The sequence below is a fragment of the Alkalihalobacillus sp. R86527 genome (assembly GCF_042466185.1).
In the GTDB taxonomy this organism is placed as follows: Bacteria; Bacillota; Bacilli; order Bacillales; family Guptibacillaceae; genus Guptibacillus.
Map to the genome: position 1 here is coordinate 1,035,937 of NZ_JAXHBW010000001.1, position 57,671 is coordinate 1,093,607.

The window sequence follows — 57,671 nt, forward strand, 5'->3', positions numbered from 1 at the left end:
CGAATCAACTCGCAGGATTTGGAATTTTCGATTCAAAAGCTTGTGGAAATAGCGTTACGCGCAATTTCTCCTTCTGTTAATGATCCTCATACGGCTATTAACTGTACCAATCGAATTGGATCGATCTTGTGCAGAATTGGGGAAGTATATCACCCTAAAGAAGTCTTTTTTGACTCAAATAAAAACCTTCGACTTATGACTTCGCCAAAGTCTTTCTTCGAATACCTTTATAAGTCCTTTTACTTAATAAGGCATTACGGTAAAGGTGATGTTGCGGTTATGAATGGAATACTCGAAGCATTGATTTTAACAGCAGAAGGACAACGAGAAGAAATTAAAAGCGATGTTCGAAAATTCCATGCTTATATAATGGAAGGGATGGATTTTGAACATTATCCAGAGCTAGATAAAGAATTAATAGCGACAACATCTGAATATTTAGAAGAAATTTGTAAGAAATAAGTGTTATGGGGCAGAAAGGGTGAAACAATGGGGAAAAACCTTACACCGGTCTCAGGGAATGAGAGAATTCATTCCATCGATGCGATGAGGGGGTTTGCATTGCTTGGAATTTTTCTTGTGAATATGGTCGATTTTCACTCTCCCTTTATTTATGTAGACCAGATGGATTATTGGGGAAGTCAGTTGAATCAGTGGTCAATGCATGCTATTGACTTCTTTGCACAGGCAAGCTTTTATCCGCTATTTTCTTTCTTGTTCGGGTATGGTTTTATTATATTTAGAAATCGAGTGATAGAAAGGAAAGGAACGTTTTATCCATTGATGATAAGGCGGCTTCTTTTCTTAATGCTTTTGGGAGTGATTCATTTCACCCTGGTCTGGCACGGTGATATTTTATTTACCTATAGTCTTTGTGGCCTGCTTCTCCTTCTATTAATAAAGTTGAACGGTACTAGACTACTACAAACCGGAATGGTTCTTTGGCTCATTTATGCCATCTTCTTGTTCATATTAATGCTACCTCTCAACGCTTTGGACTTTACAAGTCACCAACCGAATGCGATTCAACAATCGATTGAGGTATATGGTAATGGCAGTTTCAAAGAGATTACTGAGCAAAGAATCAGTGATTGGTCATATGTTAATGGAGGCTGGAATGGCTTCTTTCTATTGTTTGTGATCTTGCCTTTCTTTTTGTTTGGGGCGGGGTTTGCTAAGAAGGGGTGGCTGAATGGGGATGTTGTAAATATCCCCATTATAAGAAAACTTTTATTCATAGGGATGGTTGGATTTCTAATTAAATTTCTACCTTTTTTCTTTGATTCGTATGCTTTTCTACACTTACAAGATTCCTTCGGTGGACCTCTTGTTTCATTATTTTATATAGCTTTCTTTGTTCTGTTCTATCAAGGTGGAAAAAGAATGAAGGTTTTTGAATGGGTCGGGAAGCTAGCACTTAGTAATTATCTCTTTCAATCATTCGTGAGCACACTGATTTTTTACAATTATGGACTAGGTTTATATGGAGAAATAGGGGTAAGTACAGGAATTCTACTATTGCTTATCATTTTCGTCGTTCAAGTTGTATTAAGTAAGGTTTGGCTGAATTCATTTAAGTACGGCCCTTTAGAATGGGTTTGGAGGCTAGTAACCTATCAGAAACGTTTTGCTATAAAGAGAAAGGAGGGGACACACTTCCATGAGGGTCATTGAAAAGGCGGTTGAACATGCCGCTTATGCTCATGATAAACAGTACAGAAAGAAAACAAACCTTCCTTATGTTTCACATCCTGTTACGGTTGGTTTTTATTTACTTCAATCAGGAGTAAGGGAAGAGGTTGTAGCAGCAGCCATTCTCCATGATGTCTTAGAAGATACCACTACTACCTTTTCAGATCTGGAGCAAGAGTTCGGTTTAGAAATTGCCAACCTGGTAGAGGGCTGTTCAGAGCCTAATAAGAATCAGGTATGGGAAGAACGAAAAAAACATACGATCAATCATTTAGAAACTGCGTCTTTCGAGGTCAAGCAGATTGCATGTGCTGATAAACTTCACAATCTCCGAACAATCCTTTTAGAGCTTCAGCAAGATGGGGATCACGTCTGGGAGAAATTTAGTCGCGGAAGAGAAAAGCAACATTGGTACTATGAGTCAGTGCTAGCAAGTCTACTAGCAAATCTTACTGACAGCCAATCACATTGGAATTTATTTAAGGAGCTAGAAGCAATGATCAATGAGGTTTTTCCAAAATCTATGGAATAACAAAATATACGATTAGCTTTCCTATTCAAGGGTAATGGTAACTATACCCAAAATAAATTGGTAGGAGGCTTATTATGGAAATTATTTTATACGTAGCGGTTGCAATTATAGCTTTAGCTTTTGCAGTGTTAAGTGTATTTCTTATCAAAGTGTTGAAATCTACTGAAACAACACTTTCAAAAACTGCAGAAACGATTGATTCTGTGCAGGGACAAATTGACGGCTTAACGAAAGAAACGACTGTTTTGCTGCACAAGACAAATGTACTAACAGATGAAATTCAAGAAAAAGCAGAAAAGTTCACTCCGGCTTTTGAAGCGGTTAAAGATACTGGAGATTCTCTTCAGAAATTAAATCAATCTTTTTCCAAAATTAGTGATTCTTTTGAAAAAGGTGTAGAATCTAAGCAGGGAAACACTGTCAAAGTAGCGAATTGGGGTAGTACTATCTTAGGATTATGGGAACAGTATCGTCTTAAGAAGTCGTACACTCAATCTGTTAAGGAGGATGGTTAATAATGAAGAAGACGAACGATTCTGAGCAAAATGTCGCTGTGAAGCATGAACCTGCTCCAAAGGGTCAAGATTCAGGGCAAAGAGAAGTGATTCGAATCAATAAGTCTCCTAAAAAACAGGATAACCAGAAGAAAAGGCCAGCGATTGCTGCGCTTGCTGGAACGTTAGTGGGTGCTGCTGCTGGTGTCCTATTAGCTCCTAAATCAGGGAAGGCGCTTCGAAACGATATTAGTGAAGGTGTTACGAAGGCGAAAGATAAGAGTGTCGAGGTTTCTGGAAATGTGAAGGTGAAATCAACTACGCTCGCTCAGTCAGTAAAGTCAAAATCTAACGATCTCGTTGGCAAAGTAAAAAACTTAAAAAAGAACAATGAGACGGAAAATAATAAAGAAGAAGCAGTAGCTCCCAATGGCTATACGAAGAGAAAAGCTTCTGAGCTCGACGAAACGGAAGCACCGGTGTCAACAATGGTAGATCATGATGTCGAAAAAATGATCGTCGAAACATCAGGTGCTGAAACGATGGATGATGTTGTTCAAAGAGATGTTGAACGAACTCTTGAGAAAGATCCCGATTCTCCTGAAACGTTAGAAGATGCTGCAAAGCTTGAACTAGAACGCACATATCGTAAATAATCAAGATCCTCCGCCAATCTAGCGGAGGTTTTTTTCGTATATAAAAAAACAGGCGTTCGCCTGCTTTTTTACGATGGGTGTATGGAATTTACTCGAGTAGCTTCTAATACGACATTTCTCGCTTTAATTGCTTCCTGATGTTCTTGTTTTGCTTTGTTCTCAATTTCTTTAATATTCTGCTTCGATGGACCGGTCATAGGTTTGAAAACCTCCTAATTATTGTTATTAGGTAATACCCCATGTTGCACGTTATAAAACCGAAGAGAAAAGAAAAGTTATAAAATGGTAAAAAGGACGGTAATACTTTTATAGCGCTCTTCGAATTCTTAATAGGGAACAAAATCGGAGCGAAAAAGTGCGAGAAATGTAGTCTTATGACTAGTTTCGACGAAGTTATTTCCAGGATTCTGATTTTAGTGCACAATAGTGATAACGAAGGACAAGACCTGAGATTAAATAGCAGAGGTGGCATACGAATGAATAAAATTCTGATTGTTGATGACCAGTATGGAATTCGTATTTTGTTAAGTGAACTTTTTAAGAAAGAGGGCTTCAAAGCGCTACAAGCACCGAACGGAATGACGGCTATCGAGCTTGTGAAGCAAGAGAGTCCTGATCTTGTATTACTTGATCTGAAGATGCCTGGTATGGATGGATTGGAAGTATTTAAGTCTTTAAAGAAGATTAATGAAGATATTCGGGTTATCTTTATGACAGCTTACGGTGAGCTACAGCTTGTTGAGGAGTTCATGAATCTTGGTGCAATCACCCACTTTGCTAAACCCTTCGACATCGAGGAAGTATGTCGAACAGTAAAAAGGGTCCTTCATGAGAACGCGAAAGAAATGACTTCATCGAAATAATCGTTGAGTAGATCTGCTTTATACGTAAGCAGGTCTTTTTTGTTTGGGAATTTAATTAATTCACTAACCATGAATATCGAAACCTTTTGATCTGTTAAGCGTATAAGGTAGTGATTATGAAAAGGGGGAGAATGAGGATGAATGATCACGAGATTGATTTTAAGTTGTACGGGGATGATATGCAGTTTGTTGAAGTTGAGCTTGACCCAGGTGAGACGGTAATTGCAGAAGCGGGTAGCTTAATGATGATGGAAGATGAAATTGAAATGGAAACGATTTTTGGAGACGGTAGTGACCAGCGGGGGATGATGGGGAAATTGTTCAGTGCTGGAAAGCGAGTCTTAACTGGAGAAAGCCTCTTTATGACAGCTTTTACAAATCAAGGAGTCGAGAAAAAACATGCCTCATTTGCTTCCCCGTATCCAGGGAAGATTATCCCGATGGACTTAAGTGAACTGAATGGAAAGATTATTTGTCAGAAAGATGCATTTCTCGCTGCAGCCAAAGGCGTTTCTGTTGGAATTGAGTTTCAAAAGAAAATAGGAACTGGTTTTTTTGGGGGAGAAGGCTTTATTATGCAGAAGCTTGAAGGAAATGGTATGGCATTTGTTCATGCGGGAGGAACGATTCATCAAAAAGAGCTTCAACCAGGAGAGGTTCTACGACTAGATACTGGTTGTCTTGTTGCCCTTACTGAGGAAGTTGACTACAATATTGAGTTTGTAAAAGGTGTTAAAACAGCCCTTTTTGGAGGAGAGGGCCTGTTTTTTGTAACGCTCAAAGGACCCGGGACCGTTTGGGTGCAATCACTTCCATTTAGCAGACTGGCGAGTCGAGTCTTTGCCGCAATGCCACAAACAGGTGGGGCGAAAGGAGAAGGAAGTATGGCTAAAGGACTATTCGATATGTTTAATGGTGATTGAAACAAATAGAAAAGCTGGCAATAGGGGGATCGCCCTCACTGCCAGCTTTTTTTATTTGCGCTTAACTCTTTTCTTTTGGGCCTCATTTTTTCTTGATACTTCTAGGCCAAGTTTGTTTGTAATTTTCTCAAGGTACTTTTCTTCACCAGGGAGTAAGAGGGAAACGACATTACCTTCTTTCCCCATTCTTCCCGTACGTCCAGATCGGTGTACATACGTTCTAGCATCTTCAGGTAAATCATAGTGGAAGACATGTGTGATGTTATCAATGTCAAGTCCACGAGCGCCAAGATCAGTCGTGATCAGTAGTTGGATTTGGTCGTTACGGAAACGGTTCAAAACGTTTTTTCGTTCTGTTTTATTCGTAGAGCTGTCCAATACGTCAAAAGAGATTTTCTTTGTAGCAAGGATTTCTTTCAGTCTCGATAAGAAATCACTATTGTTAACAAACGCGAGTGCTTTTACGCCTTCTTTTTTGGCGAGTTTTCTTAATACTTCGGGCTTCTCGCGACGGTTTGTAACATAGTAGCTATGTGAAACTGCTTCTTTGTCTTGCTTTGAAGCCTCAACGGTAAGATGAGCAGCATTTTCAGATAGCTTCTTTGCCTGCTGCGTAACTTTATCAGAAAGGGTGGCTGAGAAAAACAACAGTTGGCAATCACGCATAGCGGATTGACAGATGAAAGAGACATCTTCCATTGTAGAAGGATGAAGCACTTGATCGGCCTCGTCACAAACGATGGTTTTCACTTCATGCATTTTTAATTTCTTCATCTCAATCAATTCTGCTATGCGGTTTGGTGTCCCAACAATTAACTTTGGATGTTTTTTTAACTTTTCTATTTGCCGCTTTATCGCAGCGCCACCGATCATAGATGCTGCACTCATGTCGCTACCCTCTAGAAATTTCTGGGCAACGCCAAATACTTGCATCGCAAGTTCACGAGTTGGTGTAAGAATCACCGCTTGAGTGTGTGTTTTATCACTTCTTAACTCTTGAATAATCGGGAGAAGGTAGGCTAACGTTTTTCCAGTTCCGGTAGGGGCTTCAACTAGTAAATCCTCTCCATTCAGAATGCGTGGAATGGCTTGTTCCTGAACGGGGGAGAGGTTGTCAAACCCTGCTTCTTTCCAATTATTTGAGAGAAATGGTTGTTGTTCGAACATGGTCATAGGTATACTCCTTTTATTATCAACTGAACTTATTTTAACATATAATGTCCTTCTCAGTTATCCTTCGCATACGTTGTGTCTAATTATCCAATACTAACTCCATTAATTATAAGGAGGGCTTAAAAGATGAAAGAAGACGATATCTCAAAAAATTCTCCAATATTTGATGAAACGCAACCGCATCAGATCGATGCCCCGACCTTTAAAGGGACTGGTATAGAAATGAAAGCTCCTTTTGTAAATCGGTATGGCGTCGTGATCGGAGATAGTTTATATAACTCAGCCGATTCGCCCCTTAATAACTGGAGTGATGAGATCGATCCCTCTATCATGTCTGGTGATGAATGGATTCATCCTACGAACGATATAGGTTGGAACACGGATGAAAACCATGAAATGTTACATCAAAAACGAGCAGAAAATGGCATCCTGCATCACGACACACATGACGTCAGCTATATGAAAGACTAGGATGTTTGCGCGCAAAACATGAGGGAATGAAAATGGTAAGGAGGTCGAGCTCATGAATGGATATTTACTTAGGAAAATGGCTATTTATATTTTAGTTGCAGGACTTGTAGTTGCATTGTTTATCGGAATAACTCTTGGAAGTTACTTACCAGATTATGCCTCGATTCAAGAGCCGCATCCTCTTCGCTGGATATTTGCTTTTGGAGCATTTGGAATTAGTGGAATCATTTCTTCAATTATGTATACAGGTGGCGTCATTGCAGGCATAATCGATCGGAATGATAAGTGAAAATTGACAAAGAGCGCATCGAATCGATGCGCTCTTTCTTATGGGTTATATATAACGATCGTTAATTTATTAACAGTAACTCCTTCATTGCCGCGGTAAACATACCATAGAGATCTGTTGATCTCTCAAACAACGAAAGCCCTACCTCTCTTTCATCCTTACGGCTCCGAAGCCGTTCCAGTGTGAGTGAGCAGGATCAACAGCAATTGTAGTATGGCCATTAACTTGATGTAAGCCAATTCGAAACATGCTGTTCATACCCTTCCAGTTATGAATTTTAGTTCTCCTAATGTTAAAGGAGCTAGTTGTTAATACGGGAATTTCGAGATCCCAATTTCTTATTATACACGCTTTCTGTAGGATGTCAATGTTACGACTGTTTATTTTTTCCTATTTTATGTGCGAGGAGACCGAGTGCAATTCCAAAACAAGCACCTCCAGCAACCTCTGCTGGTTGATGCCCGAGCAGTTCATTGAGTTCTTCTTCTCTTCTCACATGAAGAAGATCAGGATAATGCCCTGATAATAACTCGATATCTTCATCGAGGTCATTCACTAATTGAGCAATTTCTCCGGTGTGTCTTCTAATTCCTTGCGCATCGTACATCACGATCACTCCGAAAACACAAGCTAATGCGGTTTCGATCGATTCTTTTCCTTTTTGTAAAGCGGTGTACGTGGCGAGAGCAGATACACCAGCTGAATGTGAGCTCGGCATGCCTCCTGTTTGTAAGAGAGGACGCCAATCCCAGTGTCCAGATTCTCTTTTGTGTGTAAGGATTTTTAATCCTTGGGCTAGCGTAATGGCAGATAGTGCAGTAACGATTCCTTTATTCAACGTATTCACCTCCACATTAGTCTCCCAAACAACAGTAAGTAATATGTTTTGTCAGGTGTGAAATAATAATGCTTAAAAACGGAGGGACTATTATTGAATATCAACCAAAAAGACGTAATACTGATACAAAAAGCCTTGAAAGCACTTCAGAATGATGAGAACCAATTGGAGTATTCAAGCTTACTAGAGAGACTGACGAACAAACCAGGCATGAATGTTAATCTAGAATCATTTATGAACGATTCAACTGATTACAACAATCTTTTTTAAACAATGATGAGGTAAGCCGGGGGCACGTAGGCCCTGGCCCTTTTTTATGAAAATCGGAATGATAACTAGTCCTCCTCCTGTTGTTTCCACATACCATATTTAGGAAGAAAGAAGTGTGTGGCAAAAAAAGGAGTGAGTTAAATGGCAGAGGACAACAAATATGCCATTACGAGAGACTATATTAATAAAGGAAAATCCAGGCCACAAGAAAAAAATAACGGAATAAAATTTATTGTTGCGCATGATACAGGAAATGCAGGTTCCACTGCATACGGTAATCGCGCGTATTTTGCAAAAAACGTCGTTTCAGCTTCAGCACATACATTTATTGATGATGAAGTCATCTTAGAGATTATTCCGTTAGATGAAAAAGCCTGGCACGTTCGATATGTTGTGAATACTGATAATGTTTTATTTAACGGTGACGCGAATGACAATGCTATTGGAGTAGAACTATGTTGGGGAGGGCGAATTACATTTATTGAAGCATATAGTCGGTATGTGTGGTACATCGCTTATCTTTGTTACGAATACAAGTTAGACCCGGAATCTGATGTTGTGGCACACTCCACGTTAGATCCTTCTAGGAGAACTGATCCACAGAATGCTTTGAATCGCTACGGAGTGACATGGGCTGAATTTATTAGTGATGTAACAGCGAATTTTCATCTGTTCAGTGGTTCTGAAAAGTTAGATGTTATTGCTATAAAGCCAAAACCAACCATTCTTCTTCTAAGCTATGGAGATCGTGGAGATGAAGTAAAACGAATTCAAAACTATTTAATCGATGCAGGTGTGAATCTTCAGGAAAACGGAGCAGATGGCATATTTGGTAGAGAAACGGAAGAAGCTGTTAAGAAGTTTCAACGACTGTATGGTCTTAGTGAGGATGGAATTGTGGGTCCAATTACACTAGCTGCATTGAAAAGGGCTCCTAAAAAACCCGTATATTCAGCACCAGTGCGACCATACCCAGGTCACTATGTCATGATTGGTGATCGAGGAAAAGACGTAGAAGCGATCCAGCGAGCGGTAAATGTGAAGGCTGATGGTATTTATGGTCCAATCACACGAGATGCAGTAAGGAAATATCAAGCTAGAAAAGGTTTAGTCGTAGATGGGATCGTAGGACCAAATACTTGGAATATGTTGTTCTAAGTGATTCCGAAATAAACTAACGTCGCTCCCTCATAGTGAGGGGCGACGTTAGTTTTGTTTAGGAACCTTTAATTCTGGAACCCATTGACTCATATGTGCGTTGATTTCATTTAGTAACTCAGGCTTTGCGTCTTTAAGGGGTTTAACACGATACCCTTTCTCAACAAAAGTAGGGAAAAACGCTGGGGAGGTTACATTGACGGTCGTTTCCCCTCGAAAGTTTTTCTTTTCGATCGTTAATGTAAGAATTCCACCGATATCTTTATAGTTATACTTTTGACCGGATAAAAAATTTCCTAATGAATAGGCGACAAAAACTTTTCTACCATCTGTCGTATTAATCCATTCAACTGGCTGAAGAACGTGTGGATGATGGCCAAGAATAATGTCGGCACCTGATTCAGCAATAAATGAAGACAAATCTAGTTGGAAATTGTTTGGCAACCTTTCGTATTCATTGCCAAAGTGCATGCTGACTACAACTGCATCTGAGACTGATTTTGCCTTTTGAATATCTTTTGTAATCTTTTCTTTATCGATATAATTAACCAAATAGGGCTTGTTTGCAGGTGGGCGAATTCCATTCGTACCATATGTATAAGCTAGAAAAGAAACGGTTATATCATCTTTTTTTATCGTCCTAATCTTTGATTGCTCTTCTGATGAAAGGTAACTACCTGTATAAAGCATACCGATTTCTTTCCAGTGTTTGATGGCACTTTGTAGTGCTTTTTCACCTCGATCAAGGGTGTGGTTATTTGCCATAGAAACAACATCTACACCTGTTGCTTTTAGAGCATCTCCAACTTCTTGTGGGCTATTGAAGCTTGGATACGATGATAAGCCGATCGATGTTCCACCAATGACTGTTTCCTGATTAGCAAAGGTTATATCTGCCTGTTCCAATTCACCTTGCACAGCTTTTAGCATTGGCATAAAGTCAAATCCGTTATCGGTTTCAGCATTTTCGTAAACGCGATCGTGGATAAGAATATCACCGACTGCGGAGAGATCAATTGAAGAAAGCGAAACCGTATTGCTCTCAGTTAAGGCAAGGTCATCGCGGTAAGGAGGGAGGTTTTTCGGTTCTGAAAGTGAGGAACCTTCTGTATTCATCAACAAAAATGTAACACTAAATGCAAGAAAGACGACTATAGCACAAATGATTATTAATTTTTTCTTCATTTTCTTCACCTTTATTATGTATTTGTTACTTAGTATGTACTAATTATATGTTATCTCAATAAATAGTCCTAATCGTTTTCGAAAGAAACAGACACGACTAGTCAAATTCGTGACTTTTGTCGTGTCTATTAGTTTGGTGAAGTAAGCGATTTACAAGACAAGGTTAAGTTGATCGAAGAGATCTTTTGTCTTGTTCGGTTGATCGAGATAGTTCGACACTATAGGAACGATCGATTTGTTATAGATTCCGTTTAGTGAAGACTTGTCAAAACGAATCATATCAGGTCTAGTGTGAAAGAATCGGACGAGCGCTTCTTGTATGTCTAATTTCTTGAAGGGGGATTTGAAATCGATCACGATATTGGTTTGAAAGCTCGAGAGGGAAAGACCAGCGTGAAGCCCTCCTAAAAGTCCTGAATCCTTTCAAGCGTAGCACTAACGTTTTTTGGAATTGCGTATTGGTTGATTCCTCATTTAACAGGAAGGGTACTTACCGGAAGAATGCATAGTATAGCGAACCTACAAACGATTCTTTGGGCGGTCGGCATGTTCTTTATGTCGGGTGCTATGCATACTGTTGGCTTACTTGGAGCTCCAAGAAGAACAGCATACACAACTTATCAAGAGCATCCAGATGCTCTTGGGTGGATTCCATATGAAGTGACGATGGCAGTTAGCGGATCTATTTTATTCATAGCCATCTTATTATTAATGTTCATTCTTACAGACCTAGCATTCTTTGCTCCGAAGGGAAAAGAAGACTTTCCAATAGGAACTGTAGCTGATCGTGCTGAAAAAACACCACTTATTCTTGAAAACTGGAGACTATGGTTAATGGTAGCTACTATCCTTATTCTCGTTGCATATACCGTGCCAGTTGTACATATGATTGAACTGGCCCCACCAAGTTCACCTAGTTTTAAGTTTTGGTAGTTAAAACGCTGGTTTCAACCAGCGTTTTTCTATTTGGTGACGTTTTGATATAGTATAAATGAAAATGTGGGAGGAGAAATGTATGAAGAAACCTGACATTCTATTTATTGGCGCTGGTCGTATGGCCGAAGCGATATTTTCGGGACTTAAGCAATCAGAACATATTGGTACTGTCACGATATCGAATCGATCAGATGCAGAAAGACTAGCTCATTTGAAGCGTACATATCATGTTGAAACTGCGAAATGGCAGGATGTTGTGGCAGATCACAATGTTATTGTACTTGCGATGCCACCTTCAAGTCATCCTGCAGTGATGAAGGAACTAGCGAACTTCGTAACGAATCAGCTTGTTATTACAGTTGCAGCGGGTATTGGCCCTACTGTTCTTGAAGAGGCAATGCCAGGTATTCCTGTAGCATGGATTATGCCAAATACAGCTGCTGATGTGAATGAATCAATGTCGATTTATGCATGCGGACAGCACATGCAAGAAGCTGACAGAGTAATTCTTCAAATGATACTTGATGCAATCGGGGAGTCTGAAGAGCTATCTGAAGAACAAATTCATGAACTAACCGCTGTGACTGGAAGTGCTCCTGCGTTTGTATATCAATTTGCAGAAGCTCTTGAACAAACAGCCAAATTATATGGTTTATCAACTGAGCAAGCAACAAAGCTTGTTGTGCAAATGATGTACGGTTCAGTTGCGATGTTAAAAGATGGAAGAAAAGCCGGTGACTTACGAGACCAAGTTACGACTCCAGGAGGTGCTACAGCTGCTGGATTAGAAGTCCTTCAGGAGGGCAACTTCAGCGAAATTCTTCACGAAGCTGTAATTGCCGTCAATCGTAAAGCGAAAGAACAAGCGAATAACTAAAAAAACATGCTCGGCTTTCACCGAGCATGTTTTTTAGTTCAGGTTGTCGAGAAAGTCTCGACAACCTATTTTTTTTGCCTTTTTTTATTTCACCCTTTTGTTAAGCTAGAGATAGATTCTTTTTAGGCGGTGATGTAATGTTTCAATCTAAGAAAGATCGGCAGAATGAATTAGAAATGGTAACGATTGATGAACTTGTCCCTGATAACCACTTATTACGTAAGATCGACCACTACATAGATTTCTCCTTTATCCCTGAAAAAGTCCGTCCTTATTATTGTGAAGACAACGGCCGTCCATCCCTTGATCCCCTAGTATTATTTAAGATGATGTTTATTGGATATATTTACGGCATTCGCTCTGAACGCGAATTAGAGCGTCAAATTCAAACGAATGTCGCGTACCGGTGGTTCCTCGGATTGAATTTAACCGACGCCGTACCCCATCACTCTACGATCAGCTGGAATCGCAGAATGCGTTTTAATGAAACAGATATTTTCCAAGAGGTTTTTGATGAGGTCGTCCACCAGGCTATGAACCATCGAATGGTGTCAGGACGAGTTCTCTACACCGATTCCACACATCTAAAAGCGAGCGCGAATAAGAAAAAGTTCTCCAGGAAAGACGTTCATGTAGAAACGGCCGACTATATAGATGAACTCAATGAAGCAGTGGAACAGGACAGGTCTGATCATGGAAAAAAGCCTCTAAAAGAAAAGAAGGAGGTGAATAAGACGAAGGAAATCAAAGTCAGTCATACTGATCCTGAGAGTGGTTATTTATATCGAGAACATAAACCTGAAGGTTTCTTTTACTTAGATCATCGCACCACAGATATGAAATTCAACATCATTACTGACGTCCATATTACTCCAGGTAATATTCACGACTCCAAACCTTATTTACAACGGTTAGACCGCCAGGTAAAACGCTTCGGTTTTAAAGTAGAAGCAGTCGGTCTAGATGCAGGATACTTAACAGCCCCTATTTGTCACGGACTCGAACAACGAAACGTATTTGGCGTTATCGCTCATCGTCGCTACCAAAGTAAAAAAGGATTTCTTCCGAAATGGAAATACAAATATGATGAAAACCTCGATCGATATGTTTGTCCTCAGGGTGAGGCACTGGCGTACGCGACGACGGACCGAGAAGGGTATCGTCACTATAAGTCGGACCCCACGAAATGTAAGACTTGTCCTCTTCTGGCACATTGCACTGAGAACCAGAAGCACCAGAAAACCATCACACGCCATGTGTGGGAAGGGGCAAAAGAAAAGGTTCGTCAGAACCGACTTTCCAATGAGGGAAAGTGGATTTATCGCATGAGAAAAGAGAAGGTTGAGCGTAGCTTCGCAGATTCAAAAGAACTGCATGGGCTGCGTTATTGTCGCTTGCGTGGAAAACAAAAAGTAAGAGAACAAGCGTTACTGACTGCCGCCTGTCAGAATATGAAGAAGATTGCCCTTCACTTAGACCGGGTGAGCTAGGTGAAGGAGAGTTTTTTTCATATTACTAACATTAAAATTTAAAAAAACGACCTCAAAATACAAACCAACAAAAAAAGCTTGTAGAAGAACCTGGGGTTCCTCTACAAGCTGAACTAAAAAAACATGCTCGGCTTTCACCGAGCATGTTTTTTAGTTACAAAATATATGGTCCTAACAGAAGGACGACGATTCCTAAATTAATTCCGAGTTGGTAAGATGTTTTTTGCAAAATCGTCCATTCCCGGTCCTGCCCAAGCCGGCTAATCATATATGAAAAAACAAATATTAGGAGTGGCCATACGTAACCTGCGCCTGAAAACGTTAAATAATTTGGTGCAAGGTATTGAAATGGTCCGTCGAGGATAGATGGTAAAAAGGCGATTTGTGAGCCTACAAACAGTGTAACGATTGTCCATTCAACCCAGCTTTTGTCTCGTTCAAGAGCCGTCGTATTCGAGAAATACAGATACATAAGTGCAAATGCAGGAAGGATTAGGAATCCAAATGAGAAAGCAAGCATTGCAAACATTCCTACGATTGCTGAGAATGTATCAAATAGAGCAAACCTAATATCCTTACCAGTGGTCTTCGTGCTTTCGGCGATGACACTTTTGGATGTAGAAGCTCCATGCAGTTTAAAACCGGACTTTTCTTGATCTAACCAAATGATCGCTTGATCATTTAATCGAATAGGTCTGATTGATAGCTCTTCACTCGTACTTCTGCGAGAGGCCATCCATCCGTCTTCATTCTTTTTGGCTTGATAAATACTTACAACAGCTTTTTTTGGAGAAATATAATCGTTAGCACTAAATAGGAGAGTTGGTTCTCCATCTTCAATACCAAGGGAGACATAACTTGGCTTAGAAAATGTTTCGTTAGTTTCAGTATTATTAATTTTGAGAAGCTTTGGTTCTACTTCCCCTTTCCCTGAACTTTCGGCATAATATGTATTTATTAGTTTCGAGCCATTCCTCGTTGCGAAAATTGTATATGTGAAAACAGTCGTTTCACCTTTCTCAACAGCTTGAAAATTACTATAGTAGTCACCTGCAACAATTTTCGTTTCCATGATGAGTTCAGGTGTTTTGTCTGGTTTCACATAGTAGATTCGGTTCATTGTCCCTGTCAATGCGTAGAGGATCACGTTATCATCGTCTGTTACTACTGCGCTTCTAACCTGATCTTCCTGATCAAACGTTACTTCGTTTTTTACTTGTCCTTCTGGAGATACGAAATAAAGTTTATGTTTCGACCATGTAACGATGCCATTATGGGAGGCGTTGATCCCTTCGATTCCGTCTAATATAGGAGTTTCTATCCCATCTTTTGAATGGATGAGCTGATCTCCGTCCTTAAACATTGCCTGTTCTTCATCGACATAGAATGCATAGCCTTCAGGGATGCTATATTCCAACTCCTCAGATGAAAGCTCAAGATCTGTATTGATGTTTAGCTTTCTCGCAGGATCTCCAGAAATGTAAACATCAGTTGAGTCTTCCCCGTCTGCAACAAACACTTCATTATCCTCCACCGATAAACCTAACTCCATCGTCCTGCTCCAGTTTTCGTCTGGCTGCTTTTGAATTAAATTCAGCTGGTGAAGGAAAACAAACAATAAAATAATTAACCCCGCGCCAATAGGTAACCCGATTTTTTTCATTCTGTCTCCCCCCTCGTTCCCTTTGTTGATCCATACGTATGAATTTTACACAAGTTTCAAAAAATTTACAATACATGATGAATTAACGAACGAATAAGTATTGAATAGGGTACGGTAGCTCTATGTTTTGAGAGAGGGGGGTAACTAATGATGGATCGCGTAGAAACTTGTATAAAAAAATTTATTCAATTAGCTCGGTCTGCTCAAGGTGAGGATGGAGCCTTTCACTATTGTTTTGAGAACAGTCTAGTAACAGATGCAGCTTTGATCGTATTAATAAGAACGTTAGAGGTAGATGAGGATGGTTTACTTCAAGCGTTAGTGGATCGCTTGCTAAATCAACAAGATTCTTCAGGTTACTGGAAGTTGTATCATGATGAGGTGGGTGGAAATCTTTCAGCTACAGTACAGGCATACCACAGTTTGCTATATTCTGGTAAAGTATCGCAAGCAAGGCTGAATAAAACGCGAGAATATATTATCAAGAATGGAGGATTAGGTGCGACTGATTCATTCACAAAAGTGTTTCTGTCTATCCATGGTCATATCAAGTGGCAAAATCTCTTTCATTTTCCTATGCTTTTTATGCTGGTTCCTGAGTCATTTCCAATCTCATTCTATGATTTAAGTTCTTATGCACGCATTCATTTCGCACCTATTATCATCATGCAAGATAAGAAATTTACAATTCAGACAAAATGGACACCAGACCTTTCCGATCTTGTGGTGAGGGAAAGAAATACGTCAGATGAATCACGGGACTCTCGTCTCCGTTTACCCACGAATTTATTATTGCTAGCAAGAAAAAGGGCAGAACAATACATGATTCAACGTATAGAAACTGATGGAACATTGTTTAATTATGCGACCGCGACATTTTTTATGGTCTATGCGATGCTTGCGTTAGGCTATGATCGTCATTCACCAACGATTATGAATGCGATAGAAGGGTTGAAGGAGATGATTTGGCTCCCAGAGATGCATGTCCAAAATTCACCTTCAACAATATGGGACACCGCTTTGATGTCGTATGCACTAGATAAAGCAGGGGTTTCATACAACTCTTCTATGAGAATCAACTCAGTAAACTATTTATTAACACATCAGCAAGACCGTAAAGGAGATTGGGCAATAACGAGACCAAACATTCAGCCAGGTGGTTGGGGATTCTCAGAAGGAAATACCTTTCATCCAGATATGGATGACACATCTGTAGCATTAAGAGCGATCACGCGATATATATCTTTTGATGAAGAAATTCATGCAGCGTGGCAGAGGGGTGTTAATTGGCTCCTCGGTATGCAAAATGATGATGGCGGATGGCCAGCATTTGAACCTGATCGAAGGGCTCTATTGTTAAAAGACTTACCTATTAATGGAGCAGACTCTTCATTCCCTGACGACTCAACAGCGGATTTAACGGGAAGAACAATCGAGTTCCTATGTAATGATGCCGGAATAAAAGGGTCACATCCAATTATACAGAATGCAACGAAGTGGCTAACAAAAAATCAAGAAAGTGATGGTTCATGGTATGGAAGGTGGGGGATTTATTATCTATATGGAACATGGGCAGCGCTAACCGGCTTAAAAGCGGCTGGTGTAAGTGAGAACCATCCTGTTGTAAAGAGCGGTCTGAGATTCTTAAAGAAAACACAGCAAGAGCAAGGAGGATGGGGAGAATCTTGTAGAAGTAATGTAAAGCATCGGTATATTCCACTTTCTCACGCTACACCATCTCAAACAGCGTGGGCTGTCAATGCGTTGATGAGTTGGGAAGGTGATACGATAGAGGTGAGAAGAGGGATTGATTACCTTTTGAAACATTCTTTTACAGAACAAGAGCTTACGTATCCAACTGGAGCGGGGTTACCAGGTAGCTTCTATATTCACTATCATAGCTATAATATTATCTGGCCTCTGCTTACACTTGCTCAGTACTACAAGCTAAGTAGTGAGAAAGAGTAAAGGATAATGTGCAGAGGTTATCGCACGTTGTCCTTTACTCTAGTCCTTTCTTTTCAACTTCTCTTACTTTAATTTCACCAGTACCTCGAGGGATTTTTACGGAATGAACCGTATTCGCCTCTAGTTCATGAGCGATCATATCCGTTGCTTCTGAGGGGTTGATTTTATCTCCACAGGTGTACACGTCGATCGAGGCGTATCCATGTTCAGGAAAGCTGTGAATCGTGAGGTGCGACTCTGCAATGATGACAGCTCCGCTAATTCCCTGAGGTTCAAAAGGATGAAAAACGACTTCTCGTATTTCAGCACCAGAATTGAGTGCAGCTTTGGCAAACGTTTCCTCAATAAATACCAGGTCGTTCAATTTGTCTTTATTGCAATTCCACATTTCAGCTATTATATGATGGCCAAGTGTTTCGATGGTATTTGCCTCCCTTGTTTTGCTTCTATTAGTTTCTATAATAGGAAATCTATTTATACAACGTTTCTCCCCTCTAACAAGAAATGTTAAACTGTTTTTGAAGAGAGTTACAAAGAAGAAGTGTATGGTTTGACACCTTATGTTTAAAAGTTTAAACTTAAGAACAAAAAAGGGAATCAAAGGAGTAAAGACTATGACATCGATACCTGCGTTAGTTGAAAATCATAAGAATTATTATCATATCGGTGACACAAAGAAGTATGATTTTAGAAAACAGCAGCTTGAAGTATTGAGGAATGCGATCAAGGAGTATGAGCAAGAGGTATTGGATGCGTTGAAGACTGATTTACATAAATCAGAATGGGAAGCGTACACGACAGAAATTGGTTTCCTTCTTGAGGAAATTAAATTTACCATAAAGCACTTAAAGGAATGGATGAAGCCTGAAAGTGTCAAAACACCAATCACTCACCTTGGTTCAAAAAGTCACGTTCACTCGGAACCATTTGGTGTGACGTTAATAATTGCTCCTTGGAATTATCCTTTTCAACTTCAACTTGCACCTCTGGTAGGCGCAATAGCTTCTGGAAACTGTGCAGTGTTGAAGCCTTCTGAACTAACTCCCACTGTTTCAAAGGTGCTAGCTAAGTTGATCAGAGAAAATTTCGCGGAGAAGTATATCTCTCTTGTTGAAGGTGGAGTTCAGGAAAGTACGGAATTACTTAAACAGCCATTTGATCATATATTTTTCACTGGGAGCGTTGCAGTTGGAAAAATTGTCATGGAAGCTGCGGCAAAACAGCTAATTCCGGTAACCCTTGAACTAGGTGGTAAAAGTCCAGCTATCGTAGAGAAAGATGCTAATTTAAAGCTTGCAGCCAAAAGAATAATTTGGGGGAAATTCACGAATGCAGGGCAAACATGTATCGCTCCTGATTATCTTTATATACACAGTGAAGTTAAGGATGAATTGCTTAAGAACATGAGAGAAGTTTTGAATGAATTCTACGGCGTGGATCCGATAAGTGATGAGAAATATGCTCATATTGTAAGTGATAGCCATTTTGAGAGACTGAAGAATTTTCTTAATGATGGCGATGTGGTTATAGGTGGACAACATCGAGCTGATGAGAGAGTAATCGCTCCTACTATAATCGATCACATTTCGTGGGAAGATTCGATCATGCAGGATGAAATCTTCGGACCGTTACTTCCTGTACTTGAATTTGATGACCTTGAGAAAGTCGTTACAGAAGTAAGAAAGCGTCCGAAACCATTAGCTCTTTATTTCTTCTCAGAAAGCGAGGAGAAACAGGATTACATTACAGAGAATCTTTCATTTGGTGGCGGATGTATGAACGATACTCTTATGCATATCGTTTCTCCTTATCTTCCTTTCGGGGGTGTAGGTACGAGTGGAACAGGTAGCTATCATGGAAAAGCGAGTTTTGAAGCTTTTTCGAACAAGAAAAGTATCGTAAAACAGACCACCAAATTTGATTTCTCATTCCGCTATCCATCCGCTAAAAATGGGCTCAAAATAATAAAGAAAATAATGGGGTAAAAGTGCTGAAATCTTTACGATTTCCATGAAAAAAATCAAACGCTTTTCCTCTTTAGTATCTTAAACTGTCATGATATGATAGCGACAAAGCTACTCCCTTCTTTTGGAGTTAAGGTTTACTTTTCGATTAGGAGGAATTAAATGAGTCATCCTAAAGGAATTATTAGTCTTGGTGAAGCCTTGATTGATTTTATCCCTCTAGATAAAGATAACTTAACGTATCAAAAAAGTCCTGGAGGTGCACCAGCGAATGTATCGGTAGGTCTCTCCCGTCTTGGAGCAAAGTCTACTTTCTTAGGGAAAGTAGGGGATGATGTACTAGGACGTTTTCTTAGAGACACATTACGTGATTATGGTGTTGGTGTATCGACAATGATTTTAACAGAAGCTGAGCGAACCGGTGTCGTATTCGTTACGAATGCAGAGGATGGGGAACGGAGCTTTGACTTTTACATAAACCCAAGTGCTGACCGCTTTCTGCATTCTGAGGAAATTGTAGCAGAAGTGTTTGATCAACATCGCATTCTACATTTCGGTTCGATATCGATGATTAGTGAGCCATCACGTAGTGCAACAAGAAAAGCGGTTGAATTAGCGAAAGAAAAGGGTCTCCTTGTGTCATATGATCCAAATCTTAGGCTTGGCCTATGGGAAAGTGAAGAGCGAGCAAGAGAAATAATCGTCTCCATGCTATCCGAGGCAGATATTTTGAAGTTGTCTGAAGAGGAGCTAACGTTCATTACTGGAGAAGATGATATAGATGCTGGAATTAAAAAGCTTTCGCACTATCAAATTCCAGTTATTTTTATTACAAGGGGTGGAGAGGGAAGCCTCGTTTATACACCTGAATATTCCTTGAACGTTCCAGCCATGAAGGTTGACGCAGTAGATACGACAGGTGCTGGAGATGCTTTCGTGTCTGGCATCTTGTACGGTTTCAATGAATGGGAAGAAGGATTATCAAAGTTAACAAAAGAAGACCTTCTGAAGATGACACAATTTGCTAGCGTATCGGGAGCTCTAGCAGCGTCAACAAAAGGTGCGATGACAGCACTTCCTACATTGACTGAAGTACAAGAGCTATTGAAGACTAGAGTTTAAAAATCTCGCTTAAAGACTAATTAAAAACTCCTACGGCATAGTGAACAAAAATAATAAGGTCTCCCAACAAGCTGAACATCTCGCATAGCGAGATGTTTTTCTAGTATTGAGTGAACTAGCATGTATCAAAACGGTACGGTACAATCGTAGTGGATGAATTTACGGAGGTGCTAATGAAATGAATAAAGACTTTTTACTAGAACTACTTGCAACGCCTTCTCCTTCTGGAGCTGAAATGGAAATCCAGCATAAGTGGATGGACTATGTTAGCGAATTTGCTGATGAAATGCGTACAGATCATGCTGGAAATGTAATCGGTATCTTAAATCCAGAAGCTGAATTTAAAGTATTGTTAGCTGGCCATTCTGATGAAATTGGATTTATGGTAAAGAAAATCGATGATAAAGGGTTCATTCGAGTAGAAAAGCTTGGTGGAATCAGTCATAAACCTGCTATTGGTATGAAGGTAACGATTTTTGGAACGCATGGGAAATTGAATGGTGTCTTCGGTGTTAATGCAGAGCATCATGGTGGTGCGAAGGGTGAATTTACTTTTGATGATCTTTATATCGATTGCGGAGCCACTTCTAAAGCGGAGGTAGAGAAGTATATCGAAATTGGAGATTTAGCGGTTTACAAGCGGGAGGTTGAGTTCCTGCTAAACGATCGAATCAGTGGACGAGGACTTGATAATCGAACAGGTTCTTTCATTGTGGCAGAGGTTTTGAAAGAAGTAGCGAAGCGAAATCCAAAAGTGGGTGTTTATGCTGTAAGTACAGTGAATGAAGAAACAAACATGGGAGGAGCCTATTTCGCTGGTGCAGGAATCAAACCAACCATGGCGATTGCCTGTGATGTTACGTTTGCATCCGATTATCCTGGTATCGATTCAAGCAAACATACAGACGTGAAAGTTGGAGGAGGTCCTGTTATCGCAAAGGGCGCACCAATTAATATTAAGGTGAACCAAATGTTGCTGAACGCAGCTAAGAAATTAGACATGGCGATTCAGTATGAGCTTACTCCGAGGATGACAGGTACAGATGCTGATAAACTTCGGTTAACAGGAGAAGGAGTGCCAGTTTCTCTACTATCGCTACCTCTTCGCTACATGCATGCACCAGTAGAAACTGTAAGCTTGAAAGATATGGAAGAAGAAATTGCACTTCTTGTGGAAATGATCGCTGATTTAACTGGTGAGGAAAGTGTTAATCCATTAACGAAATAATATTGACAATTTTGTGAAAATAATGATAAGCTAACAGAGTGAAAAAATTCGAAAGGGAGTGTGTGTGATGGAGCATGTATATAAGAGTGTAAACGTATTAATTTCATGTGAAAAAAAGACGCACATTACCCAAGTGTAATGCTTAATTTAACAAGGGGGAGCGTCTTAGACGTGCGCCCTACTTAATGTCTAACGAATATCAGGCATAACCGCGTGCGGTTATGCCTTTTTTTGTTGGACATTTTTATTGTCTTACATTTGGGGTTTACACATGGTAAATGGGATTGGGGGGGATGTATTGTTCGCTATATTAGGGAAGTTAAGCTGGTTTTTCAAACAACAATGGAAGAGATATGCACTTGCTATATTTTTACTCGTTTTTGCGGGTGTACTTGAAATGATTCCGCCGAAATTGATCGGTATGGCAATTGATGAAATCAATATCGGTACATTAACGTGGGATCGGTTACAAAATTACCTTCTTACGTATGGAGCTTTGTTGCTTGCTGTTTATTTTATTACGTACATTTGGATGTATCAATTATTTGGGGGAGCGTTCTTAGTAGAGAGAATGTTGCGTTCTAAATACATGAAGCACTTGTTGAAAATGACCTCTACTTTTTATGAGAGAAATAGAACTGGCGATTTAATGGCACGAGCCACGAATGATTTGAAAGCGGTTTCGATGACGGCAGGGTTTGGAATCTTGACGCTTGTAGACTCCACAGCCTTTATGATTATCGTTCTTGCGACAATGAGCATACTAATCAGTTGGAAATTAACGCTAGCTGCTATACTGCCTTTACCTCTGATGGCTCTTGCTATGAATCGGTATGGGAAAATCATACACAAACGATTCACGGCAGCTCAAGATTCATTTGGTGATATGAACGATCAGGTCTTAGAATCGATTGCAGGGGTAAGAGTGACGAGAGCTTATGTGCAAGAACGTGCCGATCAAGATAAGTTCCGTCGTTTAACAGAAGATGTGTATAACAAGAATATCGGAGTGGCAAAAATCGATGTATTGTTTGAACCTACAATTAAAGTTCTAGTGGGAATCAGCTACTTAATCGGACTTGGTTACGGCGCATATTTAGTTTTTCATAATGCATTAACTCTCGGTGAACTCGTGTCATTTAACGTTTATCTAGGGATGTTAATCTGGCCGATGATTGCAGTTGGAGAGCTCATAAACATTATGCAGAGAGGGAATGCATCGCTCGACCGAGTAAATAAAATATTAAATTATGAAGCGGATGTAAAAGAAGATACCTCTCCTCAGAATCTTCGGGACCCTGGGGCGATCGAATTTGATCACATAACGTTTACGTATCCTTCTTCTGAAGTTAAGAACCTGGATGATATATCTTTTACACTCTCTAAAGGTGAAACACTTGGAATCGTGGGTCGTACTGGAAGCGGTAAAACTACATTACTAAAGCAGTTGTTAAGAGAGTATCCTCCTGGTGAAGGTGAAGTGAAACTATCAGGCGTTCCAATTCAGCGACTTTCGTTGGAAACCCTTCAAGGGTGGATCGGGTATGTACCTCAAGATCAAATCCTATTCTCAAGAACGGTGAAAGAGAATATTCTTTTTGGAAGAAGCGAAGGAACGGATCGCGATGTAGACCGTGTTCTGAGGCTAGCAGATATTCAAAAAGACATTAGTATTCTCCCATCAGGGCTCGATACTCTTGTAGGTGAAAAGGGAGTAGCTTTGTCAGGTGGACAAAAACAAAGGGTCTCCATTGCAAGGGCTTTGATGATTAATCCAGAAATCTTGATCCTTGATGATGCGATGTCAGCTGTAGATGGGAAAACCGAAGCACAAATCATTTCTAATATACGAAATGAACGAGCGGGAAAAACAACGCTTATCGCTACTCATCGCTTATCAGGTGTGCAGCATGCTGATCGCATTATCGTACTCGAGGAAGGAAAAGTAATAGAATCCGGCACTCATCAAGAACTAATCAAACAAAAAGGTTGGTATAGTGAACAATTTGACAGGCAGCAGCTTGAGGATAATTTGAAGGAGGTGCTGTAAGTGAATCGACATGTTGGGAAACGCTTAGTACATTACGCACTTCGGTTTAAGAAAACAATTCTTATCGCACTTCTTCTGCTTACAGTTGCTGTAGCAGCAGAACTATCAGGTCCGTTGATCGCAAAGCGGATGATCGATAAACATATTCTAGGCATTGAGAATCCATGGTTCGAGACCGATCAAGGGGAAAACGCAGTTAAATACAGTGGAGAGTGGTATAAGCGTAGTGATCATTTCTCCAACAAGGAAGAAAAAGGGAAAGAAGTTAGAATTCTTCAAGTAGGAAGAGACTATTATTTCGTGGATAACAAGATCTCTTTTGATGGAGAGCGCTCGGTAAAGAATCGTGTTATGACGATTTCAAAAGATGACAAAGAAGTCACATATGAAGCAGAGAAGCTTAGTAAATCAGAGCTTCTAAGGTTTTATACACCTGAGTTTCAGCCTCTTATCTGGTTGATCGGGCTGTATTTTGGATTACTTGTGTTCGCTTCGTTTTTTGAATACGGTCAAGGACTGTTGTTACAAACATCTGCAAATCGGATTATTCAAAACATGCGTACAGATGTCTACGCTCAAATTCAAAGGCTTCATATCAATTATTTCGATAACCTCCCTGCCGGAAAGGTTGTATCACGAATTACCAACGATACTGAAGCGATAAGAGAGCTTTATGTCACTGTTCTTGCAACATTTTTCACGAGTATCATTTATATGACTGGTATTTTTATCGCTTTATTTTTCTTAGATGTGAAACTCGCTTTCATCACGCTGGCTATCGTTCCAATTCTTGTTGTCTGGATTATCGTCTATCGAAAATTTGCTTCGAAATACAACAAAGTTATCCGAACGAGAATTAGTGATATCAATGGAATGATCAACGAATCGATCCAGGGGATATCGATCATTAGAGCCTTTAAGCGTCAGTCGCAAACAGAAAAAGAGTTCGAGACGTTGAATGATAGCCATTTCACGTATCAAAATAAACTTTTAAACTTAAATTCACTTATGTCATATAATCTTGTGAATATTTTAAGAAATATCACGTTTGTTGCGCTCATCTGGTACTTTGGAGGAGCGTCGCTATCAGCAGGGTCTGTCGTAAGTCTCGGTGTACTATATGCATTTGTCGATTACTTAAATAGACTATTCCAACCTGTTACAAACATGGTGAATCAATTAGCTAATCTTGAGCAAGCTCTTGTAGCGGCAGATCGCGTATTTGAATTGTTAGATGAAAAAGGGGAAGACGTTGCAGATGGTGAGCTTAAACGGTATGAAGGGAATGTTGCTTTTGACAAGGTCTCGTTTGCTTATAAGGAAGAAGACTATGTACTAAAAGATCTTTCCTTTACTGCAAAGAAAGGTGAAACCGTTGCATTAGTGGGACATACAGGTTCAGGAAAAAGTTCGATCATGAATCTGCTGTTTAGATTCTACGATAATCAACAAGGTAAGATTACAATCGACGGGAAGGATATACAATCGATTCCAAAACAATTCCTCAGACAGCATATGGCGATTGTATTGCAGGATCCATTTCTTTTCACTGGTACGATTGCCTCGAACGTTAGTTTAGATGACCCTTCCATTTCAAGAGAGAAAATAGAGAAGGCTTTAAAAGATGTGGGTGCAGATGATCTACTGAAATCTCTTCCGAAAGGTTATGATGAGCCAGTAATCGAGAAAGGAAGCACGCTCTCTTCTGGTCAACGTCAGTTAATTTCCTTTGCGCGAGCTCTTGCCTTTGACCCAGCCGTTCTTATCCTTGATGAGGCAACTTCCAATGTTGATACGGAAACCGAAATCGTAATCCAAAATGCGCTAGATACTCTGAAGAAAGGCCGAACGACATTCATCATTGCTCATAGACTCTCTACGATCAGGGAAGCAGATCAAATTCTTGTTCTCCACCATGGAGAAATAGCTGAGAGGGGGAGTCATGATGAGCTTATGAAGAAACAAGGTAGGTATTATCAGATGTATCAGCTTCAGCAAGGAAAGTCGATCGAGCAGGCGGTATAAACAAGGGCGGGAACCTTTAAAGGTTCCCGCCCCCTTTATGTGAAAATCGAATTACTTAGAAGAGGAACGAAATTCAGCTGCTTTCGCATTTTCTTTCGAGCAAATCAGTTCCTCATGTAGTGGTTCTTCTCTTTTGAGCGTTTCTTCTCCAAAGGTAGAAGCTTCTGATCCTAAAGGCTGAATCGACTTAGAAGGAAGTTTCGGTTTCAGGCGTATCTACTAAAAAAGTTGTATGGTTTCCGGTATGCCAGCCATTGAGACTTTTATTGTGTCACCGTCCCCGACGTCCGTTACGTCTGCTGAAATTGCCTTTGCTTGTTTTCCTTGTGCCTGTAGCGCAAGCGTTCAAACAAATGAGCAGGATGAGTAGCGTTGAACATTCCTTCACGTAGAGCTCCTTTTTGTTGGTGTTCTTCAGCATGCAATTCTTGCATAGACTAAATGGGGGTGATGTGGATGGGTCACGTATGCCTTTACTGTGAGAAAGAATTGCTCTTTCCTTGGGAAAGAAGAAGGATCGTTTGTGACGGATGCCATTATGCCATATCAGATAGTTATCATGAAGATTATCGCACCGTTAATAAACGAAACACCGAACAAAAATCCCGTTAGACTCGACGGGATTTTTGTTGTCTTAATAACGTTTAACTGCTAACGTGCAACGCGATATACAAATTAAATCTTCTTCCTCGTCAACGATTTTAACTTCCCACACCATTGTCCTTCTGCCTATATGAATAGGTTGAGCAATCGCGGTAACGATGCCGTCTTTTTTGCTTTTTAAATGATTCGCATTGATTTCCATTCCAAATGCAGCTTCGTTTTCTCCATTCAGATGTAATGATCCTCCGATACTTGCAGCAGACTCAGCTAGAGCGACAGAAGCACCACCATGCAGAAATCCGAGCGGCTGATGAGTACTCGGTCCAACGGGCATGTCGAGAACTACTTTTTCTGGGGTTAATGTAACTGCCTCTATACCAAGTGCTTCAAGTAAGGTGTTTTTGAATTCCATTCAATCTCCTCCATATCACTTATTCCCTCTCAGTATACAATACTATTGTAATAGAAAAAGGCAAAAGCCCTTTTGAGCTTTTGCCTCAGTGTGTAGAGAAACCCTGGTTATTGTGCGCCGAGAAGGCTCACCGTGGAAAGCGAGCATTCTGGAGCGGAAATGACCACCTTATCGTGGCAGGTGGTCACTAGACTTTCTCGACACTCTTTAAAACACATATGCTAGCAATAAGCCAATCGACATCAGTAAGCCGAATTGGGTATGCATTTGTGCAGTAGCCTTCATAGCAGGCATCATCTGAACCGCTTCGGTTTTTCCATCAAAAAGCTTTATTGCTTTAAAAGCTTTTGGAAGGCTGAGCAAGACTAGTAATAACCATAGTGATGCATCGATCGTAATAATCATAATAACAACCCAAAGGAAAGAGAATATAAACATCCATTCCAACGACAGAACGGCTTTCTCATGACCAAGTAGAATTGCGAGCGTTTTGCGCCCTTTTTCTTTATCACCTATTCGATCTCGAATATTATTAGCCATCAAGATCCCACCAACGAGAATTGAAATAGGTAATGATAGTAACACGCTATCAAGCGTGATCACTTCAGCTTGTACATAATATGAGAGTAGTACTAGAATAAGCCCCATAAACAGTCCTGCCGCTAGTTCCCCGAACGGTGTATAAGCGATAGGATAGGGACCCCCTGTATAATAATAGCCTGCAGTCATGCAAATAACGCCAATGATTGCAATCCACCAAGTTGTTAATAAACAAATATAAACACCAAGAACAATAGCAATTCCGAAAAAGATAAAAGCAAGCTTTAGAACAGTTTCAGCTCGAACCCCATCTCTAACGATTGCTCCGCCGATACCAACACTTCCTTCATGATCGAGTCCGCGTTTAAAATCGTAATATTCATTAAACATGTTCGTTGCGGACTGAATTAGAATTGAAGCAACCATCATTGCAAGGAATAATCCAAAGTGAAACGGGTTATCTTGAATGGCTAGCATTGTGCCAATAATAACTGGTACAAAGGAAGCTGTTAATGTGTGTGGTCGTAGTAATCGCCACCACACCTCCCAGGTTGGTTTCGAAGGCGAATCTTTCCCCAGCTTATCAGTGCTGTTAGTCAAACGCTCTTCCATAATAATATGTCTCTCCCTCAATCTTAAACTTCAAAAAAATGACCCCTATAACCATTATAGTGTAAAAAAACGGATAAGGGGTGTCAATGTTAAGTTATGTATAAACAAAAAAACGACCACCTTTGCGCTAGCAAGGTGATCCCATCTTATTAATAATACGGATAAGGATATGGTCTGAAGAAAGCGATTCTTCCTAACCCAACCCCTACTAGGCCTCCGAGCAATCCACCAGCAAATGCTCCAAAAAAATACAAGCCGGGTCCTCCAGGTTGCTCTGGTCCGCAGCAGTTATCGCGATTTAATGGACGAATGTAAACAAATTCGTCATCTACTTCTTCTACATGGCCTCTATGAAGTTGGCCATCGTGACATCGAATTTCGACACATTGCCCGATATGTTGACGACAAACGCCTTGATAATAATGCCTGGACAAATTAGACCCTCCTTTGTTCACTTTTTTTATAGACATTTCCTTATGAAATTGTCTACATTACTATCCTATGCTCGATATTTTTTTTGCTAAGGGCATCTGCGGAGTGTTGAGATGATTTTTTTCTTGGGAGATAGGGAAACTAATAATAGAATGAGGTGAGGGTCAAAACCGCTTCGTTGACAGTTTTAGCCGGACAGGTGTATCCTTTAAGTAACTGTGGCCGAGGCTGACTCGGTCTGCTTTTGCATGGAAAGAAAGTTGGGGGGAGAAGTCGGTGTCTATCATACAGCATCAAGAACTATATAGCCTGCTTCATCAAGGTGTAAGTGAGGCGAACAAACGGGGAACGTCTGTACTTGTTAGCCAGGTGCTACCAGTAGATGCTGTCGATCCCCTCTCCTTTTATGCAGCTGGTTCGTCTTTATATGAAAACGATCGGACTTTTTGGGCTGACCCAGAGAATGATACGACGATCGTTGGGCTCGGGACATTAAAATCATTTCAAGCTAAAGAAGATCGGTTCCAAATGATTGAACAAAAATGGAAGAAATTCCTGGAATTTTCATTAGTTGAGGGTGCGCCATCGAGACCCGGAGTTGGCCCTGTTCTACTAGGTGGTTTCTCATTCGATCCTGGTGCACCTCAAACTGACAATTGGTCAGGTTTTCCTGCAGGTGGCATGGTCGTTCCGAAATTGATGTTAACAAAAGCCGGTGAAGATTCCTGGCTTACGATGAATGCAATTGTAAAAGAAACTGACCATCCAGAGGAACTTTCCGACCAACTTTTAGATCACTTACATCATATTCACGATATTATGCCGACAGAGCAAGCTACAACAGTTTCGCGTTTCTCAGTTGAAGAGGTTAAACCAGAGCAGTGGAAGAATACTGTTCGCAGTGCAGCGGCTAATATTAGAGAAGGTAAGTTAGAAAAAGTAGTACTTGCGAGAGAGATCAAGCTGCGTTCGGAGCAGCCATTTTCTTCCTCAAAAACATTAATGAATCTGAAAGACCAGCAAAGCGATAGCTATTTGTTTGCTTTTAATTATAATGACAAATGTTTTATTGGCGCATCACCAGAGCGATTAGTAAAGCGAGATGGACAGCAAGTTTATTCAACATGTCTCGCTGGCTCAATCGAAAGAGGGAATAACCAACAAGAAGATCAGGAGCTTGGAAGTAAGCTTCTAAATGATAATAAGAATCGGATCGAGCATGACCTCGTGGTACGAATGATTCGGACGGCGATGGAGGAAGAATGTGAGTTTGTACAAGTCCCGTCAACACCAGAATTGTATAAAACACCACACATTCAACATTTATTTACACCTGTCGTGGCGCGAGCACGCAAAGGGACAAGCTTGCTACGTATGTTAGAACGTCTCCATCCAACCCCTGCACTTGGAGGTTATCCTCAACATCAAGCAGTTAAGGAGATCAGACAAGTAGAAGAGATGGACCGGGGTTGGTATGCTGGACCTGTTGGTTGGATCGATTACCAGGATAATGGTGAGTTTGCTGTTGCGATCCGTTCTGGGTTATTGAAAGGCCAGCATGCTTCGTTGTTTGCAGGATGTGGAATCGTTGGAGACTCTAATCCAGATAGCGAATATGAAGAAACGAAGATGAAGTTCAAACCGATGCTAGCAGCACTTGGAGGAAATCGATATGACTGATCAACTCATCCTATCTAAATATGTAGGTGCATTTGTTGATGAGCTTTCTCGTGCCGGAGTTTCTGACGTTGTGATCAGTCCCGGTTCACGCTCAACGCCACTAGCGATGGTGATGGCGAATCATCCTACGTTAAATACCTGGATTCATGTAGACGAGCGATCAGCAGGCTTTTTTGCGCTAGGAATGGCTAAAGCTCAGAAGAAGCCTGTTGCACTTTTGTGCTCTTCAGGCACAGCAGGAGCGAATTATTATCCTGCTGTGATCGAAGCAGCGCAGTCAAAAACCCCGTTGATCGTCTTAACTGCAGATCGTCCTCATGAGTTAAGAGACAATGGCGCGCCCCAAGCGATCAATCAAAATCAGCTGTTTGGAGACTTTCCAAAATGGTATAAGGAAGTGTCAACTCCTGATGTTTCATTGATTCGTTACATAAGAACAATAGCTTCACGTGCTTCAGCGATTTCTTTACAAGCGCCATGTGGTCCTGTTCATTTGAATTTTCCATTCAGAGATCCTCTCGTTCCTGATTTATCAGATTCAACGATTTATCAAGAAGGGCGGGCTAACAATGAACCATGGGTGAACGTTCCTGAAAGTACAATGATGATTAATGACCATGACCTTTCTCGCTACATAAAGATGTTAAAGAAAAAGAAAGGGTTAATCGTTGTTGGGCCACATGGAGATAAACGGCTCGCAGACGCTGTTCGTCAATTAGCACATGAAACAGGATTCCCTGTTCTTGTTGATCCATTATCAAACTGCCGAAACAAAAGAGACCCACTCATCATCGAAAGCTACGATGCGGTCTTGAAAGGTGAAAGTCAATTAAAGCTTAAGCCAGAAGTCGTGCTTCGATTCGGTGCAATGCCTATTTCAAAAGCATATATGAAGTACATCGACCAGTTAGAAAACGTTCAGCAAATTGTCGTCGATGAAACAGGTTGGCGAGATCCAACTCTAACTAGTACTGATATGCTTATCGCATCACCGTTCGCCTTCTGCAAGCAACTTCTCGCCGCATTCGCGAAGGAGCCGAAAGTTGTTTTTGACGATGAATGGCAGAAAGTTTGGAAAACACTTAATGAAACAACCATCGATGTTCTTTTAACAGCTCATGGTGATGAGATGTTTGAAGGAAATGTTTTTAGAGAACTAGCTCATTTACTACCAGAAGCGTCATTGCTTTTCGTAGGAAATAGTATGCCGATTAGAGATTTAGATAATTTCTTTATTCCACAACATGGTACTCCGGATATAATGGGGAACCGAGGCGCTAACGGAATAGATGGTGTTGTCTCTACAGCTTTAGGTGCGAGCGTATCTTATGAATCAACCGTGCTTGTCATCGGGGATCTATCCTTCTACCATGATATGAACGGATTGTTATTAGCAAAGCTATATGATTTGAATATGACAATTATTGTTGTTAACAATGATGGGGGCGGAATATTTTCTTTTCTGCCACAGTCAGAGAAAGAACACGAAAAACACTTTGAACATCTATTTGGAACGCCGATCGGCCTTAATTATAAACATACAGCGGCGTTATATGGTGCGACATTTGACCGAGCAACGAGCTGGGAAGAGTTCAAGATGGTCTTTGGAGAATCAAAGAAACATAAGGGGTTATCGATCATAGAGGTACCTACAGATAGAAACCTGAATAAAACGCTACACAAGGACGTTTTTTCAATGGTCTCAGATGTTACTCGGTCTATTCTTGAGGAATATAAGCTATGATGATTACTTCGGATGGTTTGCAGTTTCATGTAGAAGATAGAGGAGAAGGCGATGTCATCGTTCTTCTTCATGGCTTTACCGGTGCTTTGGAGAACTGGCGTCCATTTATAGAAAAATGGTCTGACCGATATCGCTGTATAGCAGTTGACCTCATCGGACATGGTAAAAGCAGTAAGCCTGAACTTCCTGCCTGTTACACTATGGAAGCAATGTCTCGTTATTTGAAGGATATTCTCGATCAATTGAACGTAAAGAAAGCGAATCTCGTCGGCTATTCTATGGGGGGAAGATTTGCTCTATCGTTTGCTGTTCAATATCCAACATACGTAAAGAGTTTAATTCTCGAAAGTAGTTCACCTGGCCTTGAAACCGCCGAAGAACGAGAAGAGAGGATTATGAAAGATCGCGCTCTTTCTAAGCGGATTGATGAAAGTGGAATAGAGGCATTCGTTTCTTTCTGGGAATCACTCCCACTGTTTCAGACTCAGAAGCGCCTGCCATCATCTGTACAACGTGAAATTAAGGATCAACGTCTTGCTAATTCTAAGGTAGGCTTAATAAATAGTTTGAAGGGGATGGGGACAGGCACTCAACCTTCTAATTGGGAACAGTTACCTCACCTCCAACACCCAATTTTATTGCTTGTAGGAGAAGAAGACAAAAAATTTATTAGGATTGCAAATCGTATGGCAGAGCGCCTCCCTGAAGGGATTGTAAAGAAAATAAATGGGGCTGGACATACAATTCATGTAGAACAACCGCAAATCTTTGATAAAATGGTAATAGGTTTTCTAGAAAAACTTTCTGAAAGACAAAACTAACTTACATATGAAAGGAGTATTTCATCATGATTGAATGGACTACTGAAAGAGAATATGAAGATATTCTTTATGAAACGTATGATGGAATTGCTAAGATTACAATTAACCGACCAGAGGTTCGAAATGCCTTTCGTCCAAAAACCGTTAATGAATTAATTAATGCTTTTGCTTATGCAAGAGATGATTCAAATATCGGTGTTATCGTTCTTGCCGGTGCTGGAGATAAAGCATTCTGTTCTGGTGGAGATCAGAGCGTACGAGGACATGGTGGATATGTTGGAGAGGACGAAATCCCTCGCCTTAATGTACTCGATCTACAGAGACTGATCCGTGTGATTCCAAAACCGGTTGTGGCTATGGTTTCTGGTTACGCTATCGGTGGTGGACATGTATTGCACGTGGTATGTGATCTAACAATCGCTGCTGATAATGCGATATTCGGTCAAACTGGCCCTAAAGTAGGCAGCTTTGATGCTGGTTATGGTGCAGGCTACCTAGCACGTATCGTAGGTCATAAGAAAGCTCGTGAAATCTGGTATCTATGTCGCCAGTATAATGCTGAAGAAGCAAAAGAAATGGGACTAGTTAACACCGTTGTTCCTCTTGAGCAATTAGAAGCAGAGACTGTACAGTGGGCACAAGAAATGCTTGATAAATCCCCAACAGCGCTACGTTTCTTGAAAGCTTCACTTAACGCTGACACAGATGGCCTTGCAGGTCTTCAGCAAATGGGTGGAGATGCAACATTGCTTTATTATACGACTGAAGAAGCAAAAGAAGGTCGTGATTCCTTTAAGGAAAAACGTAAGCCGGACTTTAAACAGTTCCCACGCTTCCCATAAATCGATATGTATTCAACAGCTTGATGGCTATCCATCAAGCTGTTTTTAACGACAAAGAAAGGAGAGGTCCTGATGGAAACAATGCCTAATTGGCTACATAAGCGTTCATATATGACCCCTGAGAGAACCGCCATTGTCGAAGGCCAAAACGAGTGGACGTATCGAGAATTGCAAAGAAGTTCTATTCAAATGGCAAATGGGTTAAAGAAACTTGGTGTGAGAAAAGGAAATCATGTTGGTTTTCTAATGGGAAACGGTGTAGAAACAGTTGTATGTATTCACGCTCTCATGTACCTTGGCGCTGTTATTGTTCCTTTGAACTTTCGTCTAACAAGTGCAGAGCTTTCTTACCAAATAACGGACGCGGATCTATCTTTTTTGATTACGGATACAACGTTCTTAGGAAAAGGAAAAGAAGCCATACTCGAAACGGAAGTTTCTTTCATATCATGGGAACATGTTCAGCCTGGTGAAGAGAAGAGCGAAGGCTTACAAACAAGAATCAATCTTAATCAGCTACACACCATCATGTATACTTCCGGGACTACGGGTAAACCAAAAGGTGTGATGCTTACATATGGGAATCATTGGTGGAGTGCTGTTAGTTCAAGTTTGAATCTCGGTCTCGATTTAAATGACCGATGGTTGAGCGCCGTACCGATGTATCATATGAGTGGATTATCGATTCTACTTCGCAGTGTCATATATGGGATTACGACAGTTGTACATTCACACTTTGATCCTAGGGAAGTGAATGAGTCGATTCAGAAGGACGGCGTTACAATCGTTTCTGTTGTTAGTGCGATGTTAAAACGAATGCTTGATGAGCTTGGAAGCACTCGCTATCCAGAAACATTTAGATGCATGCTACTCGGTGGAGGTCCAGCGCCTTATCCTCTTCTTTCAACTTGTCAGGAAAAAAAGATCCCTGTCTATCAGACATTCGGTATGACAGAAACAGCCTCACAAATCGTAACCCTCTCACCAGAGTACATGTTGAGCAAACAAGGTTCAGCGGGTAAGGCTCTTTTTCCTTCGGAGCTAAGAATTTTGGAGAATGAGAAAGAAGTAGGTCCATTTCAGCATGGTGAAATTATCGTGAAGGGACCAACCGTTACTTCAGGATATTATAATCGCGAAAAGTCAGCAGATTCGCTAACAGACGGATGGTTGCATACAGGGGACCAGGGATATCTAGATGATGAAGGGTTTCTGTTTGTTCTAGACCGAAGAAAAGATCTCATCATATCCGGTGGCGAAAACATCTATCCTGCTGAAATTGAGGCAGCACTTTTAGAGCATGAACACATTCTAGATGCTGGTGTGACGAGTATAGAGGAGAAAGAATGGGGGGAAGTTCCCGTTGCATACGTTGTATGTAAAGAAGAGCATGTAAGTGAACAAGAGCTTCTAATTTTCCTTTCTGAAAGACTAGCTCGATACAAACTTCCGAAACGTATAACGTTTCTTGATGAACTTCCTAGAAATGGTGCAAATAAGCTTCAAAGAAGGTTGTTAGGAGTGAAACCATGAAGTTACACACAGTCATTCTTCACCATATCAAAATGAAGCTGAAAACACCGTTTGTAAACAGTTTGGAGACAGTGAAAGATCGAGACTTAATCGTTGTTGAAGCGATCGATCAAGACGGGGTATCAGGTTTTGGGGAAGGAGTGGCGTTTACGACACCATGGTATACAGAAGAAACGCTAACTACTTCCTGGCATATGCTGAAAGACATTATGATCCCTGAGTTGAAGAAGCATGTATTCAACCATCCTTCCGAGGTCACCAAGCACCTTAGCGGAATCAGGCGTAATACAATGGCAAAATACGCAATTGAAGGAGCCGTTTGGGATTTATATGCCAAAAGAGAAAAGATAAGTCTTGCTCATGCATTAGGAGGAACTTCAAAGCGTATTAAAGCAGGTGTTGCAGTAGGAGCATCTTCACCTGATCAAATGCTTGATGAAATTGAGCAGAGAGTATCAGAAGGGTACGAACGAATCAAAATTAAAATAAAGCCATCTCAAGATATACAAATAATTAGTGCGATTCGAAAACAGTTCCCTACGCTCGATTTGATGGCGGATGCGAATTCTGCTTATCGTCTAGATGATACTGCTAAGCTCCAAAGACTTGATGAGTATGATCTATTAATGATTGAGCAACCGCTAGGGTCTGATGATATAGTGGATCATGCTTCTCTCCAAAAAAAACTTTCTACACCAATTTGTCTCGATGAAAGCATTACGTCTTATGACGATGTTCGAAGAGCTCTGCAGCTTCAAAGTTGCAAAATCATAAATATAAAGCCTGGACGTGTTGGTGGCTTAGCTGTAAGTAAAGACATACATGATTTATGTGTCCAAAAGCAAATTCCGGTTTGGTGTGGGGGGATGCTTGAGTCAGGGATTGGAAGAGCGCATAACATAGCGCTTGCTAGCTTACCAGGCTTCACTATACCAGGTGATATTTCAGCTTCTTCAAGGTATTGGGAGAAAGATATCATCACACCAGAAGTGACTGTAGACAATGGTTATATTAGTGTGCCAGAGGGTCCTGGGATCGGTTTTGATATCGATCATCATGAGTTAAGTCGTCTTACGTTAACGACAGAAACACTGTGACCTATCCGTTTTCTTTAAAAGCTTTTTCCTCGTAATCATACTCGAATAGGTAGATTGGAGCGGAAGGATGCTCGACTCCTGCGGGATGAGCGGGTCAGGTGAGACCCCGGAGGCGCAATGGTTTTGTGCGCTGAGAAGGCTCACCGTCCGCCCCGCGGAAAGCGAGCATCCTGGAGCGGAAATCACCACCTCACCGTGGCAGATGGTTCTTAAGCCTTTCTCGACACTATGAAAAGGAAGGACCAATTGGTCCTTCCTTTTGATTAGGCTTCTGAATTATTGATGAGTTTAGCGTCGAAAATGAATGGTCCAAAGGGAATGACGGAGGATACAACTGCAAGAAATGCCTTGAGAAACGACCATTTCTTCACTAGAGTTACATACAAAATCACTGCGATATAGAGTACAAATAATCCTCCATGAATAGCGCCAACTATTGTAACTGCAAGAGGCATATCTAGCATATATTTGAGAGGCATCGCTATTCCGAGAAGAAGTAGGAAGGAAATCCCTTCAGCGTACCCGACGCCTCGAAACATTTTTAAAGGCTGTTTAAACAATAGGTTCACTCCTTCAATACTTTCTAATTTAATGTGATGGACTTCACAATTGTAGTTAATCTTAGTATAAAACAAGTATATCAGCGATACAACAATCTTAGTCATGTAAATTCATCGATTTGTTGACAGATATGAAAGCTACTTTTTTCTTCGTCAAGGTAGTAAAAAAGCTTCGGTTTAAATAAAATACCATTAAGAGTTGATTATTATGTTTCATATCAAGTAGAATTAAATAGGTGAGCGAAATAATTCCATCTTGAAGGAGATTATTATGAACAGCAAAAAGAAGGCGATTTTCATATACATCCCTAAGTCCAAAGTTGATGAAGTCAAGAAGAAAAGTAATAACGATAAATGATTATATAAAATGCGCCTAGAACAATCGTTCTAGGCGCATTCTTTAAATAACTTATATAAATGATAAGATGGCAGCAATCACGGCAATAGCACCGATAATCATTAAAATTGTTCTAACCATTTTTACTTCCTCCTAACAACATGTTTTGTAATAGAATTTAAAATAGTGCGCGAACTACAAATAGGACAACAACTACAATACCTACTATAACTAGTACTTGTTTTAACATGTCTATTTCCTCCTTCAAAGTAGCCAACTCGACTGCTACTTCTTTTATTCCCTACTTATTTTTTATATCAAACCTTTTTCTTGAAATAATTTATTGGATAATCGTAATTTATTATTTTATCCTTCTCCATTCCCACATCATTTATACATAAAAAAGAGTCTCCAAAAGGAGACTCTTTGAATTTATAGATCATTGAGGCATATGCACTTTTTTTCGTTCATTTTGGAAGAATTCTTTCAATTCCGGGTTGAGATACTCCGGCTCCTCATCATGTAAGTTCAATCTGATCAGCTTGCCTTCTAAGTAATCCATAATTCCAATGATCGTTCCGTTTGCAAGCTGTTTCTGAAAGATAGTTTCATACCGAATGCTACTCATCGGAGCCCTCCTGTTGCGCTTTTTTTACACTATAGCATGGATTTAGCATAAAAACGGGCTGTTTAACATCTCTTAAATAACTTGTAATCAAAGCGCAACAAAGATTATTGGTATGACATATTCACCGCTTTAAAATTGCCTTTTGTGAGATAATCATAGGTTTTTTGCACAAAGGACACAGCTTTTCATCAGGTTGTTCCCCATTAATTTTCATCCAACCTTTGCAGAACTCTCCAGAACAGACCCATGCTTTCACTTGGTAATCCGATATGGGCTTTTTCTTTTTAAACGCTTCAGTTAAAAATCGCGAGACTGGGGTCTGTTTCCCAAGGTGTTTTTCCGGTGAACTTATATACAGTTCCTCTTTCGCTCGGGTGATAGCTACATAGCACAGTCTACGTTCTTCTTCTAAGTCAGCAGAAGGGTTTTTGAGGTAAAGTTGCTTTTGAGAAGCCTCTTTATCCTTCATCGATGTTAAAGCAGATACGTGAGGAAGGATCGTTTCTGAAGCTCCAATCAAGTAAACAGCAGGAAATTCAAGTCCCTTTGCTTGATGAATCGATAACAGTGATAAGGCGTTTTTCGTATATGGTTTCTTTTTATGTTCATTAAAGCGGTTAATGATTCGGTCTACGTATCCAAGAAATTCAGGCAGTGTTTCAAATCGTGAGCTTGAAAATTCAAGTTCATCCATCATTTCTTTTAACGTTGTTTTATGAACGGTTATCGTCTCATCGTTCGCATTGTCTAAATGCTTCATGTAGTCTTCACGTAGCAATTGAATCGCGTTTTGTGGTTGAAGGCGTTTCGCTTCTTTAATTAAGCTGATCCGCTTTTCGATTGCCTTTTGTTGAAAGGGTCGTATCGTTTTCCATGAAGTAAGGTGCCTAAGAGGAAAATCAACTGGTCCTACAAAGTTCTCCATCTCGATATGACGCATTCCAGCTTCTTGGTTTATAAAAAGTGAAGGTAAAATAGCAGCTGTTGCATCAAGGTTTTCGTGCTCATAAGCGAGCCTTAAGTGATCGAGCATTCCCTTGATAATTGTTTGTTCATAGAAAACTTGTTTCATTCCATGAGCATTGAAGGGAATATCTTGCTCAACGAGTTGCTCGAAAATGGCTCTTGCATTTGTATAAGTTCTAGTAAGGATCACGATCTCGTTCCATTCTCGCGGCTGCTTTCTTATATGTTCAAGTACGACTGTAGCTTCATCCTCAGTCGTTGCAGGACGAATATAGGAAGGCTTACATCCTTCTTTGTCCGTAGCATTCATCCATTTCGAGCGTCTGTACTCATTATGTTTGATCACATGGTTCCCGAGTCCAACAATATCTGGTGTTGATCGGTAGTTTGTATCGAGCGTAACAACCATCGCATCTGAGTAGGTCTTATCAAATTCAAGAATAATGGAACTGTTTGCGCCATTGAATGAATAGATCACTTGATCATCGTCGCCCACAACAAATAAATGATTCTCTGGTGCGGCTATTGATTTAATCAGCTCATATTGAATGGGGTTCGTATCTTGAAATTCATCAACGAGTACATATTGAAATCGCTTTTGCATTTTCTCGAGTAGGTGTGGGTTGTTATAGAATTCCTGATATGTAAATACAAGAATATCATCAAAATCCATGTAGCCATTAGATGATTTCCAAGTTTCATATTCTTGATAAGCTTTCCTTAATTCTTCTGTTTCCTTTTCTTCAGGTAAATCCTCGGGAGCTATCATTTTGACCTTACATGAAGAAATGGATGAAAGCATGATTTCAGGAAGAGAGCTTTGGGTACTATTTATTTTCTTAAGGATACTTTTCATAATAATCTGCTTATGGCGTTCGCTGTTCAAAATCTTCTGATTATATCCAAGGCTTCTTAGTAGCTTTAAGAAAATAGAGTGAAATGTACCAGCAGTTAGTCGATTAGCTTGTGTTGGTTCGACACCTGGAAGAGCACTGATGCGGTGGCGCATTTCTTCAGAAGCTTTTCTTGTGAATGTGATGAGTAATATGTTCGAAGGATCGATTCCTTTCACTGTCATAAGGTATGCAGTACGAGCCGTCAACACAGAGGTTTTACCACTACCAGCACCTGCTATCGTTAAGAGAGGTCCGGCTGTATGTCTAACAGCTTGCGTTTGTCGATCATTTAATCGAATCCCAGTGTTCGTTAGTTCCTCAAAAAAGTCTGAATCAAGATCACTGTCTTCAAATCGCTCTGTACCCTTAGGAATTAAAGGGGCTGCCAGGTTATATTCGGATATTGCATGATGAGGGGTTTTCGTAAAATTCATGATTATCACCTGAACTTCATTCTATAGATTCATCCGTTCATTTTAACACAAATTCATAAGCGTTTATGTCGTAATAACAGATTAGCTTCCTAATGTTTCGGGTAAAGTTACATACAAGATCGGACATGAGGAGGAAAGACCATGGAAAGCAGTATACTAGTAATCGTTGACCATGATGAAAAGCAATTTCATGTTATTCCAAACGTAGAAGAGAAAATTCGTTATGACCATCGAGTAGAAGAAGCAAAAAAGTCAGGAAGAGATGTAGGAGTCTTTCGATCTAGCCTTGCTACTGTAGATGAAACAATCGATGCAGCTCAACATGAGTATAAAGGGTATAGGCATAGAGAGGAAAGCCCTGTATAAAATAATTTAAGGAGGATACAAATGATTAAGAAAACGTACTACGTTACTCCTAAAGGTGAGCTTCATGAAACAGAAATCGAAGGTCATCAACTGAACTCATTTAAAATTAAAGCTGATGGCGAAGAATATATGCAGATTCAACGAGTGATTGAGAAGTTAAGGTCTCAAAAGTATGTTCAACAGCATGATTTCTTCTCAACAAATCATTTCGATGAGAACAAGGTTGATGGTCACCGTGATTGGACGGATAATGCCATATACGACCTTTATTACTGGGTCCACAAGTTAGGTACACCAGAAACGAAAGCTCAGATTGAGCAAATGGGCGTCCTCGACGCGTTAAATACGAAAAAGTAGTTCATTCTAAGCTGTCGTCTTCGACAGCTTTTTTCTTATTCTAAGTCTCTACTTTTGCAATTAGCTTAAGGACAATTAAGGCAAATGCCTTTAATATTTCTGTTTTCTCCGCTCATGCCCTTCCTAATTTAGGTTTATGACATACAGTATATTGTAGTAATTAATCATTTTGGGGGGATATGTATATGAGTAAAGAACAAGGTGGTTACGGAAAAGGCTTTGCATTAATCGTAGTCCTATTCTTGCTATTAGTGATTGTTGGAGCAGGTGCATTTGGTGGAGGAGGTTGCTGCCCACCACCTCAAGTTGGCGGAGCAGGATATAATCCATATTGCTAGAACACCAGAACCGGTAAATCCGGTTCTTTTTATTTTGAAATTTCTCGCTATAATGAAACTTTTCAGTCTATTCAATCGTTTAATAATTAGAAGAAAAACAGCAATGAAACGTTCTGTTAGTAGTAAAAAAGTCCAATAATTCAAATGGGCGGTTTGACACCCTGGTAATTGAGGAAACGTATTTATAGACAAAAACACAATGAAACTAAAGGATGGGAATTAAAATGAGATACATAAGCATGCTATTACTATTGTCGATGGTGAGTATAACGGCAGGCTGTGGAGCTGATTTAACTAAAGTCGCACAAAATCACACGGAAATGATGATTTCGAGCTTTGAAACTAAAGCTGAAGCGAAATCCACTGCTGTGGAAAAACTAGATGAAGTAAAGGTAACAAAGGAACTTACAAACCGCATCGTTCAAAAAACAAATGACGATTATAAAGTAGAAAATTTTTCGTCGAAGGAAGAAATAAGTAATCATCTACAAGGAGTGGCCTCAAAAGAGCTTTCGAATAAGATTACAGACTTTTACTACGAAGAAAAGAATGGGGCTTTATATTTGAAGCCTACCGAACTATTCCCTTGGGTTGATTATGAGAATGATTACGACATTAAGAAACTAAACGAGTTCCAATATCAGCTCGTTCAATCAAACCAATCAGATCTTTATGGGAATTACACGATAGAAATTAATTTTCAATATGTTAATAACGACTGGGTTATTCAAAACTTTACGATTAAATAAGGAGCATGGGTTTAAGCCCTTCAAGCTGTCGAGAAAGTCTCGGCAGCTTTTTATTTCCCCCTGTTTTTTATGTACATCTAATCGAGAAAACCCTCTGATCAAATTATGTAAATTGGACATCCCTTCTGTACTCTTTTACAATAAAGTTAGAAACTAAAAGACGAGGTTATCAAATGAGCGAACTTACGTTTACGGATTATTATCATAATCAGGTAACACTTTCTTTTCTGGACCATCCATATTCGCTTACTCCAAAGCATGTTTGGGTCATTTGCCAGCTTGAAGGAAAATGGCTTTTGACAGAACATTCAAGACGAGGAATTGAGTTTCCCGGTGGAAAAGTTGAAGACGGAGAAACAGCAAAAGAAGCTGCAGTGCGCGAGGTTTATGAAGAAACAGGGGGCGTAGTGAGTACGATTCAGTACGTAGGACAGTATCGAGTAGAAGGCAAAGGCGGAACAATCATTAAAAATGTCTACTACGCAGATATTGATCATCTCGTCTCTAAAGAAGACTATATGGAAACGAATGGTCCGGTGTTGCTGGGCAACCTTCCTAAAGATCTCGTAACAAATGAGCGTTATAGCTTTATGATGAAAGACAATGTGCTGCCGTTTTGTTTAGAACACTTAAAGAAATCTAAGTGAAAAGTCCAGAAATCACTGGACTTTTTTGTTTATCAAAATAAAAATCAGCCTCGATAGAAGGCTAATTTCTAATAAGTTTTCTTTCAATCCACTCAACGATCACGTACATGATAGAAGAGAAAATTGCGATCATGACGAGACTCAGCAGAACAAGTGTGAAGTTGAATACTTGAAAGCCATAAATAATCATATAGCCGAGCCCTTTTTTTGATACCAAGAATTCACCAACGATGACTCCGACCCATGAAAGTCCTACATTTACTTTTAGAGTAGAAATTATTGCGGGAAAAGAGGAGGGGAGAATCGCTTCAAGAAATGTTTGTTTTTTGTTCCCACCAAATGAACGGATGACTTTAACGAAATTAGGTTCTACAGTGTGAAAAGCATGATAAACGACAAGAGTAGTAATGATGACAGAAATGGATGCACCCATTGCGATAATTGAAAGGTATCCAGGGCCCAGAGCAACAATAATGATTGGCCCAAGCGCTACTTTTGGCATTGAATTTAATACTACAAGATAAGGATCAGCAATTTTTGATGCTTTGTGTGACCACCATAATCCTGCTGCAAACAATGTTCCTAATGTTGTTCCTAGAATGAAGCCTGCAACCGTTTCAAGTAAAGTAACAGAGGTATGCATAAGTAATGAGCCATCATATAACTTTGAAAGAAAGAGGTTACCAATCTTTGATGGGTAGCTGAATAATAATGGATCGACCCATGATAATCTCCCAGCTACTTCCCATAACGTGAAGAATGTGAATAATATCAACACCTGCCATGCTAACACAGTTCGCTTTTCCATCTGTAAGTCATGAAGGTAAGAAGCGTGTTGTTTTTTGAGCTGGGGGCTATTCATGTGATTCGAGCTCCTCCCAAATTGTCTGAAAATGCATACCAAAGTCAGGACTATTTCGTACCTCGAAAGGTGTGAGTTGTCGAAGGTGCTCTGGGATATCGAAGATCTTTGCTATCTTTCCAGGGCGTTTCGATAGAAGAATCACTCTATCTGACATTGCGATGGCTTCTCCGATATCATGGGTAACCAATAGAGCAGTCTTTTGGCGTGTTTTTATAGTAGATGCTACAAGGTTCTCTAGCTTCAGCTTCGTTTGGTAATCGAGAGCAGAAAACGGCTCATCTAATAGAAGCATATCGGGCTGTGTTGCAAGCGTTCTGACGAGGGCTACTCTTTGTCTCATTCCCCCAGAAAGCTGGTTAGGATAAGCATTCTTAACGTCGCTCAAGCCCATCTCATCAAGAAAGCCTAATGTTCTTTCTTTGTTTTCAACCGTAAGCTGATTTGTGAGCTTCAAGCCTAGCATGCAATTTTCTTCAATCGTTTTCCAGGGAAACAAATAATCTTGTTGTAGCATATATCCTACTAGTTCATTTGGCGAAGTGATTTTCATATTCTTAAGCTTGATCGTTCCGTTAGTCGGTTGTTGGAGACCTGCAATAAGGGAAAGGACCGTAGATTTCCCACATCCAGACGGTCCAAGCAATGAAACAAATTCCCCTTCTTCAACAAGAAAAGTAAGTTCAGAGATTGCAATTTTTGCAGTTTCTTTTGTGAAATATGCGTGCGTGATGGAATCGAGATGAAGGAATGACATGTATTTTCCTCCTACTGCTGTGCTTTTTCTGCAAAAGTAGTGTCCACTAAGGTTTTGTGGTCGATCCTTTTCGGAAGCTCTCCTGCTTCATCCATGATGTTTTGGAGATTATTCCACTCTTCTTCATCAAGAATTGGATTAGTAGCATACGAATGCTGACTTTTGTATCGATCGACCACAGTAGTGATGAGATTTAATTCAATGTCCTCAAAATAGGGTTGAATCGATTTTGCAATCTCTTCAGATGAGTGTGTATCCACCCAGGATTGAGCTTCATAGATAGCTGCTGCAAAACGTGTTGCCGCATCATTATTGTCGTCTAAGAAGCTTTCTTTAGCCATATAGACCGTGTAAGGGATTTTACCTGATTCTTTTCCAAATGAAGCAACAATATGCCCGAGTCCTTGAGCTTCAAAGATACTCGCAGTAGGTTCGAAAAGCTGCACGAAATCGCCTTTTCCAGAAGCGTACGCATTTGCGATATTAGCAAAATCGATATTCTGAATCAGCGTCATATCGTTGTGTGGATCAATCCCTTTTTTCTTCAGTACGAATTCGCCAGCCATCTGTGGCATCCCACCTTTACGTTGGCCTAGAAACGTACTACCTTTCACATCATCCCATTCGAAGTGCTCGATTTCTTCTCTTGAAACAAGAAAAGTTCCATCAGTTTGTGTTAATTGCGCGAAGTTAATGACTGGATCCGATGTCCCTTGAGCATAAACATAAATAGAGGTTTCAGAACCTACTAGAGCGATATCAGCACCATCAGAAAGTAGGGTTGTCATGGTTTTATCTCCACCCCATGTGGTGGTCAGTTCTACATTAACTCCATGTTTCTCAAATATCCCTTCAGACAAAGCAACATATTGGGGGGCATAGAAAATGGAACGGGTTACCTCAGCAACTCGTACTGTGTTTTCAGAATTGTTATTGCAGGCAGAAAGAAGAAAGAGTGAACAAATTGCAATAAAGATGATGATTTTTGTCATCCAGCTTTTATGCATATGAATAACCTCCTGTTACATTCTAAGGTGAGCACGTTGAAATACTATAGATTATGTCAAAAGAATAATTGTGTGTTTGCCTACAAAAATAAATCAACGTAACAGGAAGCATAGAAAAAAGCACCCATATAGGGTGCTTTTCATTTAGATATTTGGACCTGCGTTTTTAATTTCATCTGAAACATTTGCGAATTTCTCGAAATTTTTAACGAACTGTGTTGCAAGTTCTTTCGCTTTCTCATCGTACTTTTCTTTGTCTGCCCACGTTTGTTTTGGTTGAAGAACTTCTGCAGGTACGCCTGGGCAATGTGCAGGGATGTGTAGACCGAAGATAGGATCTTTCTTCGTTTCAACACTGTCTAGTTCTCCATTCAGAGCAGCTTGAACCATCGCGCGAGTATAAGAAAGCTTCATACGTTCACCTTCGCCATAGCTACCGCCTGACCATCCAGTATTCACTAAGAAGACCTCGACATCGTGTTCCATGATTTTCTCTCCGAGCATCTCAGCATAACGATAAGCAGGAAGAGGTAGGAACGGTGCACCGAAACAAGTGGAGAACGTTGCTTGTGGAGACGTTACTCCTCTTTCAGTTCCTGCTAACTTACTTGTATAGCCGGATAGGAAATGGAACATTGCTTGTTCTTTTGTTAATTTACTGATTGGAGGTAACACTCCAAAAGCATCAGCAGTTAAAAAGATAATCGTGTTTGGATGACCTGCAACACTTGGGATCGCTATATTAGGAATTGCATCGATTGGATATGCAGCACGCGTATTTTCAGTTAAACTTGTATTATCATAATCAGGAACTCTCGATTTATTGTCTACTGCGACATTCTCAAGAACGGTTCCGAATCGGATAGCATCCCAAATTTGAGGCTCTTTCTCACGAGATAAATTAATACATTTGGCATAGCAACCACCTTCGATGTTGAAGACACCGTTCATTGACCAGCCATGTTCATCGTCACCAATTAAGCGACGGTTAGCATCTGCTGAAAGCGTGGTCTTACCCGTACCTGAAAGTCCAAAGAAGAGAGCGACATCGCCTTCTTTTCCAACATTTGCTGAGCAATGCATAGATAAGATGTTTCTTTCAGGAAGTAAGTAATTCATAACAGTGAAGATCGATTTCTTAATCTCACCAGCATACTCAGTTCCTCCGATTAAGACCGTACGTTTTTCAAAGGAAATAATGATAAACGTTTCAGAGTTCGTGCCGTCTTTATCAGGATCTGCTTGAAAACCTGGTGCAGAAATTACAGTGAATTCAGCATCATGTCCCTTTAGTTCTGTTTCATTTGGTCGAATAAATAATTGGTGTGCAAACAAATTGTGCCAAGCATATTCGTTGATAACCTGGATGGGTAGTCTTGCTGATTGGTCAGCTCCTGCAAATCCTTTAAATACATAAAGGTCTTTTTTCTCTCCCAGGTAATCCAGAACTTTAGTGTAAAGGCTTTCAAAATGTTCTGAAGAAATAGACTGGTTCGTTTCCCAGTTAATTTTGTCTTTAACGGATTCTTCACGGACAATGAACTTGTCCTTTGGAGAACGCCCGGTATATTTTCCTGTTTCAACACGAAGAGCGCCAGTGGATGTTAATGTCCCCTCTTTCATCGAAAGCGAACGTTCAACCAGTTCTGAGACTGATAAATTTACATGAGGAGTATTCTTATTTAAAATGGCATCCAAAAGTGGTGAAGAGAAGGAAGCTGTTTTCATATGTTAAACCCATCCTTTATCATAAAATTTCATTCAAGATCCTTACTGAACTTGTTTAACTCAAAAATAGTATAACACATTCATTCAATTATTCTATACTAATCTATGGATTTTTTACTTAAATAGTGAAAAAAAGGTGGTTACCTATCCTAATTAGGGCTTGTGTCTTTGGATTGACAGAGTAAGCGAACTGCGATATTATATTTCGAGAATGGATACTCTTATCCCGAGTAAGCGGAGGGACAGGCCCTATGAAGCTCAGCAACCAACTCCTCAATATTGGATTAAGGTGCTAACCTGCAAGACTAGCTGTCTTGAAAGATAAGAGGCGAAAGGCAAGAGATATCAGCTCCTTTCCCTTTATGATGAAGGAAAGGGCTTTTTTAATGTCGTTTTTGGGGAACGAAAGCGTAATATAACCGATTAAAATTGAATTCGATGTCTCGTTTCGACAACAATATTAGGGAAATGAGTACCGTATCCATTACACTATATTAAATAGGAATGAATCCTTAAGGAGGTACTTGAGTGAGTAATCGTCGTTTGTTTACTTCTGAATCAGTAACTGAGGGGCATCCAGATAAAATATCAGATCAAATTTCTGATGCAATTCTGGATGATATTCTAGCGCACGACCCTAATGCGCGTGTTGCCTGTGAAACTACAGTCACAACTGGACTTGTATTAGTATCCGGAGAGATCACAACATCTCACTATGTAGATATTCCGAAAGTAGTCCGTGAAACGATTCAATCGATCGGGTATACACGTGCTAAATATGGTTTTGACGCTGAGACTTGTGCAGTGCTTTCATCGATTGATGAGCAATCTGCAGATATTGCTGCTGGTGTTAACGTGGCTCTTGAATCACGTGATGGTCACATGTCTGACGATGAAATTGATGAAATCGGCGCTGGTGACCAAGGTTTGATGTTTGGATATGCTTGTAATGAGACTCCAGAACTCATGCCTCTTCCAATTTCTTTAGCTCATAAGTTAGCTCGTCGCTTAAGTGAAGTAAGGAAAGATGAAATTCTACCTTATCTTCGACCAGATGGGAAAACACAGGTTACAGTAGAGTATGACGAAGAAGGTAAACCGGTACGTATTGATACGATTGTAGTATCTACACAGCACCATCCAGAGATTTCGCTTGAACAAATTCAGAGAAATATTAAAGAACACGTCGTTAAACCTGTTGTTTCACCTGATTTAATCGATGAAAACACCAAGTACTTTATCAATCCGACAGGGCGCTTTGTAATTGGTGGACCACAAGGTGACGCAGGATTGACTGGTCGTAAAATCATCGTTGATACTTACGGTGGTTATGCACGTCACGGTGGTGGTGCATTCTCAGGTAAGGATGCAACGAAGGTTGACCGCTCTGCAGCCTATGCGGCACGTTATGTAGCTAAGAATATTGTAGCAGCAAAACTTGCTGATCGTTGTGAAGTACAGTTGGCTTATGCTATTGGTGTAGCTCAACCTGTATCCATCTCAATCGATACGTTCGGAACGGGGACAGTATCTGAAGAGAAACTAGTCCAGGTTGTACGTGATAACTTTGATCTACGTCCAGCTGGAATCATTAAGATGTTAGACTTACGACGCCCAATCTACAAGCAAACTGCTGCTTACGGCCACTTTGGACGTACAGACATCGAGTTGCCTTGGGAGTATACTGATCGAGCAGAAGCCCTCAAACAAGGTGCTAATCAATAAGATAGAGAGAAGCCTTTATGGCTTCTTTTTTTTGTAGCATTTTTGAAAGACATATAATGGTAAGATTACTATAAAAGCAATAGTAAAAGGAGTGGACTAGCTTGTCTGATGTTTTTTTGGAGAAAGTTCAAACAGTTGAGGAATTACAATCACTTGGAGGAAAGCCAGGGAAATTGGCTGCAAACAAAGTAATCCCCTTTCTAGATGAGAATTGTGAGCTATTTATTTCTCATTCGCCTTTCTTAACAATTGCTACGTCAGCTCAAGACGGAAGCGATGTTTCGCCAAGAGGAGACCAACCTGGGTTTGTGAAAGTAATTGATCAAAGGCATCTTCTAATCCCAGAGCGCCCGGGCAACAAAAGGATGGACTCACTCAAAAACATATTAGAAAATCCCTATGTAGGTTTGTTGTTCATTGTTCCTGGAAGGGATGAAACCCTTAGAATCAATGGCAAAGCATGTATCGTAAAAGATCAATCCCTTCTAGAGGGTTGTGAGGCTTTTGGAAAAGTTCCCGTATTGGGTATAGGGGTAGAAGTGATGGAATGCTTTATTCACTGTGGAAAAGCTCTAAAACGCTCACATCTCTTTGAACAAGAATACTGGCCTTCTAACGAAAAGTTACCAAGTGCTGCAAAGATGCTTGCAGACCATGCGAAACTGGAAAGTGAATCTGTTAGCAAATCGCTAAAAGAAAGTTATACGCAACGCTTGTATTGAATTTTATGGATGGAACAGAAAGATCTTCATGATCATCCCTATAAATTCCAAATTATGTTATACACATAGCTGACACAAAAGCACTTCCTAGCCCCAGTAAAGCGCCGACAAGTACATCTGATGGATAGTGATGACCAAGGTAAATACGTGAAATTGCAACGATTGAGGCAACCGCTAGGAGCGGAACCGCGAGGGGATGTACGAATAATAGATAAGGCACGACCACAGAAAAAATGGCGGTTGTATGACCTGATGGAAAGGAATGATCCTTCAGGGGATAAACGAGCATTTTGGTTTCAGGTATTGCAAGGTAAGGTCTGTTCCTTGGGTAGAGCTTCTTAATAAAATGAACTGGAAGGTGGCTTAAAGAGAGTGCGACTGCACTTTGAATAGCTAATGTTTTGAATGGATAAGGCAAGAATATAAGTAATAGTAATGTGCTTATAATCGTAGCCCGTGCACCACCGAGGTGTGTGATCGTGCCCATGAAGTTAGTAAGAGATGGAGAATGACATTTTAAGTTCAAGAATCTGAAAACAGAGCATTCCTGTTCGTGAAGCCATCCAACGACTTTACTCAAAATAATCCCCCCTTCATTTTTTGTTACTTTAATCATAAAGGAACCATTTAGTGAGACTATTAAGGAGATATTATAGAATCATTAAGATTTATTAGTGTGAAGTAAATGGTGTTGGCATAAAAAGAGATATGGTAAATTTCTGTCTCGACAGTTTAACTAGCGAAAATATATTCAATTTAGAAGGCTTTTTCTCAAAAATTTGTTTTTGAAAGAAATTTTGTATAAAGAACCACACTTTTCTAACCACACTTATAGCAACAATGTTTACGAAAAGAACCATTAAAAAAAGACTGCCGACACTTTCTCAACAGCCTGTAGAGGTAATGAAATCTCTCTTTGTTATGATATTAAAGCAAAATAAATAACATACCCAATAGCAAGTGCTGTACCAATTAAATAAACTAAATAGACAGGGTTGCTAAAAAACGATGCTTTTACTTTCGCATCACCCTGGTTTTCATAATCACCTTTTTGATTCTGACCAATGCGATATGTCATGAAGGCTCCGATCGCCAGAGTGATAATGACCAGTACGATCAATACAATCGTTAATTTGTACAAGGTAGTCACCTCTATCCAATAGGATTGTAGTCGTAATTTCCCACAATCCTAACTGAATTATACGTGCGATTACCTTTGAATAGGGGTCTGAGCTTTGTAATAGGCTGCTTTTTCTTTATACTCTCTTCTAATTCGGTCCATATCACGCTTATCTTCGTCCGTTAATTTCCTGATCACTTTTGCCGGTCGTCCGAAAGCGAGAGAGTCAGCAGGGATTTTCTTGCCGGGTGGAACGAGACTTCCAGCACCTACAAAGGCACCTTCGCCAACTTCTGCACCGTCTAAGACGATGGATCCCATACCGATAAGTGCGTTTTTTCTTATGTGACTACTATGAAGAATGACTTGATGGCCAACTGTAACACCATCCTCTAGAATGAGGTTAAGGTTAGGACTTTGGTGGAGAACAGAGTTATCTTGAATATTTACCCCTTTCCCTATGATAGTAGGGGATACATCTCCTCGAATTGTCGTATTAAACCAGACGCTGCTACTCTCTCCAATTGTCACATCACCCGTAATGGTAGTATAATCCGCAATATAGGCTGTTTCATGAATAATCGGTTTTTTTCCTTTATACTCATACAACATAAGATCCCAACTTCCTGATTTTAAAATACTTACATATGTAGTGTATCAAAAAAGCTTGATGCTAGATAAGGGGGCGTTACCCATGAGGATAAAACAAACTGAAGGTGCAAAAGCGGTAATCGTATTAGTACACGGAGCGGGAGAACACCACGGCCGTTATGACTGGCTTGTTTCCAAATGGTTAGATGCAGATTTCCATGTAGTTCTGGGAGATTTGCCGGGTCAGGGTGAAAGTTCGCGAAGAAGAGGTCATATCGATTCCTTTGATCAATATATCGAAACGATTGAAAAGTGGGTCAAGGCTGCACACGAATTTCATTTACCAGTGTTTTTACTTGGTCACAGTATGGGGGGACTTGCCGTCATTCGGACGATTATGGAGAAAAACCTTTCATTATCAGGTGTTATCCTTTCATCTCCTTGTGTTGGTCTAGTTAATCCGCCGAAGAAAAGTATTGATCTTATTTCGAAAATGTTGAATCCAATCGTTCCTTCTCTTAGATTAAGTTCCCAGCTAGAACCTGGACTTGCTACAAGGAACACAGAATATCATGCTAGAGATCTCGAAGATCCACTCATTGTGAAGAAAGTATCGGTTAGGTGGTATCGAGAATTAGTGAAAGCGATGAGAATAGCAAATGAAGGGGCAAAAACGTTTTCTGACTTATCTCTTTTGGTTGTTCAAGCAGGAGATGATCGAATTGTCGACAAAAATTCAGTTCGCTCATGGTTTAATCGTATACCATCGACTGATAAGTCTTATAAAGAATGGGAAGGTTTCTATCACGAGGTATTTAATGAGCCAGAACGAGAAGTGGTATTTAAATCAGCATTGTCTTTTGTAAACTTAAGACTTGATCTATTAGGGCATCTAGACGAAAGTAACAACTAATGGAACTAAACTGACTATTAGGAGTGGAGTTTATTGAATGTACCTACTCAACCTTGGACGCTGATGCTAAGCATATACAAACGAGTGTTGCCAAGAGTCCATAAGGAGCTTGATAAATGGAAAACACATGCTGAGCTTATTCCAGATGAAGAGCTACGAACTCAAGCGATAGCCAGTATTGAATCCAAGACGTTTCATTGTGAAGGCGGAGCGATTTATGGATTGCTTGCGGGAAATAACATTGATCAATCGATTGAATTTATAGCTGCTTATCAGACGATCAGTGATTATCTTGATAATCTATGCGATAGGAGTACTTCTCTTAATCCGGAAGATTTCAGCGCTCTTCATGAAGCAATGATGGATGCGCTATCACCACACGTGGAACTTACATCAAATTATTATCGATATCGTGAAGAACAAAACGATGGTGGTTATCTTCAATCTCTAGTTCAGACGTGTCAGAGAGTGATAAGTGAGCTTCCGAACCTGGAGGAAGTTCAACCGGCATTGCTTGAACTATGCCGTTATTATTGTGATCTGCAAATACATAAGCACGTAGTTGAAGAAGAGCGTGTACCAAGGTTAGAAGGATGGTTTAATTCAAATAAGGACCAGCTTCCTGAAATGTCATGGCATGAGTTTTCGGCATGTGCTGGGTCTACACTTGGCATCTTTTGTCTTATTTCTTATTCCCTAGGTGGAATGATCCCGAGTGGGAGTTCTGAAGTTATCAAAAGAGGGTACTTCCCTTGGGTTCAGGGTCTTCATATTATGCTCGACTATTTCATTGATCAGGAAGAAGATCGAGTTGGTGGGGATTTGAATTTTTGTTTTTATTATAGAGATAATGAAGAGCTTGCAACAAGGGTTGGACATTTCATTAAAGAGGCAGATAAGAGTGTTAAGAACCTTCCCCATTCAAATTTTCATCGTTTGATCAATAAAGGTCTTCTAGGTATTTATCTTGCTGATAAAAAAGTTATGAAGCAAAAAAATGTACGATCCCTTGCGAGAAAAATTATTCAGCAAGGTGGAAAATCCAGCATATTCTTCTATTTCAATGGTTGGGTATACAGGAGGCTTCATAAGGCTTCTCAATAAAAAGGTATAAAAACCGTCACTTCGTGAGAAAAGTAACCTATAGAAACTTGAAAGGGGACTTTGAGCATGAAGAAACGGTATTATGTAGCGGTAGGTTCAGGGGAAATCTTGGAGGATCAAGGTGCTTCAAGCTATAATTTTGAGATTGACGCAGATGAAGAAGATGTTTTTCATTTAAGTGAATTATTTGATTTGGCTGATACAGATAGTCGACTATCATTATATCGATCACACGTACCAACAAATTATCATGAAGATAAGAATAACCATGATTATGATGATCATCTTCAACAAATCTATCGAATGATTCATCAACTTGGGACAGAGCGGACAAGAGAGCATATTGAATCGATGGGAATATTATGAAAAAGAGGACGGCGAATTTCGCCGTCCTTATGTTTTGCTTATTGCAAGTATATAGGGTGGATTGTTTTTTTGGTTGATAAATCCATATTTTAACACTTGGAAATCACGTTGTTCCAATCCTGAAGTGAATGCTGTTACAGCTTCGCTTTCTTTTTTTCCTTCTGGGTGACCGGAGTAAACGACAATAATCAAAATTCCACCTGGTCTTAGTAGCTCTAATATTGCTGTCACGGCATTGAGCGTATCGTTAGGTGTAGTGACGATTGACTTATCACCACCAGGTAGGTAGCCGAGATTAAAGATAGCAGCAGATACCTTCCCCTTATCTTTCTCATCTATTATGCTAGCCACATGAGCGTGACTACTGTGAATCAAGTTTACTTGTAAAAGTTGTCCAGTTTTTTCAAGGCGTGATTTTGTAGCGTTAAGTGCTTCTTCTTGAATATCAAATCCGTATACTTTACCTGTTTCACCTACACATTCTGCGAGGTAAAGCGTATCATGTCCATTACCGCATGTTCCGTCTATCGCTACGCTTCCTTTTGTGAGAACAGAATCTAACAACGTTCTAGAAAAGGGTAAAATTCTTTGTAGTGTCATGTTGTCACTTTTCCTCCTGTAGCATATTTCCCTTGCCAGGTGTCCCTACGAACCATTTCATCTTTAATCGCATTTAAAACACCAAACTTATTTGTACTCCACATCGGACCAATCAATAGTTCTGCAGGACCGTCACCCGTGATTCTGTGAATGACCATGTCAGGAGGTATAACCTCTAACTGGTCGACGACTAAATTGACGTACGTATCACGGTCGAGAAATTCAAGCATCCCTTTCTCATATTGCTTCACCATAGCAGTATTACGAAGCAGATGTAATAAGTGAATTTTGATTCCCTGTACATCCAATTTTGAGACTGCTCTTGCCGTTTCCATCATCATTTCAGGGGTCTCTTCTGGCAAGCCGTTGATGATATGTGAAACAACGTTAATGTTATGCTTTCGAAGTTTCTCAACGCCTTCTACATAGCAATCATAATCATGAGCTCTGTTGATCAAGTCTCCAGTATGGTCATGTACGGTCTGCAAACCTAACTCCACCATTAGAAATGTACGCTCGTTTAGTTCTGCTAAATATTCCACTACGTCATCCGGTAGACAATCTGGTCTAGTTGCGATCGAAAGTCCCACAACGTCTTCCTGATCTAATATCACTTCATATTTTTCTCGTAGTTCGCTAACAGGAGCATATGTATTTGTGAATGCTTGGAAATATCCAAGGTATTTCGCGTCTTTCCATTTCTTTGCATGTGTTCGGTCTTTAATAGTGTTAAATTGAGTGATGAGATCATCTTGCCTGTCGCCTGCAAAATCACCAGAGCCACTAACGCTACAAAACGTGCAACCTCCATGTGCAACTTTCCCATCACGGTTTGGACAATCGAATCCTCCATCAAGAGGTACTTTGAAAACCTTATGACCGAACGTTTCACGTAAGTACTGATTAAAGGAATAGTAGCGCATATCTGTTCCAAAGTGGACGGGGAAGTTATTTGATTTCATAGATAGTGTGACTCCTCTCGCGAGCTAGGCTCGTCCCTGAATAATAATCAAATTCTATCACTTTCGTAAGTGATCTCCAACTCCTTTCAAATGTTTGGGAGTATTTAGGTTGTGGTAAAGAAGACTATACTCATAATTAAGAGGTGATCGTATGTCAGATAATGAAAAGCGTCATAAAAAAGGAGAAACGAACAATCCGGAACAGCTTCCCGATCAAGAACGAAACCAGCTTGACGAGGATGAAGCAGAGATGACCGTGGATCCTATTCCTCTTGAAGATTTGAAAGAAGAACAACAGGAAGAGAAAAATAAACCAAAATCAAAAGACGATTCTGCGAGTCAAAAGAAATATAGAGAAGGATAACGCGCCGAAGAGGTGCGTTATTTTTCGATGTGTACGGTTTGTTTTAAGTTTATGATCAGGTGATTCATAAAGACAGAAACTAAAAGGTATAAATTGCATTATGACTGTCTAAAATGATAATGTTCTTGACAATTTTCTGAAGTATTCATACAATACAAATTATATACTAAGATTGAACTTAATGATTATGATGAGGAATAGTAATAAAGGTTCTATTTGTAGAGAGTTAACGGACGGTGAAAGTTAACATAGAAACTTTATGAACTCACCTTTGAATCGGAATCCTGAAATAGAGTAGGGTGCCCCGTCCGCCTGCGTTAAGGGCCTAAAGTGAGTGCAGTTAAAGCACTAATCCGGGTGGTACCGCGGGTGATTGTGAATGTAAGATTCTCAACCTCTCGTCCCTGTTTATAGACAGGGATGGGAGGTTTTTTTATTTTAGTGATAGTTGGAAGGAGAGAGCAGCAATGTCTTTTGATCACAAAACGATAGAAAAGAAATGGCAACAGTATTGGGAACAAAACAAAACCTTTAAAACAGCTGACGAAACAGAGGGGGAAAAGGTCTACTTCCTTGATATGTTTCCGTACCCATCAGGGGCAGGACTTCATGTTGGCCATCCAGAGGGCTATACAGCTACAGATATTTTGTCACGAATGAAACGAATGCAAGGCTATAATGTTCTGCATCCGATCGGTTGGGATGCATTTGGTCTTCCGGCTGAGCAATATGCGCTTGATACAGGTAATAATCCTCGTGAGTTTACACAGCAAAATATCAACACGTTCCGTCGACAAATTAAGGAACTTGGTTTCTCTTATGATTGGGATCGAGAAGTGAATACGACAGACCCTAACTATTATAAGTGGACTCAGTGGATCTTCACAAAGCTATATGAAAAAGGTCTTGCATACGTTGACGAAGTCGCAGTGAACTGGTGTCCGGCGCTGGGTACGGTTTTAGCGAATGAAGAGGTAATCGATGGTAAAAGCGAGAGAGGCGGACACCCAGTTGTCCGCAAGCCTATGAAACAGTGGGTTCTAAAAATCACGGAATACGCTGATCGTTTGCTAGAAGATCTTGAAGAATTAGATTGGTCTGACAGCATTAAAGAAATGCAGCGCAATTGGATTGGAAAATCCGAAGGTGCAGAAGTAACATTCAATATCGACGGACATAACGAATCGATCGATGTCTTTACGACACGTCCTGACACACTATTCGGTGCGACGTATATGGTTCTTGCACCAGAGCATCCTCTTGTGGATGTTATATCTACTGATGCAGAAGTCGGTAAGGTTAAAGATTACCGCTCTAGTGTCCAAACAAAGAGTGATCTAGAGAGAACGGAACTTTCAAAAGAAAAGACAGGTGTCTTCACTGGCGCTTATGCTATCAATCCGATTAACAATGAAAAGCTACCGATCTGGGTTGCTGACTATGTTCTAATGAGCTATGGAACAGGTGCTATTATGGCAGTCCCTGCTCACGATGAACGTGATTATGAATTTGCTACAGCATTCGAACTACCTATCAGAGAAGTAGTGGCTGGTGGTGATATTTCTAAAGAGGCTTATACCGAAGAAGGAAAACATGTTAATTCAGATTTCCTTGATGGACTTGATAAAGCAGAAGCCATTACAAAAAGTATCGAATGGTTAGAAGAGAAGCAAAAAGGTAAAAAGAAAACCACGTACAGACTTCGAGATTGGTTGTTTAGCCGTCAGCGTTACTGGGGCGAACCGATTCCGATCATTCATTGGGAAGATGGCACGATGAGTGCTGTCCCTGAGCAGGATTTGCCAGTTGTGCTACCTGAAACAACAGAAATCAAACCTTCTGGTACAGGAGAATCTCCACTTGCCAACATCGAGGAATGGTTAAACGTAGTGGATCCAAAGACTGGGATGAAAGGTCGTCGTGAGACGAATACAATGCCTCAGTGGGCGGGAAGTTGCTGGTATTACCTGCGCTATATCGACCCAGATAACGATGAAATGTTGGCAGATCCAAAGAAACTTGAAGACTGGCTTCCTGTTGATATGTATATTGGAGGAGCAGAGCATGCTGTATTGCATTTGCTATACGCACGTTTCTGGCATAAAGTACTTTATGATATTGGAGTTGTTCCAACTAAAGAACCTTTCCAACGTCTTCGAAATCAAGGAATGATCCTTGGGGAAAACAATGAGAAGATGAGTAAATCAAAGGGTAATGTCGTTAACCCGGATGAAATTGTTGAATCCCATGGTGCCGACACTCTTCGCCTATACGAAATGTTTATGGGTCCTTTCGAAGGTTCGATTGCATGGTCAAACAATGGGCTAGACGGTGCTAGAAGGTTCCTTGATCGCGTGTGGCGCTTGTTTGGAGAGGGTGATCTTTCCAA

Annotated in this window: 59 protein-coding genes, 1 pseudogene, 1 riboswitch and 1 other annotated feature (2 of these 62 only partly in view); of the genes and pseudogenes, 39 read left to right on the plus strand and 21 right to left on the minus strand. The window is 40.2% G+C overall.

Translation table 11 applies throughout. The annotated features are described in order from the left end of the window. The 5 genes from SJY16_RS05230 to SJY16_RS05250 form a co-directional block, all read left to right on the plus strand. On the plus strand, positions 1-462 hold the 3' end of the coding sequence (locus tag SJY16_RS05230) for a DUF2254 domain-containing protein (RefSeq protein WP_377888039.1). 834 nt of this gene lie to the left of the window's left edge; 462 of the gene's 1,296 nt are visible here — the last part of the coding sequence; the start codon falls outside the window, past its left edge; it ends in the stop codon at positions 460-462. A gap of 27 nt (positions 463-489) precedes the next feature. After that, entirely contained in the window at positions 490-1,674 is a 1,185-nt protein-coding gene (locus SJY16_RS05235; RefSeq protein WP_377888041.1) for a DUF418 domain-containing protein, read from the plus strand. Beyond that, entirely contained in the window at positions 1,661-2,224 is a 564-nt protein-coding gene (locus SJY16_RS05240) for an HD domain-containing protein (RefSeq protein WP_377888042.1), read from the plus strand. The genes SJY16_RS05235 and SJY16_RS05240 overlap by 14 nt, the downstream gene beginning before the upstream one ends. A 74-nt stretch (positions 2,225-2,298) precedes the next feature. Further along, positions 2,299-2,739: a DUF948 domain-containing protein gene (locus SJY16_RS05245; RefSeq protein WP_377888043.1), complete on the plus strand. Its 441-nt coding sequence runs from the start codon at positions 2,299-2,301 to the stop codon at positions 2,737-2,739. Between the two features lie 2 nt (positions 2,740-2,741). Next, on the plus strand, positions 2,742-3,374 hold the full coding sequence (locus tag SJY16_RS05250) for a YtxH domain-containing protein (RefSeq protein ID WP_377888044.1): 633 nt from the start codon (positions 2,742-2,744) through the stop codon (positions 3,372-3,374). Between the two features lie 68 nt (positions 3,375-3,442). On the opposite strand, the gene SJY16_RS05255 is transcribed toward SJY16_RS05250, so the two are convergent. Next, the gene (locus tag SJY16_RS05255) at positions 3,443-3,571 is read right to left on the minus strand and encodes a hypothetical protein (protein ID WP_377888045.1); all 129 of its coding nucleotides are present in this window, start codon (positions 3,569-3,571) and stop codon (positions 3,443-3,445) included. Between the two features lie 279 nt (positions 3,572-3,850). Between SJY16_RS05255 and SJY16_RS05260 the strand changes: the two genes are divergently transcribed. Together SJY16_RS05260 and SJY16_RS05265 are read left to right on the plus strand one after the other, a co-directional pair. Next, positions 3,851-4,237, plus strand: a complete 387-nt coding sequence (locus SJY16_RS05260; RefSeq protein ID WP_377888046.1) for a response regulator — start codon at positions 3,851-3,853, stop codon at positions 4,235-4,237. Positions 4,238-4,374: 137 nt separating this feature from the next. Continuing rightward, the gene (locus tag SJY16_RS05265; RefSeq protein ID WP_377888047.1) at positions 4,375-5,160 is read left to right on the plus strand and encodes a TIGR00266 family protein; all 786 of its coding nucleotides are present in this window, start codon (positions 4,375-4,377) and stop codon (positions 5,158-5,160) included. A 51-nt stretch (positions 5,161-5,211) separates the two neighbouring features. Here SJY16_RS05265 and SJY16_RS05270 read toward each other — a convergent pair whose 3' ends face one another. Then, positions 5,212-6,333, minus strand: coding sequence for a DEAD/DEAH box helicase (locus SJY16_RS05270; RefSeq protein ID WP_377888048.1), 1,122 nt, complete (start codon positions 6,331-6,333; stop codon positions 5,212-5,214). Positions 6,334-6,459: 126 nt separating this feature from the next. On the opposite strand from SJY16_RS05270, the gene SJY16_RS05275 reads away from it, so the two are divergent. Further along, positions 6,460-6,804, plus strand: a complete 345-nt coding sequence (locus SJY16_RS05275) for a DUF3905 domain-containing protein (RefSeq protein ID WP_377888049.1) — start codon at positions 6,460-6,462, stop codon at positions 6,802-6,804. A gap of 52 nt (positions 6,805-6,856) precedes the next feature. Beyond that, positions 6,857-7,093, plus strand: coding sequence for a hypothetical protein (locus SJY16_RS05280; RefSeq protein ID WP_377888050.1), 237 nt, complete (start codon positions 6,857-6,859; stop codon positions 7,091-7,093). Positions 7,094-7,463: 370 nt separating this feature from the next. Here SJY16_RS05280 and SJY16_RS05285 read toward each other — a convergent pair whose 3' ends face one another. Beyond that, positions 7,464-7,940 carry a divergent PAP2 family protein gene (locus tag SJY16_RS05285; protein WP_377888051.1) on the minus strand — a complete coding sequence of 159 codons (477 nt, stop codon included), beginning with the start codon at positions 7,938-7,940 and terminating at the stop codon, positions 7,464-7,466. Positions 7,941-8,024: 84 nt separating this feature from the next. Between SJY16_RS05285 and SJY16_RS05290 the strand changes: the two genes are divergently transcribed. The 3 genes and pseudogenes from SJY16_RS05290 to SJY16_RS05300 all read left to right on the plus strand — a co-directional run bounded on the left by SJY16_RS05290 (position 8,025) and on the right by SJY16_RS05300 (position 9,359). Continuing rightward, positions 8,025-8,201: a hypothetical protein gene (locus SJY16_RS05290; RefSeq protein WP_377888052.1), complete on the plus strand. Its 177-nt coding sequence runs from the start codon at positions 8,025-8,027 to the stop codon at positions 8,199-8,201. Between the two features lie 141 nt (positions 8,202-8,342). Then, positions 8,343-8,855 (plus strand): annotated as a pseudogene (locus SJY16_RS05295) (peptidoglycan recognition protein family protein); the annotation flags it as partial. A 69-nt stretch (positions 8,856-8,924) separates the two neighbouring features. Then, positions 8,925-9,359 carry a peptidoglycan-binding domain-containing protein gene (locus tag SJY16_RS05300; protein ID WP_377892067.1) on the plus strand — a complete coding sequence of 145 codons (435 nt, stop codon included), beginning with the start codon at positions 8,925-8,927 and terminating at the stop codon, positions 9,357-9,359. A gap of 48 nt (positions 9,360-9,407) precedes the next feature. On the opposite strand, the gene SJY16_RS05305 is transcribed toward SJY16_RS05300, so the two are convergent. Continuing rightward, positions 9,408-10,544, minus strand: coding sequence for a CapA family protein (locus SJY16_RS05305; RefSeq protein ID WP_377888053.1), 1,137 nt, complete (start codon positions 10,542-10,544; stop codon positions 9,408-9,410). A 417-nt stretch (positions 10,545-10,961) separates the two neighbouring features. On the opposite strand from SJY16_RS05305, the gene SJY16_RS05310 reads away from it, so the two are divergent. From SJY16_RS05310 to SJY16_RS05320, 3 genes are all read left to right on the plus strand, one after another. After that, the gene (locus SJY16_RS05310; RefSeq protein WP_377892069.1) at positions 10,962-11,477 is read left to right on the plus strand and encodes a cbb3-type cytochrome c oxidase subunit I; all 516 of its coding nucleotides are present in this window, start codon (positions 10,962-10,964) and stop codon (positions 11,475-11,477) included. Positions 11,478-11,559: 82 nt separating this feature from the next. Then, on the plus strand, positions 11,560-12,357 hold the full coding sequence (gene proC, locus SJY16_RS05315) for a pyrroline-5-carboxylate reductase (RefSeq protein WP_377888054.1): 798 nt from the start codon (positions 11,560-11,562) through the stop codon (positions 12,355-12,357). A gap of 137 nt (positions 12,358-12,494) precedes the next feature. Next, positions 12,495-13,847 carry an IS1182 family transposase gene (locus tag SJY16_RS05320; protein WP_377888055.1) on the plus strand — a complete coding sequence of 451 codons (1,353 nt, stop codon included), beginning with the start codon at positions 12,495-12,497 and terminating at the stop codon, positions 13,845-13,847. 154 nt (positions 13,848-14,001) lie between these two features. Here the strand turns inward: SJY16_RS05320 and SJY16_RS05325 are convergent, their stop codons facing one another. After that, positions 14,002-15,510, minus strand: coding sequence for a hypothetical protein (locus SJY16_RS05325; RefSeq protein WP_377888056.1), 1,509 nt, complete (start codon positions 15,508-15,510; stop codon positions 14,002-14,004). Between the two features lie 147 nt (positions 15,511-15,657). Between SJY16_RS05325 and SJY16_RS05330 the strand changes: the two genes are divergently transcribed. Further along, positions 15,658-17,478, plus strand: a complete 1,821-nt coding sequence (locus tag SJY16_RS05330; RefSeq protein ID WP_377888057.1) for a terpene cyclase/mutase family protein — start codon at positions 15,658-15,660, stop codon at positions 17,476-17,478. 34 nt (positions 17,479-17,512) lie between these two features. Here SJY16_RS05330 and speD read toward each other — a convergent pair whose 3' ends face one another. Then, positions 17,513-17,899 (minus strand): adenosylmethionine decarboxylase, encoded by a 387-nt coding sequence (gene speD / locus SJY16_RS05335; protein ID WP_377892071.1) that lies wholly within the window; start codon positions 17,897-17,899, stop codon positions 17,513-17,515. 193 nt (positions 17,900-18,092) lie between these two features. Here speD and SJY16_RS05340 point away from each other — a divergent pair, with 193 nt between their 5' ends. From SJY16_RS05340 to SJY16_RS05360, 5 genes are all read left to right on the plus strand, one after another. Continuing rightward, positions 18,093-19,463, plus strand: a complete 1,371-nt coding sequence (locus SJY16_RS05340; RefSeq protein ID WP_377888058.1) for an aldehyde dehydrogenase — start codon at positions 18,093-18,095, stop codon at positions 19,461-19,463. A 141-nt stretch (positions 19,464-19,604) separates the two neighbouring features. Further along, entirely contained in the window at positions 19,605-20,564 is a 960-nt protein-coding gene (locus SJY16_RS05345; protein ID WP_377888059.1) for an aminoimidazole riboside kinase, read from the plus strand. Positions 20,565-20,742: 178 nt separating this feature from the next. Further along, the gene (locus SJY16_RS05350; RefSeq protein WP_377888060.1) at positions 20,743-21,792 is read left to right on the plus strand and encodes a M20/M25/M40 family metallo-hydrolase; all 1,050 of its coding nucleotides are present in this window, start codon (positions 20,743-20,745) and stop codon (positions 21,790-21,792) included. A 298-nt stretch (positions 21,793-22,090) separates the two neighbouring features. Next, complete coding sequence (locus SJY16_RS05355) at positions 22,091-23,842, plus strand: ABC transporter ATP-binding protein (RefSeq protein ID WP_377888061.1); 1,752 nt, start codon at positions 22,091-22,093, stop codon at positions 23,840-23,842. After that, complete coding sequence (locus tag SJY16_RS05360) at positions 23,843-25,867, plus strand: ABC transporter ATP-binding protein (RefSeq protein ID WP_377888062.1); 2,025 nt, start codon at positions 23,843-23,845, stop codon at positions 25,865-25,867. It abuts the gene before it with no gap. A 634-nt stretch (positions 25,868-26,501) separates the two neighbouring features. Here the strand turns inward: SJY16_RS05360 and SJY16_RS05365 are convergent. The 3 genes from SJY16_RS05365 to SJY16_RS05375 all read right to left on the minus strand — a co-directional run bounded on the left by SJY16_RS05365 (position 26,502) and on the right by SJY16_RS05375 (position 28,468). After that, on the minus strand, positions 26,502-26,882 hold the full coding sequence (locus SJY16_RS05365) for a hotdog fold thioesterase (protein WP_377888063.1): 381 nt from the start codon (positions 26,880-26,882) through the stop codon (positions 26,502-26,504). Positions 26,883-27,089: 207 nt separating this feature from the next. Continuing rightward, a complete protein-coding gene (locus SJY16_RS05370) occupies positions 27,090-28,034 on the minus strand; it encodes a 1,4-dihydroxy-2-naphthoate polyprenyltransferase (RefSeq protein ID WP_377888064.1) in 945 nt (314 codons plus the stop codon). A gap of 149 nt (positions 28,035-28,183) precedes the next feature. Continuing rightward, positions 28,184-28,468 carry a hypothetical protein gene (locus SJY16_RS05375; RefSeq protein WP_377888065.1) on the minus strand — a complete coding sequence of 95 codons (285 nt, stop codon included), beginning with the start codon at positions 28,466-28,468 and terminating at the stop codon, positions 28,184-28,186. 274 nt (positions 28,469-28,742) lie between these two features. Here SJY16_RS05375 and SJY16_RS05380 point away from each other — a divergent pair, with 274 nt between their 5' ends. From SJY16_RS05380 to menC, 6 genes are all read left to right on the plus strand, one after another. Next, on the plus strand, positions 28,743-30,146 hold the full coding sequence (locus tag SJY16_RS05380) for an isochorismate synthase (RefSeq protein WP_377888067.1): 1,404 nt from the start codon (positions 28,743-28,745) through the stop codon (positions 30,144-30,146). Next, on the plus strand, positions 30,139-31,890 hold the full coding sequence (gene menD, locus SJY16_RS05385) for a 2-succinyl-5-enolpyruvyl-6-hydroxy-3-cyclohexene-1-carboxylic-acid synthase (protein WP_377888068.1): 1,752 nt from the start codon (positions 30,139-30,141) through the stop codon (positions 31,888-31,890). Before SJY16_RS05380 ends, menD begins: the two co-directional genes overlap by 8 nt. After that, positions 31,887-32,711, plus strand: a complete 825-nt coding sequence (gene menH / locus SJY16_RS05390; protein WP_377888070.1) for a 2-succinyl-6-hydroxy-2,4-cyclohexadiene-1-carboxylate synthase — start codon at positions 31,887-31,889, stop codon at positions 32,709-32,711. Before menD ends, menH begins: the two co-directional genes overlap by 4 nt. Before the next feature lie 26 nt (positions 32,712-32,737). Continuing rightward, positions 32,738-33,553 carry a 1,4-dihydroxy-2-naphthoyl-CoA synthase gene (gene menB, locus SJY16_RS05395; protein WP_377888071.1) on the plus strand — a complete coding sequence of 272 codons (816 nt, stop codon included), beginning with the start codon at positions 32,738-32,740 and terminating at the stop codon, positions 33,551-33,553. A gap of 72 nt (positions 33,554-33,625) precedes the next feature. Beyond that, positions 33,626-35,086 carry an o-succinylbenzoate--CoA ligase gene (locus SJY16_RS05400; protein WP_377888072.1) on the plus strand — a complete coding sequence of 487 codons (1,461 nt, stop codon included), beginning with the start codon at positions 33,626-33,628 and terminating at the stop codon, positions 35,084-35,086. Then, entirely contained in the window at positions 35,083-36,183 is a 1,101-nt protein-coding gene (gene menC / locus SJY16_RS05405; RefSeq protein WP_377888073.1) for an o-succinylbenzoate synthase, read from the plus strand. Before SJY16_RS05400 ends, menC begins: the two co-directional genes overlap by 4 nt. A 263-nt stretch (positions 36,184-36,446) precedes the next feature. Here the strand turns inward: menC and SJY16_RS05410 are convergent, their stop codons facing one another. From SJY16_RS05410 to SJY16_RS05420, 3 genes are all read right to left on the minus strand, one after another. After that, entirely contained in the window at positions 36,447-36,743 is a 297-nt protein-coding gene (locus tag SJY16_RS05410; protein ID WP_377888074.1) for a DUF3817 domain-containing protein, read from the minus strand. A gap of 776 nt (positions 36,744-37,519) precedes the next feature. Further along, positions 37,520-37,708 carry a hypothetical protein gene (locus SJY16_RS05415; protein WP_377888075.1) on the minus strand — a complete coding sequence of 63 codons (189 nt, stop codon included), beginning with the start codon at positions 37,706-37,708 and terminating at the stop codon, positions 37,520-37,522. Positions 37,709-37,829: 121 nt separating this feature from the next. Then, on the minus strand, positions 37,830-40,004 hold the full coding sequence (locus SJY16_RS05420; RefSeq protein WP_377888076.1) for a UvrD-helicase domain-containing protein: 2,175 nt from the start codon (positions 40,002-40,004) through the stop codon (positions 37,830-37,832). 141 nt (positions 40,005-40,145) lie between these two features. On the opposite strand from SJY16_RS05420, the gene SJY16_RS05425 reads away from it, so the two are divergent. The 5 genes from SJY16_RS05425 to ytkD all read left to right on the plus strand — a co-directional run bounded on the left by SJY16_RS05425 (position 40,146) and on the right by ytkD (position 42,461). Next, complete coding sequence (locus tag SJY16_RS05425; RefSeq protein ID WP_377888077.1) at positions 40,146-40,370, plus strand: hypothetical protein; 225 nt, start codon at positions 40,146-40,148, stop codon at positions 40,368-40,370. Between the two features lie 21 nt (positions 40,371-40,391). Next, positions 40,392-40,727 carry a hypothetical protein gene (locus SJY16_RS05430; protein ID WP_377888078.1) on the plus strand — a complete coding sequence of 112 codons (336 nt, stop codon included), beginning with the start codon at positions 40,392-40,394 and terminating at the stop codon, positions 40,725-40,727. A gap of 185 nt (positions 40,728-40,912) precedes the next feature. Further along, on the plus strand, positions 40,913-41,065 hold the full coding sequence (locus SJY16_RS05435) for a YjcZ family sporulation protein (protein WP_377888080.1): 153 nt from the start codon (positions 40,913-40,915) through the stop codon (positions 41,063-41,065). A gap of 224 nt (positions 41,066-41,289) precedes the next feature. Beyond that, on the plus strand, positions 41,290-41,814 hold the full coding sequence (locus SJY16_RS05440) for a hypothetical protein (RefSeq protein WP_377888081.1): 525 nt from the start codon (positions 41,290-41,292) through the stop codon (positions 41,812-41,814). A 173-nt stretch (positions 41,815-41,987) separates the two neighbouring features. Continuing rightward, a complete protein-coding gene (gene ytkD, locus SJY16_RS05445; RefSeq protein WP_377888082.1) occupies positions 41,988-42,461 on the plus strand; it encodes an RNA deprotection pyrophosphohydrolase in 474 nt (157 codons plus the stop codon). 61 nt (positions 42,462-42,522) lie between these two features. Here ytkD and SJY16_RS05450 read toward each other — a convergent pair whose 3' ends face one another. From SJY16_RS05450 to pckA, 4 genes are all read right to left on the minus strand, one after another. Continuing rightward, positions 42,523-43,323 carry an ABC transporter permease gene (locus tag SJY16_RS05450; RefSeq protein WP_377888083.1) on the minus strand — a complete coding sequence of 267 codons (801 nt, stop codon included), beginning with the start codon at positions 43,321-43,323 and terminating at the stop codon, positions 42,523-42,525. Next, positions 43,316-44,080 carry an ABC transporter ATP-binding protein gene (locus tag SJY16_RS05455; protein ID WP_377888084.1) on the minus strand — a complete coding sequence of 255 codons (765 nt, stop codon included), beginning with the start codon at positions 44,078-44,080 and terminating at the stop codon, positions 43,316-43,318. The genes SJY16_RS05450 and SJY16_RS05455 overlap by 8 nt, the downstream gene beginning before the upstream one ends. A gap of 11 nt (positions 44,081-44,091) precedes the next feature. Then, positions 44,092-45,087 (minus strand): ABC transporter substrate-binding protein, encoded by a 996-nt coding sequence (locus tag SJY16_RS05460; protein ID WP_377888085.1) that lies wholly within the window; start codon positions 45,085-45,087, stop codon positions 44,092-44,094. A 144-nt stretch (positions 45,088-45,231) separates the two neighbouring features. Further along, complete coding sequence (pckA, locus tag SJY16_RS05465; protein ID WP_377888086.1) at positions 45,232-46,815, minus strand: phosphoenolpyruvate carboxykinase (ATP); 1,584 nt, start codon at positions 46,813-46,815, stop codon at positions 45,232-45,234. 218 nt (positions 46,816-47,033) lie between these two features. Continuing rightward, positions 47,034-47,143, plus strand: a riboswitch (SAM riboswitch). A gap of 200 nt (positions 47,144-47,343) precedes the next feature. Here pckA and metK point away from each other — a divergent pair. Beyond that, positions 47,344-48,540 (plus strand): methionine adenosyltransferase, encoded by a 1,197-nt coding sequence (gene metK / locus SJY16_RS05470; RefSeq protein ID WP_377888087.1) that lies wholly within the window; start codon positions 47,344-47,346, stop codon positions 48,538-48,540. 101 nt (positions 48,541-48,641) lie between these two features. Next, on the plus strand, positions 48,642-49,262 hold the full coding sequence (locus SJY16_RS05475; protein WP_377888088.1) for an MSMEG_1061 family FMN-dependent PPOX-type flavoprotein: 621 nt from the start codon (positions 48,642-48,644) through the stop codon (positions 49,260-49,262). A 52-nt stretch (positions 49,263-49,314) separates the two neighbouring features. Here the strand turns inward: SJY16_RS05475 and SJY16_RS05480 are convergent, their stop codons facing one another. The 3 genes from SJY16_RS05480 to SJY16_RS05490 form a co-directional block, all read right to left on the minus strand. Next, positions 49,315-49,842 (minus strand): phosphatase PAP2 family protein, encoded by a 528-nt coding sequence (locus SJY16_RS05480; protein ID WP_377888089.1) that lies wholly within the window; start codon positions 49,840-49,842, stop codon positions 49,315-49,317. Between the two features lie 339 nt (positions 49,843-50,181). After that, a complete protein-coding gene (locus SJY16_RS05485) occupies positions 50,182-50,403 on the minus strand; it encodes a hypothetical protein (protein WP_377888090.1) in 222 nt (73 codons plus the stop codon). Between the two features lie 69 nt (positions 50,404-50,472). Further along, entirely contained in the window at positions 50,473-50,994 is a 522-nt protein-coding gene (locus tag SJY16_RS05490; protein WP_377888091.1) for a gamma carbonic anhydrase, read from the minus strand. 82 nt (positions 50,995-51,076) lie between these two features. Between SJY16_RS05490 and SJY16_RS05495 the strand changes: the two genes are divergently transcribed. The 3 genes from SJY16_RS05495 (at position 51,077) to SJY16_RS05505 (ending at position 53,356) form a co-directional block, all read left to right on the plus strand. Continuing rightward, positions 51,077-51,886: an alpha/beta hydrolase gene (locus SJY16_RS05495; RefSeq protein WP_377888092.1), complete on the plus strand. Its 810-nt coding sequence runs from the start codon at positions 51,077-51,079 to the stop codon at positions 51,884-51,886. A 33-nt stretch (positions 51,887-51,919) separates the two neighbouring features. Beyond that, positions 51,920-52,990: a tetraprenyl-beta-curcumene synthase family protein gene (locus SJY16_RS05500; protein WP_377888093.1), complete on the plus strand. Its 1,071-nt coding sequence runs from the start codon at positions 51,920-51,922 to the stop codon at positions 52,988-52,990. 66 nt (positions 52,991-53,056) lie between these two features. Beyond that, on the plus strand, positions 53,057-53,356 hold the full coding sequence (locus tag SJY16_RS05505) for a hypothetical protein (RefSeq protein ID WP_377888094.1): 300 nt from the start codon (positions 53,057-53,059) through the stop codon (positions 53,354-53,356). A gap of 27 nt (positions 53,357-53,383) precedes the next feature. On the opposite strand, the gene mnmM is transcribed toward SJY16_RS05505, so the two are convergent. Continuing rightward, positions 53,384-53,956 (minus strand): tRNA 5-(aminomethyl)-2-thiouridylate-methyltransferase MnmM, encoded by a 573-nt coding sequence (gene mnmM / locus SJY16_RS05510; protein ID WP_377888095.1) that lies wholly within the window; start codon positions 53,954-53,956, stop codon positions 53,384-53,386. After that, positions 53,953-54,918 (minus strand): tRNA modification radical SAM protein MnmL/YtqA, encoded by a 966-nt coding sequence (mnmL, locus tag SJY16_RS05515; RefSeq protein WP_377888096.1) that lies wholly within the window; start codon positions 54,916-54,918, stop codon positions 53,953-53,955. The genes mnmM and mnmL overlap by 4 nt, the downstream gene beginning before the upstream one ends. Before the next feature lie 151 nt (positions 54,919-55,069). Between mnmL and SJY16_RS05520 the strand changes: the two genes are divergently transcribed. Together SJY16_RS05520 and leuS are read left to right on the plus strand one after the other, a co-directional pair. Further along, positions 55,070-55,282: a hypothetical protein gene (locus tag SJY16_RS05520; protein WP_377888097.1), complete on the plus strand. Its 213-nt coding sequence runs from the start codon at positions 55,070-55,072 to the stop codon at positions 55,280-55,282. 178 nt (positions 55,283-55,460) lie between these two features. After that, positions 55,461-55,691, plus strand: a binding site (T-box leader). A 58-nt stretch (positions 55,692-55,749) separates the two neighbouring features. Further along, positions 55,750-57,671: the 5' portion of a leucine--tRNA ligase gene (leuS, locus tag SJY16_RS05525; RefSeq protein WP_377888098.1), read on the plus strand. It continues 493 nt past the right edge of the window; 1,922 of the gene's 2,415 nt are visible here — the first part of the coding sequence; its start codon is at positions 55,750-55,752; the stop codon falls past the right edge of the window.

What these genes read in the sequence shown, in the direction of transcription:
- SJY16_RS05235 (WP_377888041.1), top strand. Translation starts at nt 490, where the DNA reads ATGGGGAAAAACCTTACACCGGTCTCAGGGAATGAGAGAATTCATTCC.
- SJY16_RS05240 (WP_377888042.1), top strand. Translation starts at nt 1,661, where the DNA reads ATGAGGGTCATTGAAAAGGCGGTTGAACATGCCGCTTATGCTCATGAT.
- SJY16_RS05245 (WP_377888043.1), top strand. Translation starts at nt 2,299, where the DNA reads ATGGAAATTATTTTATACGTAGCGGTTGCAATTATAGCTTTAGCTTTT.
- SJY16_RS05250 (WP_377888044.1), top strand. Translation starts at nt 2,742, where the DNA reads ATGAAGAAGACGAACGATTCTGAGCAAAATGTCGCTGTGAAGCATGAA.
- SJY16_RS05255 (WP_377888045.1), bottom strand. Translation starts at nt 3,571, where the DNA reads ATGACCGGTCCATCGAAGCAGAATATTAAAGAAATTGAGAACAAAGCA.
- SJY16_RS05260 (WP_377888046.1), top strand. Translation starts at nt 3,851, where the DNA reads ATGAATAAAATTCTGATTGTTGATGACCAGTATGGAATTCGTATTTTG.
- SJY16_RS05265 (WP_377888047.1), top strand. Translation starts at nt 4,375, where the DNA reads ATGAATGATCACGAGATTGATTTTAAGTTGTACGGGGATGATATGCAG.
- SJY16_RS05270 (WP_377888048.1), bottom strand. Translation starts at nt 6,333, where the DNA reads ATGACCATGTTCGAACAACAACCATTTCTCTCAAATAATTGGAAAGAA.
- SJY16_RS05275 (WP_377888049.1), top strand. Translation starts at nt 6,460, where the DNA reads ATGAAAGAAGACGATATCTCAAAAAATTCTCCAATATTTGATGAAACG.
- SJY16_RS05280 (WP_377888050.1), top strand. Translation starts at nt 6,857, where the DNA reads ATGAATGGATATTTACTTAGGAAAATGGCTATTTATATTTTAGTTGCA.
- SJY16_RS05305 (WP_377888053.1), bottom strand. Translation starts at nt 10,544, where the DNA reads ATGAAGAAAAAATTAATAATCATTTGTGCTATAGTCGTCTTTCTTGCA.
- proC (WP_377888054.1), top strand. Translation starts at nt 11,560, where the DNA reads ATGAAGAAACCTGACATTCTATTTATTGGCGCTGGTCGTATGGCCGAA.
- SJY16_RS05320 (WP_377888055.1), top strand. Translation starts at nt 12,495, where the DNA reads ATGTTTCAATCTAAGAAAGATCGGCAGAATGAATTAGAAATGGTAACG.
- SJY16_RS05325 (WP_377888056.1), bottom strand. Translation starts at nt 15,510, where the DNA reads ATGAAAAAAATCGGGTTACCTATTGGCGCGGGGTTAATTATTTTATTG.
- SJY16_RS05330 (WP_377888057.1), top strand. Translation starts at nt 15,658, where the DNA reads ATGATGGATCGCGTAGAAACTTGTATAAAAAAATTTATTCAATTAGCT.
- SJY16_RS05340 (WP_377888058.1), top strand. Translation starts at nt 18,093, where the DNA reads ATGACATCGATACCTGCGTTAGTTGAAAATCATAAGAATTATTATCAT.
- SJY16_RS05345 (WP_377888059.1), top strand. Translation starts at nt 19,605, where the DNA reads ATGAGTCATCCTAAAGGAATTATTAGTCTTGGTGAAGCCTTGATTGAT.
- SJY16_RS05350 (WP_377888060.1), top strand. Translation starts at nt 20,743, where the DNA reads ATGAATAAAGACTTTTTACTAGAACTACTTGCAACGCCTTCTCCTTCT.
- SJY16_RS05365 (WP_377888063.1), bottom strand. Translation starts at nt 26,882, where the DNA reads ATGGAATTCAAAAACACCTTACTTGAAGCACTTGGTATAGAGGCAGTT.
- SJY16_RS05370 (WP_377888064.1), bottom strand. Translation starts at nt 28,034, where the DNA reads ATGGAAGAGCGTTTGACTAACAGCACTGATAAGCTGGGGAAAGATTCG.
- menD (WP_377888068.1), top strand. Translation starts at nt 30,139, where the DNA reads ATGACTGATCAACTCATCCTATCTAAATATGTAGGTGCATTTGTTGAT.
- menH (WP_377888070.1), top strand. Translation starts at nt 31,887, where the DNA reads ATGATGATTACTTCGGATGGTTTGCAGTTTCATGTAGAAGATAGAGGA.
- menB (WP_377888071.1), top strand. Translation starts at nt 32,738, where the DNA reads ATGATTGAATGGACTACTGAAAGAGAATATGAAGATATTCTTTATGAA.
- SJY16_RS05400 (WP_377888072.1), top strand. Translation starts at nt 33,626, where the DNA reads ATGGAAACAATGCCTAATTGGCTACATAAGCGTTCATATATGACCCCT.
- menC (WP_377888073.1), top strand. Translation starts at nt 35,083, where the DNA reads ATGAAGTTACACACAGTCATTCTTCACCATATCAAAATGAAGCTGAAA.
- SJY16_RS05415 (WP_377888075.1), bottom strand. Translation starts at nt 37,708, where the DNA reads ATGAGTAGCATTCGGTATGAAACTATCTTTCAGAAACAGCTTGCAAAC.
- SJY16_RS05420 (WP_377888076.1), bottom strand. Translation starts at nt 40,004, where the DNA reads ATGAATTTTACGAAAACCCCTCATCATGCAATATCCGAATATAACCTG.
- SJY16_RS05425 (WP_377888077.1), top strand. Translation starts at nt 40,146, where the DNA reads ATGGAAAGCAGTATACTAGTAATCGTTGACCATGATGAAAAGCAATTT.
- SJY16_RS05430 (WP_377888078.1), top strand. Translation starts at nt 40,392, where the DNA reads ATGATTAAGAAAACGTACTACGTTACTCCTAAAGGTGAGCTTCATGAA.
- SJY16_RS05435 (WP_377888080.1), top strand. Translation starts at nt 40,913, where the DNA reads ATGAGTAAAGAACAAGGTGGTTACGGAAAAGGCTTTGCATTAATCGTA.
- SJY16_RS05440 (WP_377888081.1), top strand. Translation starts at nt 41,290, where the DNA reads ATGAGATACATAAGCATGCTATTACTATTGTCGATGGTGAGTATAACG.
- ytkD (WP_377888082.1), top strand. Translation starts at nt 41,988, where the DNA reads ATGAGCGAACTTACGTTTACGGATTATTATCATAATCAGGTAACACTT.
- SJY16_RS05450 (WP_377888083.1), bottom strand. Translation starts at nt 43,323, where the DNA reads ATGAATAGCCCCCAGCTCAAAAAACAACACGCTTCTTACCTTCATGAC.
- SJY16_RS05455 (WP_377888084.1), bottom strand. Translation starts at nt 44,080, where the DNA reads ATGTCATTCCTTCATCTCGATTCCATCACGCACGCATATTTCACAAAA.
- SJY16_RS05460 (WP_377888085.1), bottom strand. Translation starts at nt 45,087, where the DNA reads ATGCATAAAAGCTGGATGACAAAAATCATCATCTTTATTGCAATTTGT.
- pckA (WP_377888086.1), bottom strand. Translation starts at nt 46,815, where the DNA reads ATGAAAACAGCTTCCTTCTCTTCACCACTTTTGGATGCCATTTTAAAT.
- SJY16_RS05490 (WP_377888091.1), bottom strand. Translation starts at nt 50,994, where the DNA reads ATGTTGTATGAGTATAAAGGAAAAAAACCGATTATTCATGAAACAGCC.
- SJY16_RS05495 (WP_377888092.1), top strand. Translation starts at nt 51,077, where the DNA reads ATGAGGATAAAACAAACTGAAGGTGCAAAAGCGGTAATCGTATTAGTA.
- SJY16_RS05505 (WP_377888094.1), top strand. Translation starts at nt 53,057, where the DNA reads ATGAAGAAACGGTATTATGTAGCGGTAGGTTCAGGGGAAATCTTGGAG.
- mnmM (WP_377888095.1), bottom strand. Translation starts at nt 53,956, where the DNA reads ATGACACTACAAAGAATTTTACCCTTTTCTAGAACGTTGTTAGATTCT.
- mnmL (WP_377888096.1), bottom strand. Translation starts at nt 54,918, where the DNA reads ATGAAATCAAATAACTTCCCCGTCCACTTTGGAACAGATATGCGCTAC.
- SJY16_RS05520 (WP_377888097.1), top strand. Translation starts at nt 55,070, where the DNA reads ATGTCAGATAATGAAAAGCGTCATAAAAAAGGAGAAACGAACAATCCG.